This is a genomic window from Cryobacterium sp. M23 (genome assembly GCF_002929655.1).
Lineage (GTDB): Bacteria > Actinomycetota > Actinomycetes > Actinomycetales > Microbacteriaceae > Cryobacterium > Cryobacterium sandaracinum.
On the sequence record NZ_PJJV01000057.1, the window covers coordinates 1 to 56,523 of the forward strand.

The window sequence follows — 56,523 nt, forward strand, 5'->3', positions numbered from 1 at the left end:
CGGCGGCCACAAACCCGCACTCCCCGGCCGGGATTAACCCACGGTTACGACAGGAGAGCCAAAATCTCCGTCGAATTCGTTGGGGACGGAGTTGCTGCAGGGCCGCGGACCCGAGAGACACGATAACCGGAACGCACTCACATCCCGCGTCACGGTCCATTGCCTGCCTGCGTCGACATCACGAACACCCGGCTCGGAACCCCCAAGCCGCGATCCCGCATCGTCCACGGCCATGAGGGCTCACTCAGCTATGCGGGGAGGCCCGTGCGGAGTTCGCGGGTCAGCGACTTCACGACGGCCGGCAGGCTGCCGCCGTGCGCCTCGGCGACGCGCAGCTGCCGCTGGTAGCTCGCACCCGCGGTGATGATCCGGTTCAGGCTCTGCAGCTCGTCCAGGCAGCCCAGACGCTCGGCGACGGGGGAGAGGATGCCGATCAGCCGGCGCACATCGTCGGTCACCAGGCTTTCGGCGCCCGCGGCATCCGTGATGATCTCGGCGTCCAGGCCGTAGCGAGCGGCCCGCCATTTGTTCTCGCGAACGAACCACGGCTGCATCGACCCGACCGTCTCGCCGGCGTCGAGACGCTTAGACATCCAGTCGACCAGGCACTGGATGAACGCGGCGATGGCGCCGAGTTCCTCCGTCGTGGACACGCCGTCGCAGGCGCGCACCTCGATGGTTCCCCATCGCGGCGACGGACGGATGTCCCAGCGCACCTCGGTCGCGTCCTCGATCACCCCGGTGGCGGTCATATCGGCCACGTAGCGCTCCCAGGCCTCCCAGTCCTGCAGGATCCACGGCAGGCCGGCGGTGGGCAACTGCTGGAACATGAGGGCGCGGTTGGAGGCGTAGCCGGTGTTCACGCCGGCCCAGAACGGGCTCGACGCCGACAGGGCCTGCAGGTGCGGCAGGTAGCCGAGCAGGCCGTTCAAAATCGGGATGACCTTGGCCTTGTCCTCGATCCCCACATGCACGTGGATGCCCCAGATCATCATGTTGCGGCCCCACCACTGGGTGCGGTCGATCAACCGGTGGTAGCGGGCCTTGTCCGTGACCTTCTGGTCGAACCACTGGCTGAACGGATGCGATCCGCTAGAGATGAGTTCGACGCCCCGCGGATCCGTGATGGCGCGCACCTCGTCAACCTGGACGGCGACATCCGTGACGGCGCCCGCAACTGTATGGTGCACCCCCGACACGAGTTCGACCGTGTTCAGGAGCAATTCCCCGGTGATGTGCGGATGCGGCGTGCCGTCGGGCGCGGCCAGAGCCGTCAGCACCTCTTCGGCCAGGCAGACCAGGTCACCCGACTCGCGGTCGACGAGGGCGAGTTCCCACTCGATGCCAATGGTTGACCGTTTCGACCGGGCAAATTCGATCCCCATGCGCGGTCCTTCCGATCCTGGTTCACCCCTTCGGGCGTGGTTGTGTGACAATCCTGACACCGATTGGCGAAGCGGCGCTTCAGCCGGCCGCGGGTCCGGTGATGACCGCGCCGCCCAGCCGGTCGATTATCAGAAAGTCGTCGATGTCTGACAGAATGATCAGTCGAGTTCTCTTGCGTCCGACCCTCTACTCAGGCGCAGGAAAAACCTTATTGAGCTTGTGCCGAGTGTGCCCCCACGCTCACGGCCCCCAGTTCGCCAAAAATCAAATACACAGGAGAATTGTGGCTGTCAAAATTCGTTTGAAGCGCATGGGCAAGATCCGTGCACCGTACTACCGCATCGTCGTTGCCGACGCGCGCACCAAGCGCGATGGTCGTGTCATCGAAGAGATCGGCATCTACCACCCCACGCAGGAGCCCTCCGTCATCGAGGTCAAGTCCGAGCGTGCCCTGTACTGGCTGGGCGTTGGAGCACAGCCGACAGAGCAGGTTGAGGCTCTCCTCAAGCTGACCGGCGACTGGGGCATCTTCAAGGGTGACAAGAACGCCGTCAGTACCGTGAAGTTCAAGGAGCCGAAGGCTCCGTTCGTCGCCGACGAGAAGAAGAAGCCGGTTCTGAAGCCGAAGGCCGTCAAGCCTGTGGCCAAGGAAGAGGCACCCAAGGAGACCGAGGCTGCCGCGGAGGCAACCGAAGAGGACAAGGCGTAATTTTGCTCGCTCCCGCGCTTGAGCACCTCGTCAAGGGGATCGTCGATCACCCGGACGATGTGCATGTTGTGACCCAGACGTCCCCACGGGGCGAGGTTCTCGAGGTTCGTGTGAGCCCCGAAGACCTCGGCCGCGTGATCGGGCGTTCCGGGCGCACCGCCAAGGCACTGCGCACCCTCGTGGCCGCGCTGGCCGACGGCCGGCGGGTGCGCGTTGACGTCGTCGACACCGATTTCTGAACTGGTAAATGAGTAGTTGGATATGAGTTCGGTGAACGACAGTACGACTCCGCGCAGCCAGTTGAGGGTGGGGCGCCTGACCAAGGCGCACGGTCTCAAGGGCGCGATCAAGCTGGAATTGTTCACGGATGACCCGGGACGTCGTTTCGTCCCGGGCGCCGTGTTCACCCTGCAGGTGCCCACGGGTTCACCCTGGCACGGCAAGAAAATCGAGCTCGTCGAGCTCCGCTGGTACAACCAGCACGCGGTGGGCTTCTTCAAGGATGTCCCCGACCGTGAAGCGGCCGAAGCCCTCGCCAAGGCGATCCTCTGGATCGACCAGGACGACGCGGAACAGTCCGGCGAAGAAGACGCCTGGTACGACCACCAGCTGATCGGCCTCTCCGTCGTGCGCGACGGCGTGCAGATCGGAACCATCGCGCGGCTGGAGCACCTTCCCGCGCAGGACCTGTTGATCGTGAAGACCCCCGCCGCCGAGGTCATGATCCCATTCGTGAAGGCCATCGTGCCCTCCGTCGACATCGCGACCGGCATCGTCACCATCACCCCGCCTCCCGGCTTGCTCGAAGAGCTCCCGGAGGAACCTGATCACGACGATGACAACGTCGATAATAGTGACAACACGGCAGCCACGGCTGCCCCCGAACCTGAATCGGAACCCCAGGCCGAGGTCGACGGAGCCCCCGGCCGGAGCTGAAACACCTCCTCGGGGAGAGGCGCGCCGCGCCCGACCGGCTCCCCACCTCGTCACGACGCGGCAGACCTCTTATAGGAGCACCGTCGCATGTCGTACGTTAAACCGAGCCAACTCGTCGATGACATTACTCACTCCGGCGTGCTTAAAACGCAACTGACCCTGGGGCAAATGGTGATGCGGGGTGCGCTTGCCGGGGCGATTCTCGGAGCGGCCACGACCGTCGCCTTAACCGCCACGGCCCAGACCGGGCTGCCGATCGTCGGGGCCGTGCTCTTCCCGGTCGGCTTCGCGATGATCCTGCTATTGGGTCTCGAGCTGGTCACCGGTAGCTTCGCCCTTGTCCCGCTTGCGATCATGGAAGGGCGCACGACGGTCACCCGGGGACTCAGGAACTTCTTCGTGGTCATTCTCGCCCACCTCTTCGGGGCCGGACTGTACGCCTTCCTCTACACGACGTCGATCACTTATCTGGGCACGGACATGTCCGACCCGATGGTCCAGGCCATCATCGACCTCGCCGAGCACAAGGTGCTGCCCTACGAGGCGGTCGGTGCCGGCGGCATCCTTGTCGTGATCATCAAGGCCATGCTCTGCAACTGGATGGTCGCCATCGGCACCATCATGTTCTATACGTCCAAGTCCACGGCGGGCAAGATCCTCGCGATGTGGCTGCCGGTGACGACCTTCTTCAGCCTCGGCCTCGAGCACGCGATCGTCAACATGTTCGCGATCCCGGCCGGCATCATGCTCGGCGCCGACGTCACGGTCGGGCAGTGGTGGGTATGGAACCAGGCCCCGGTGCTCCTCGGCAACGTCCTGGGCGCCATCCTCTTCACCGCGCTGCCAATCTACTTCTCGCACCGTACCCATGTGAACCGCGCCCCGGCATCCGGTGAAGCAGGCGACGTCGACGCGGAGGTGGCCGCCGAGGCGACCGAGCCTGCCGAACCCACGCTCGTTCGCTCGTAGACTTCTCCCGTGCGTATCGACATCATCACGATCTTTCCGGAGTTCTTCTCCGTCCTCGACGTCTCCCTGGTCGGCAAGGCACGGCAATCGGGGCTGATCGACCTTCGGGTGCACAACCTGCGCGACCACACCCACGACCGGCACCACTCCGTCGACGACACGCCCTACGGCGGCGGCGCCGGCATGGTGATGAAGCCGGAGCCATGGGGTGACGCGATCGACGCGATCCTCACCGACGTGCACCCGGGTGCCGAGCCGCCGGATGCGTCCGTCATGCCCGAAACGACGGCGACGGATGCCAGTCCGCTCCTGATCTTCCCGTCCCCGGCCGGGGATTTGTTCACGCAGGCCATGGCCCGGGAGTTGGCCGAGGAATCAAACCTCATCTTCGGCTGCGGACGCTACGAGGGCATCGACCAGCGGGTCTTCGACCACTTCGAGCAGGACGGCCGGGTGCGCCTGGTCAGTCTCGGCGACTACGTGCTCAACGGGGGAGAGGTGGCCGTGATGGCCATGATCGAAGCCGTCGGTCGTCTGATCCCGGGGGTCGTCGGCAACCCGGAAAGCCTTGTCGAAGAATCCCACGAGGACGGCCTCCTCGAATATCCGAGCTACACGAAGCCCGCGGCCTGGCGCGGCCTCGACGTTCCGTCGGTGTTGCTCAGTGGCAACCACGGCGCCGTCGCGGCGTGGCGGCGGGAGCAGCAATTCTTGCGCACGGCCCGGGTGCGCCCGGACCTTCTGCCGCCAGCGAACTGAGCTCGCGGGCGCAGGTCGCCCGGGTAGTCTGGTTCCGTGTTCGTACGCAGGTTCTTCTACTACTGGCAGTTCATTGCCGTCCTCGTGCTTCCGGCGTGGCTCCTGGTCGGCGCCTCCGTTTACGGCAGCGGCGGCTGGGACGTGGTCGCCAGCTTCTTCAGCGGCCTCGTGGTCGGTGTGGGCCTACTCGCCGTGAGCCTGATCTTCTTCGCCCGCACCGAGGTTCGCAGCACCCGCATGGTGTCGTGGGCCGACGTGGGCATCCTCACGATCTGGCACGCCCTGATCGTGGGCATGGGCTTTACCTACGACGTCGCGCCGGGCCTCGCCGCGCTGGTGATCGTGGTCGGAATCGGCGCGTTCTGGTTCGCCATCTGGGAGCTGATCGCCGCCGCCCGCCGCAGCATGCGGGCCATGATGCTCCTGGTCGAGGAGACGGCGAGGGGCCCCGCGTTCCTGCCGACCGTGCCGCCCACGCTGCCGCCGACCGACGGTTTCATCCCCAAGCCGGATCCCTCCGTCATCATCGTGCGCGAGCATCCACTCCGCCCGCCCGGGGATTCGTTCGAGAAGAAGGAATCCGGGAAGAAGCACGGTCAGGCGCCGGAGGCCTGACCTTCACCCAGCTTTTGCGGGCATGGTGCGTTTCGTGACATAATCATCGCTTGTGCCGTGGCAAGCCTCTGCCACAGGGGAGCTGCAACATATCGGCACGAAACACACTCATTCATTTGCTGATTCGCTCGCCTCGCGTGTCGGATCGCATAAGCCGTAGTCGTCCTGTGGCGGATACAGAGAGCGAACAGTATGCATATTCTCGACCAGGTGGATGCCCCATCCCTCCGCAAGGACATCCCGGCGTTCCGCGCCGGCGACACCGTCAAGGTCCACGTCAACATCGTTGAGGGCGCTCGCTCTCGTGTGCAGGTCTTCCAGGGAGTCGTCATCGGACGCTCCGGCGAAGGCGTGCGCGAAACGTTCTGCGTACGCAAGGTCAGCTTCCAGGTCGGCGTCGAGCGCACCTTCCCGGTGCACTCCCCGGTGATCGACCGCATCGAGGTCATCACCCGTGGTGACGTGCGTCGCGCGAAGCTGTACTACCTGCGCAACCTGCGCGGCAAGAAGGCCAAGATCAAGGAGAAGCGCGACTAACACCCGTCGCAGTCGACTCCCAGCTTGCGCTGGATTCCCCCTGAGCTCCTCACCCGTACACTGGGTCAGGAGCTCAGGCGGTTTAATGACAGATAATTCTCTGCCCACGCGATCCAATCGCCAGGGAACAGAAACAAAGCGCAAGAAGCGCGGCGTTGCACTCTTTATACGTGACCTGCTGGTCATCTTCGTGGTGGCGCTGCTCATCTCGTTCCTGATCAAGACGTTCCTGGTGCGCTCGTTCTACATTCCCTCCGGGTCGATGGAGACCACCCTCCTGATCAACGACCGGATCATCGTGAACCAGCTCGAACCGAAACTGATCCCGGTCGAACGCGGCGACGTCGTCGTGTTCCGGGATCCGGGCGGCTGGCTGCTGCCGCAAGCGCCCCTCGAGCAGAACGCCGTCATCGCCGCCGTGGACTGGGTCGTGGCCGCGGTGGGGCTGTCGGCGCCGGACAGCAACGACCACCTGATCAAACGCGTCATCGGGCTGCCCGGCGACCACGTTACCTGCTGCAACCCGCTCGGCCAGATGAGCGTCAACGACGTGCCTCTGTCCGAACCCTATGTGTCTCTGCCGACCGGGGAGACGAGCGTTTCGCAGGACGACTTCGACATCGTCGTGCCGGACGGCTCGCTCTGGGTGATGGGTGACAACCGCTACAACTCCAAGGACTCCCGCTACAACACCGAGACCCCCGGCAAGGGGTTCGTGCCCATCGACAACGTCGTCGGGCGCGCCCTCGTGATCAGCTGGCCGACCGCGCGCTGGTCCTGGCTCGACGACTTCCCGGAGGTCTTCCAGGGCGTCCCCACGGAGACGAAGTAGGGAATGGTCGTGGATCCGACCCTCGACGTCGAACGGGCGTTGCTGGCCGCCGGGGCGACCTGCGTGATCGGTGTCGACGAGGTCGGCCGCGGCGCCCTTGCCGGTCCGGTGGGGGTAGGTGTGGCCGTCGTCAACGCCTCAGCTTCGGCCTTCCCGGCCGGTTTGCGCGACTCCAAGATGCTCAGTGAACCCCGGCGCGGGCTCCTCGCGCCGCTGGCTGTCGCCTGGGCGCTGCACTCAGCGGTCGGCCTCGCGACGCCGCTGGAGGTCGACCAACTGGGCATCATCGCCGCGCTCGGCCTGGCCGGCAAGCGGGCCCTCGCGCATCTGTTCGCGGCCGGGGTCGACATCACCGGCGCCGTGGTGCTCCTGGACGGCAACGACGACTGGCTGAACAGGGCACTGAGCACTCCGCTCAACGTGGTGACCCGCGTGCGGGCCGACCAGGACTGCGCGTCGGTGGCCGCGGCATCCGTGATCGCGAAGGTGCACCGCGACGCTCTGATGATCGAGGCGGATGCCGTGACGCCCGGCTACGAGTGGGCCGGCAACAAGGGCTACGGCAGCCCCGCCCACATGGCGGCGATCGCCCTGCTCGGACCCACCCTGCTGCATCGCAAATCCTGGCTGAAGATCACAGCGTAGGATTGAGGAACCATGGAAGAAGATGAATTCGAGGACTACGACCGCGAGGTCGAGCTGGCCCTGTACCGCGAGTACCGAGACGTTGTGGGGCAGTTTCAGTACGTCGTCGAGACCGAACGACGCTTCTATCTCGCGAACGAGGTCGAACTGGTGCGCCGTGACACGGAGCACGACTTCTACTTCGAATTGACCATGAAAGATGTCTGGGTCTGGGACGTCTACCGTTCCGACCGGTTCGTGAAGTCGGTGCGGGTGCTGACCTTCAAAGACGTCAACGTCGAGGAACTCGCGTCCAAGGAGTTCGAACTGCCGAAGGAACTCGCGCTCGACGAGTAGCACAACGAAGACTCAGGCCGGGGGGTCTGCACACTCGGCGCAACGATGCGGTCGAGAACGAAGGGTATGTCTTTTGCTTCAGGAATCTGATCGCGCTCTGGCCTCGTGGATCAACCGGGAGGCACTCGCTGAAGAGATGATCCCCTTGATCGGCCGTCTGTATCGGGAAAATCACGTCGTCACGAGCGTGCACGGCCGGGGACTGGTCAACCAGTCGGTGATCGGACTGCTCAAGGCGCACCGCTTCGCGCGCCACATCGACGATGTGGAACTGCCCCTGGAGGAGACCCTGCCGCTGCTGCAGACCCTCAGCACCCTCCGGCTCGGGACCGCGTCGATCGACCTCGGCCGGCTGGCCATGGCCTACAAACTCGAGGGTGCCGGGCGCGGCCGGGAGGAATTCCTCCGGGCCGAGCTGGCGGATGTCGTCGACCGGCAGGGTGACTTCGTCACCGCGGGCACGGATGTCGTGCTGTACGGCTTCGGCCGGATCGGACGTCTCCTCGCGCGCATCCTGATTGACCACGCCGGCGGGGGACAGGGTTTGCGCCTGCGGGCCATCGTGGTGCGCCGCGGGTCGGATAACGACATCGTCAAGCGGGCGAGCCTGCTGCGCCGCGACTCGGTGCACGGACCATTCGAGGGCACCATCACCGTCGACCCGGTGGGCAACACGATCCTCGCCAACGGCACGCTGATCCAGGTCATCTACTCGAGCGACCCGGCCACCGTCGACTACACCCGATACGGCATCCAGAACGCTGTCGTGGTCGACAACACGGGACGCTGGCGCGACGCCGACGGACTCCGCCAGCACCTGGCCTGCCCAGGTGTCGCCCGGGTGCTGCTCACGGCTCCGGGCAAGGGTGCGCTGAAGAACATCGTGCACGGCATCAACCACGACGCCATCACCGCGGACGACACCATCATCACGGCGGCATCCTGCACCACCAACGCGATCACGCCCGTGCTCAAGGCCGTGAACGACCGCTTCGGTATCCGGGAAGGCCATGTGGAGACGGTGCACTCGTTCACCAACGACCAGAACCTGATCGACAACTTCCATTCGGGCGACCGCCGCGGGCGCAGCGCCGCCCTGAACATGGTGATCACCGAGACAGGGGCCGCGAAGGCCGTCGCCAAGGCGCTGCCCGAGCTGGCCGGCAAGCTCACCGGCAACGCCATCCGGGTGCCCACGCCCGACGTGTCGATGGCGATCCTCAACCTCACCCTCACGCAGGGCACCACCAAGGACGAGCTCAACACCTACCTGCGCACCATGTCGCTGCACTCCGAGCTGCACAAGCAGATCGACTACATCGACTCGCCCGAGGTGGTCTCCAGCGACTTCCTCGGCTCCCGCCGGGCCGGCATCGTCGACGGCCTGGCCACCATCTGCACCGACACGAAGGCCGTGCTGTACGTCTGGTACGACAACGAATACGGGTACAGCTGCCAGGTCATCCGGGTGCTCGAGGAGATGGCGGGCGTGCATCCGCCGGTGTTCCCGAAGGTGTTGATCGAGTCGGTCGCCCTGGTCTGAGTCACTCTGGTCTGAGTCACTCTGGTCTGAGTCACTCTGGTCTGAGTCACCCTGGTCTGAGTCACTCTGGTCTGATTCACCGAGCGGCGTTGGCCCGGGTTCGGGTCAGCGCGGCCGGGGCTCGCAGATCACGACCGGGATATCACGGCCGGTTTTCTGCTGGTAGCCGTCGTAGCCCCGATAGGCCGCCACGATCTGCGGCCACAGCTCGGCTTTCTCCGCGGGGGACGCGGTTCGCGCCCGCAGCTTCAGGGTGGTGCCGCGCACGGTCAGCTCGACGTCGGGGCTCGCGACCAGGTTGAGATACCACTGCGGGTGGCGGTCGTCGCCGCCCTTCGAGGCGATCAGCACGAAGCGCTGGTGCCCGTGCACGGGGGCGGTGAGCATGGTCGTGCGACGCTTGCCGCTGGAGCGGCCGATGGTGTGCAGCTCGACCGCCGGCATCGACCCGAACGAGGCGAGCAGGCGCCCGCCGGAGGCCGTCAGCACCGCGCGGTGCAGCACGCTCATCGTCTTCATCTGCAGATCCGTCAGCCGATTGCGCAGTCCCATGCCTCCAGCCTACGAGGTGAACAGGGGCGACCGACGGATGTCCCGGCGTCTTCTGCCCCGCTACAGCGGCAGCGCCCCGGCAATGTCCACCAGCGTGGCCTCCAGGTTGACGTCCCAGGTCTCCAGCAGCGCGAACAGCACGCCGTAGCCCGCATAGGCGGTGACCGGGATCAGCAGCAGCCACTCCCGCAGGGAGCCGGCGTTGCCCAGCACCGGCACGGACAGGTAGCCGCCCGATGACCACAGATTCTCGAGCACCGGCACCCGGCGCCACCATCTGGGCGGTTTCGGGATCCACGGCCAAAACAGGGGCAGCCCGCCGGTGGTGAGCAGGTCGCCCAGAAGGTGCACGCCGTAGCCCAGTGTGAAGCAGATCACGAACCACGAGTGCTGCTCCGGGGCGAAAACGGCGATGAAAGCCGCCACGGCGAAGCCGATCGCCCAGGCCAGCCCCCACGACTGCTTCGAGAGGCCGAGCACCTTGGCCGCAAACGCGATCGCCGCGGCGCTCATCAGGGCCGGGCCGGCGCGCACCGGTTCCGTGGCCCAGACGGGCTCCCAGAGCACCAGACCGATCACGGTGGCGAGCAGCCACGCCGAGAACAGGCCGAGCAGGCTGTGCAGGCCGTGCCGGTGGCCGCCGGAGGCCCGGGAGATCCCCGTGGTGACGAGCCGGCCGAGCACCGGGACGGATTGCGAGATGGTGGCCGAGTTGTGGTCGGCGTCGGCGAGGAGGGCCGCCCCGGCGCAGAGCATCGAGCCGGCGATCGTGCCGACGGGCGTCACAGGAAAGAGCCCGAGGCCGTGCCCGGCGGTCGCCGTGACGGCGATCCAGGCGGCGGCGCCGGTCATGGCATGGTGTGCACCCATCATGAGAGGGGGTCCTAACTGGTCCAAGTCTGATTCAGGCCATCGGGGGCATGCCGAGCCTCGACTGGGCCGGTTCACCAGTTCCGGTTCAACTGTAGGTGGCTTCCGCTCCCCGCCCGCGCCGGCCGGCACTAGCGTGGGGGCATGAGCACACCGGTTCCGTCCGCGCCCGCCGCGGCATCCGTCGTTGTGGAGCAGGCGCTGGCCCTGGCCCCGCTGATCGACGGCCACAACGACTGGGCGTGGGAGTGCCGGCAGAGCCGCGACTACTCCGTGGAGGGTCTCGGGGGCGGTCTGTCCACCGACACCGACATCGCCAGGCTGCGGGCAGGGCAGGTCGGAGCGCAGTTCTGGTCGGTCTACGTCAGCGACGACCACACAGGCGCCGACGCCGTGCAGGGCACGCTCGAGCAGATCGACTGGGTCTACCGCCTCGCCGCGCGCTACCCCGACGACTTCGGCATCGCGCGCAGTGCCGCCGACGTGGAGGCCGCCCGAGCGATCGGGCGCATCGCCTCCCTGCTCGGCGCCGAGGGCGGACACAGCCTCAACGACTCCCCGGCCGCGTTGCGCATGTTCGCCCGGCTGGGCGTGCGCTACCTCACCCTCACCCACGTGCACAACACGACCTGGGCCGACTCGGGCACCGATGAACCCGAGCACGGTGGCCTCACACCCCGCGGCGTCGACTACGTGCACGAACTGAACCGGCTGGGCATGCTGGTCGACCTCTCGCACGTCTCCCCGGCCACGGCGCACGCGGCGTTGGACGCGTCCGACTCGCCCGTCATCTTCAGTCACAGCTCCTGCCGGGCCCTCAGTGACCACCCCCGCAATGTGCCCGACGACGTGCTGCGCCGCCTGGCCGCCAACGGCGGGGTGCTCATGCTCACCTTCGTGCCCCAATTCCTGTCCGAGGACTACTCGGTCTGGTTCGAGGGCGACCGGGCCGGGCCGGCGCCGGTCGTGACGCTGACGGATGTCGCCGACCACGTCGAACACGCCCGCCGCGTCGCCGGGATGGCCCACATCGGCCTCGGAGGCGACTTCGACGGCACCGACGAGTTCCCTGCCGGCCTCGAAGGCGTCGACGGTTACCCCGCGCTGCTGTCCGAGTTGGCCCGGCGCGACTGGCCGGCCGCCGACCTCGCGGCCCTTGCCGGCGCCAACGTGCTGCGGGTGTTGCGCGAGACGGATGCCGCGTTCGCGGCCGCCGGACACGCGGCATCCGGCGCCTCGGTGCCCCGGTTGGTGCGCTGAGCATGCCGGGCCGGCGTGTTCCGTCAACCCTGCCGGTGCCCGGCTCCGAATCAGTGTCATGACCCCTCGACGACGCCCTGCCTTCTGGATCACCGTGTGGATCGCCGCCGCCGTGCTGCTCGCGGGGGCGGTGGCCCTGGCAATGCTCGCCCAGAGCGGCGTCCTGGGCCGCGGCCTGGGCGAGGCCGACCCGGGCCCCGCGGCCCGCGGCCCCGGCGAGACCGTGGTCGCCTTCTACGGCGACTCCTACACGCGCGGCACCGGCGGCTCGGCCGCGGACAAACGTTGGTCGACCATCGTCTCGGCCGAGCGCGACTGGACCGAGGTCAACCCGAGCCGCAACGGCCTCGGCTTCGTGAACCAGCGGCGGGGGGATGATCTGATCGACCAGGTCATCGCTGCCAGGCCGGACATCGTGATCAGCACCATGGGGCTCAACGACAACTTCTCGATGCCGTCCCGCGCCGACGAGATCGAGGCGGCGATCACCCGCGACTTCGAGATGATCCGGGCGGCCCTGCCAGAGGCGCGCCTCATCGTCGTGGAGCCGTTCTGGTACACCGAGGAGCGCCCGGACTCCGTGGAGCAGATCATCGGCTGGGTTCAGGCGGCCGCGCTCGGCGCCGACGCAGACTACATCTCCGGCGCCTCCTACTGGCTCGACGGGCACCCCGAGTGGATGGCCGACGACGGCCTGCACCCCAATGACGCCGGCTACGCAGCCCTCGCCGAGCAGATGGACGCGGCGCTCGCCGCGCTGGGGCTGTAGCTGAGCGAGTCCTGATCGATTGGTTGTGTCGCTCCCGGAACGGCAGAGCTGATTGCACCGCGTGGACGCTGGTCAGCACAGACGGACCGCCGGGCCGGGGGTGGTCCTCCCCAGACGCGGCCGCGCCGCCGACCGCACAGCTTCTCGACCCCGCGAGTGCCGGGAGCGCCTACCCGGCACGCTGGGGGCGGAGGTGCTCGTGGCACGCAAAGACGAACTGGGCAGGCAGGGCGAGGAGTGCGCCGCCCTCTTCCTCGCCGCCGCCGGTTACCGGGTCGTGGAGCGCAACTGGCGCTGTGGGCAGGGTGAGATCGACCTGGTCGCCGAGCTCGGGGGAGAGGTCGTCTTCGTCGAGGTGAAGACGCGTTCGGGAACCCGCTTCGGGCATCCGTTCGAGGCCATCACTGTCGCCAAGCTCGCCCGGCTGCGTCGCCTCGCGGCGGCGTGGTGCGAACAGGCGGATGCCCGGCCCGCCCGCATCCGTGTCGACGCCATCGCCGTGATCATCCGTCCCGGCACCGAGCCCGTGATCGAGCACCTGACGGGCGTGTTCTGATGGGGCTCGCCCGCACGCATGCGGTGGCCCTGGCCGGGATGACCGGGGCACTGGTCGAGGTGGAGGCCGACATCTCCGGGCAGCTGCCGGGTATCATCCTGATCGGGCTGCCCGATGCGGCCCTGTCGGAGGCCACCGAGCGGGTGCGGGCGGCGGCGAAGAACTCGGGCTGTCCGCTCACCCGCAACAAGCTCACCATCAACCTCTCCCCGGCGTCGTTGCCGAAGCACGGGTCGGGCTTCGACCTGGCCATCGCGCTGGCCTGCCTCGGGGCCGACCAGGTGGTCTCGGCCGCGTCGGTGGGCCGGGTGGTGCACATCGGCGAGCTGGCCCTCGACGGACGGCTGCGGCCGACGCCGGGCATGCTCCCGGCGGTGATCGCGGCCTCCCGGCTTGGCCACGGCACGGTGATGGTGCCCGCCGGCAACGTCGATGAGGCATCCCTCGTGCCGGGCATGCGGGTGATCGGTGTCGCCTCCCTGCGGGACGCCGCCATCTGGCATGGCGCCGAACTCGAACCGATCCCGGTTGACCCCATCCTCGTTCCCGGCGACGCCGCGGCGGAGACGGCCGAACCCGACCTGGTCGACATCATCGGCAATGACGATGCGATCCTGGCGTTGCAGATCGCGGCGGCCGGCGGTCACCACGTCTTCATGGTGGGGCCGCCCGGCGCCGGCAAGACCATGCTGGCGGCCCGGCTGCCCGGACTGCTGCCCGACCTCGACGCTGAGGCCTCCCTCGAGGTCAGCTCCATGCGGTCGCTCAGCGGCCGCGCCGTCGGGCGCGCCCTGATCACCCGCCCGCCGCTTGAGGCCCCGCACCACACGGCGACGGCGGCGGCCATGGTCGGCGGCGGCAGCGGGCAGATCCGGCCTGGCGCGGCGGCGCGCGCCTCGCACGGGGTGCTCTTCCTCGATGAGGCTCCCGAATTCGCCTCGGCGGTGCTTGACGCGCTCCGGCAGCCGCTGGAATCCGGGGTGATCAGCATTCACCGCGCCAACGCGGTCTCCCACTTCCCGGCCCGCTTCCAGCTGGTGATGGCGGCCAACCCGTGCCCCTGCGGGCAGTACGGTGCCCCTGACCTGGACTGCACCTGCCCGCCGAGCTCCCGACGACGGTACTTGGCGCGCATTTCGGGACCGCTGCTGGACCGTATCGACATTCAGCTGCGGGTGCAGCGCATCACTGCCGCCCAGCTGCGGCTGGCCACCGAGACGCCCCGACTGGCGAGCGCCGTCGCCCGCGGACGGGTGATCGAGGCCCGAGCCGCCGCGGCCCAGCGCCTCGCCGGCACGCCGTGGACGCTGAACTCCGATGTGCCCGGCCCCTGGCTGCGCGGCCCCCAGGCCCGGCTGGGCAGAGCGGCCACGGCCATCCTTGACCGGGCGCTTGAACGCGGAGGCATCACCATGCGCGGATATGACCGTGTACTGCGGGTGGCCTGGTCCATCGCCGACCTCGAGGGCGTGTCCCGGCCCGGCATTGAACAGGTAGGGCAGGCCTTGTACCTGCGGAAGGGAATGACGTCATGATGCTGTTTGGGCTGGAGGAATCCACGGTGGTTGCGCTGACCGGGGGCGTGCGGGCATCCGCCGGGTCTGGCCCGACGGATGCCGCGGCCGCCGCCGATGTGTTCGCGCGCGCCGCGTGGACCGGTATCTCGGAGCCGGGCGACGGCGCCGCCGGACTGCTCGTGCAGGGGCTGGGGGCCGGGCCGGCACTCAGTGCCGTCCTCGACCTGTGGACCGGGGCCCGGCTCGCGGGCGCGCTGGCCGCAACGGGGTTGCCACTGACCGACGACCTGCAGGCCCTACTGGAGCAGGCCCTGCAACGCTGGCGGCCGCGGTTATCCTCGGCCGAGGTGATCCGTTCCCTGCAGCAGGCGGCGCGCGCGTCCGCCGGGCTCCTGGTGCCCACTGATGCACATTGGCCGAGAGGCGTCGACGACCTGGCAGTCCACGCGCCGATCGCACTCTGGTGGCGGGGCATCCCGACCGCTCTGACCGCGCTGTCCAACTCGATCGCCCTGGTGGGTGCCCGCGCGGCCACCGGCTACGGCGAGCATGTGACGATGGAGGCCTCCGCCGGGCTCGTCGACCGCGGCTTCCTCATCGTCTCCGGGGCGGCGTACGGCATTGACGGCATGGCGCACCGGGCGGCACTGGCCAGCTCGGGGCTGACCGTCGCGTTCCTCGCCGGGGGAGTGGACCGCTACTATCCGAGCGGCCACGACGCCCTGCTGAGCCGCATCGCCACGATGGGGGCGATCATTTCCGAACTGCCCTGCGGGGCCGCGCCCACCAAATGGAGGTTCCTGCAACGCAACCGGTTGATCGCCGCCGCCAGCGCGGCCACGGTCGTGCTCGAGGCCGGCTGGCGCTCGGGTTCGCTCAACACTGCCGGGCATGCCGCCGCTCTCGGCCGGCCGCTCGGGGCCGTTCCGGGCCCGGTGACCTCGCCGACGTCGGCCGGCTGCCATCGGCTGATCCGCGAGTATGACGCCGTTTGCGTCAGCACAGCCGCGGAGATGGCCGAACTGGTGGGCGAACGGATGCTGAGCCTCACCCTCGACCTGCCGCCCGCCGACGGAGACACGGCCGGGTTCGGCGGCCGCACGAGCGAGCAGGTGCGCGTGTTCGACGCTCTGAGCACGCGGGCGGCGCGCAGCGTGACAGACATCGCCCGTCGGGCCGGACTGTCGATGTCAACGGTGCAGGGGTCCCTCGGCGCCCTCGACCTGGAGGGGGTGGTTCGGGAGAAGGAGACCGGCTGGGTGCGCGGCCGGTAACGGTTCGCCGTTCACCCGACCACCCCACTGGTCGTCCCCGTCCTTTCGGCGTATGAGTACGTCGATCGTGGCCCCGTCGTTGTCATCCATGATCGCTGGAAGACTCCTGATCACTGGACGATCGTGACGATGACGGAGGCGCTCACAAGCCCCGAAGCTTCCGCCGTGAACGTGTACAGGCCCGCTTGATTGCCTTGGTAACTGACCTGGCAGCCACTGAACGTAGCAACACCGTTGAGAGAAGTCCTGGTTGTCGCCGCGCACGACAGCGTGCCGGATCTGTTGGACGGTGGACTCGCAGAGAGCGTGACGCTTACAGCGGCGTTCGCTGTGTTGCCGAAGGCATCCTGGATCGTGATTTCCGGCTGAGGCACGAAGAAGTCGTTCCTCTTATGGCTCTTCTGAGGGAATGTTCCGGTGAAAGCGAGTTTGGACGCGGCCCCGGCCGAGATCGTGATGGTGTTGCTCGTGGCCGTGATGGGGCCTGCCACGACGGCCGTCAGTGTGTAGGTGCCGGCCTTGTCGATCCGACAACCGGTGAAGGTCGTGACGCCGGCGGTGCTGGCGGAAGCACACGCGGACAGGGTGGCCCCGACGGGTGCGTTGGTGAGGCTCAATGTCACGGCTGCGGTGCTGTTCGTGACGGTGTTGCCACCGGCATCCTGCACCGTGACAACCGGTTGGGTGGAGAAGGCACTCTGACTGATGGCAGTGCTGGTCGGGAAGGCGATGGCTAGTTTCGCTACGGAGCCGACCGATATGGTGAGGCTGCTGGACTCGGCCATCCAGGTCCCTGAGGCCGCCGTGAGTGTGTAGCTGCCGGGTTTGTCGATCCGGCAACCGGTGAAGGCCGCGACACCGGACGCGGCCGCGAGCGGGTTGCCTGAGGTGCAGGACAACGCGGCGCCTGCCTGAGTCGTGAGGCTGAGGCTGATGGGGGCAGTGCTGGTGGTGACGGTGTTTCCGAACGCATCCTGCACGGCAATGACAGGTTGGGTTGAGAACGGGGTTCCGCCGCTACTGCTATTGGCGGGCTGTGCGGTGAAGGCGAGTCTCTTAGGGGGCCCGGCGGTGACGTTGATGCCGTTGCTCGTGGCGTCGGCGAGCCCGGCCGAGGTGGCGGTGAGCGTGTAGCTGCCGGCCTTGTCGATCTGGCAGCCGGCGAAGGTGGCGATGCCTGAGACGGCAGCCCGGGCGTTCGCGGCGCAGGTCAGGCTGGCCCCGGCGGGTGAGGTGAGGCCGAGGCTGATTGTTGCGGTGCTGTCGGTGATGGTGTTTCCGCCGGCGTCCTGAACGGTGACAACCGGTTGGACGGGCGCGGCGAACGTGGTCTGGCTGGTGGCGGAGAAGTCAACGGCAGGTTGGGTGAAGGACAGTTTCTTCGCGGAGCCCACGGAAACGGTCAGCGCGGTGCTCGTGGCGGCGGTCAGGGCACCGGAGGCCGCGGTGAGCGTATAGGTGCCGGCCCTGTCGACGGCGCAGCCGGTGAAGGCCGCGACACCGGATGCTGCCGCCAGCGGGTTGGTTGGGCACGTGAGCCTGGCGCCGCCGGGCGTCGTGATGCTGAGGGTTATGGGGGCGTTGCTGACGGTGACGGTATTTCCGAACGCGTCCAGCACCGTGACCACAGGCTGGGTGGGGAATACCATCCCGCCGGTGCTGCTGGAAGGTTGCGTTGCGAACACGAGCTGCGTGGCGCTGCCGGCGGCGATGGTGATGCTGCCGCTTGTGGCGGCGGTGAGCCCGTTCGCGGTCGCGGTGAGTGTGTACGTGCCGGCCCTGTCGATCTGGCAGCCGGAGAAGACCGCGATGCCGGATCCGGCTGGCAGCGGATTCTGGTCGCAGGTGAGGTTCGCTCCGGCGGGCGACCCGGTGATTGCCAGGGTGACCGGGCTGGTACTGGTGGGCACGGTCTCTCCGGCGGCATTCTGGATCGCGACGCTGGGCTGGGCAGTGAAGACGGCGCCGCTGGTCGCGTCGGACGGTTGGGCCTGGAACGCGACTTTCGTCGGATTCGAGATCCTCACGCTGCCACTGGGGGCGCTCGCCGCGGTCCAGCCGTTGTAGACGGCGGTGACCGTGTAGGTATAGTCGCCGGTCAGAACGAGCAGGTCGTCGCAAAACGCGGTGGCCACGATGATGGTCGGGCTGGTGCCGCAGGCCGGGGTCGGCGTGCCGGTGCCGGTCTTGGTGCGGGTGGCGTAGTAGCCGGTCGGCGCGGGCGTGCCGACGGATGCCGTCCAGCGCAGGCTCACGGTGCCGGCGCTCGTCGCGGGAACGAGCACGTCGGTGGGCGGAAGCAGCGTGCCAAGGGCTGCCGAGCCGGAGCCGAACCCGGGGGCGGTGTAATACGCGGAGGCGCCACCGGTTACGGACACGACCAACACGGCAAGGGTCACGGCGGCGGTGAGGCCGAAGAATGAGAGGCGGGTGTTTCCGGATGCGGAACGGTGGGGACGGAGGGAAGTCACGTCAACCTCTCACAGCTGTCGAACGAGCATGAATGTTCAAGGACTCTGATGTACCAAAATGAAAATCGCACAGGTGGGCAGGCTCGGAGAGAGTCTGCCCACCTGTGATCGAGCTAGTTGGACTTGAGCGTCAGCGTGACGGTGGCGCCCTTGCAGGCGTCCTGGTCGTCAGCGGTGTCAAGGAACATGAGCGTCGAGGTTCCCGTGATGGTCACATCGACGGCGGTCTGGCTCCTGGGTGTGCCCATCACGCGCGTGTCGGAGACGACGGACGGGGCGATCGTGAAGTTGTCGGCGAAGACACACCCCGGGGCGTCGGTGCTTCCGGTCTGGGAGATGGTTGCGACCTTGAGGCTGGACGTGCCCGCATTTTTTGCGGAGTACGTCACCGGCACGGAGGCGCCCGGGGTCAGACCGTCGGCCAGGTGGGCGCTCAGCACCAGCGAGCCGTTGGACTTGGCGTTGGCCGCCGCACCGGTGCCGGAGCCGGTCGTCGACCAGTAGGCGTACGCTCCGCCTCCGCCGACCAGGAGCATCGCGGCCGCGACGAGCGCGATGCTCCTCACCCGCAGTTGCTTGGCGGTGCCGGCGGTTGCCTCGGGTGTGGTCTTCTTGGTCATGTGATGCCCTTCTATCGATTTCGGGTCTCGACAGTCCTCATCTGTGAGGACACGTGCTGAAAGCTAGGGCGGTCTCGTGTGCGCCGTTAGGCCGGATGAGCCCCCAGAACGGGGCTGCGGGTCCCCCCAATAGTGGGCTCGCGCGAATCCCACCGAAGGGTGAATTTGCGCGACGACAGGCCGACGTCGGGGGCAGGCCGTAGTCTGGGCGGCACCCACGAAAGGTGAGTCATGTCAGCCGTGCAACTGGGCCAGTACCCTCCAGCCACCCACCTCATCGCGCATATCAGCGACACCCACTTCCTCGGCGGAGGTCGAGCGCTCTACGGTGCGGTCGACACGGACACCACCGTGTACCAGGCGATGGCGCAGTTGGAGCGGTCCGGTCTCCGGCCCGACGCGCTGCTCTTCACCGGTGACATCGCCGACCGCGGTGAAGCCGTTGCGTACCGCCGGGTGCGTGACATTGTCGAGGCCGCGGCCGAACGGATGGGCGCCCCCGTCATCTGGGTGATGGGGAACCACGACAAGCGCGAGGCCTTCCGCACCGAGCTGCTCCGGGAAAAAGGATCCTCGGCGCCGATCGACCGGGTATTCGACATCGGGGGAGTGCGCATCATCGCACTGGACACGAGTGTTCCGGGCTATCACCACGGCGACCTGTCCGGCGCGCAGTTGGCGTGGCTGGCCGAGGTGCTCAGCGAGCCTGCTCCGCACGGCTCCCTGCTGGCGCTTCATCATCCGCCCGTGCCGACGATGTTGCCGCTGATGTCCATCCTCGAGCTGCGGGGGCAGCCCCGACTGGCCGAGGTGGTGGCCGGCAGCGATATCCGGGCGATCCTGGGCGGACACCTGCACTACGCGACGACCGGACTCTTCGCGGGTATCCCGGTGTCGGTCGCCGCAGCGACCTGCTATACGCTCGATCCGACCGCGCCGCAGGGGACGCTCAGCGGTCTGCAGGGTGGGCAATCGATCAACCTCGTGCATGTCTACGACGACCAGATCGTGCACTCGCATGTGGCTCTCGGCGAGTTTCCGGCAGCGACCGGCTTCGACGCGGCCTTCCTCGACCGGATGGAGGCGCTCACGCCCGACGAGCGCACCGAGGCCTTCTCGCGGCAGGTCTGACCGAGGTGACTATGCCTGAGTCCGTTCGCATACCACCGCCGATTCCCGCGCCGGTGCACCTCCTCGATGCGTCTGTCGACGACTTCGTGGTCTACCTGGCCGTTGAGCGCGGCTTCTCCGTGCACACCGTGCGCGCCTATCGCACCGACCTGGCGGGACTGATCGCCTTCGCCGAAACTCGCAGCGTCATCGACCCGGCGGCGCTGAGCCTCGATCTGCTCCGCGATTGGCTGTGGGTCGGAACCCAGTCGGGGCTGGCGCGGGCGACCATTGCCCGGCGGTCGGCCTCCGCCCGCAGCTTCACGGCCTGGCTGGCACGCACCGGCGGCAGCGCAACCGACCCCGCCGTGCGGCTGCGCTCGCCGAAACCCGGCAGACCACTGCCCCGAGTGATCAACCACTCCCAAATGCAGGAGCTACTCACCCACCTGGCACTTCGTGCCGCCAGTCCCGACCCGGCGGCGCTGCGCGACCTCGCGATAGTGGAACTGCTCTATGCGTCGGGGTTGCGGGTCTCGGAGCTCGTTGGCCTCGACGTCACCGACGTCGATCTGCACCGACTCACCGTGCGGGTCACCGGCAAGGGTTCCAAGGAACGCGTCGTTCCCTTCGGCGTGCCGGCCCAGCACGCGATCCTCGCCTATCTCGAACGGGGCCGCCCTCGGCTCGTTGAGACCGCAGCGCCCGCCGAGACCGCAGCGCCCGCCGAGACCGCAGCGCCCGCCGAGACCGCGGGGCCCGCTGCCGAGAACCGCGCGCACGCCGCGAAAACCGCTGCCGAGAACGCCGCGACGCCGGTGAGCGCGCTGTTCCTCGGTGCGCGCCGCCAGCGCCTCGGCGTGCGGGCGGTCTACCGGCTGGTCGCCACTCTGCTCGCCGATGTGCCCGGCAATGGGCCGGCCGGCCCGCACGCCCTCCGCCACACGGCGGCCACCCACCTGCTCGACGGCGGAGCCGACCTCCGGGCCGTGCAGGAGCTGCTCGGCCACTCCAGCCTCGGCACCACCCAGATCTACACTCATGTCTCGGCCGAACGCCTCAAACAGAGCTACCGCACCGCGCACCCGCGCGCCTGACTCCCCGGCGACGGGTTCCGGGACTGCTCCGCGACTACCACGCGGCTGCCGGCCCCTCAGCTGTCTCCTCTCAGGAGCAGTGCCGGCAGCAGCACCGCGCGAGGAACGCCGACCAGATACAGCAGTGGTGACACATAGCCGCCGTTCAACCGGGCGCCAAGATGCAGGCACTGCCCAGCGCAGTGCCCGCCGTCGGCAACCTGGCCGACGGGTTGCCCTGCCGCGACCCGGTCACCGACCGCGACACTGGCCGACACCGGCTCGATGCTGGACACCAGGCCGTCGGCATGTTCGATCGAGAGTACGGGGCGGTCGACCACGACCCCGGCGAACGAGACGATACCCTCGGCCGGTGCAACCACCTCCCGGCCGGCCTCGGCCGACAGGTCCAGACCTCGATGGCCCGGCGCATACTGGGTGACCGGCGCCTGGAAACCCCGGAGCACCGGATGCGGCGGAGCCAGCGGCCAGTGCCAGGTGCCGGTGGTGGCCGTATCCGCAGCCGTCTCCGGAGCCGTCTCCGTGACCGACGCCGCCCCGGGTGGTGTCACACCCGCCGCGTCGCTCCGCACGATGGACAGGCAGGACAGCGGCAGCAGCGCGGCCGCGATGAGCAGACGGAAGGCATTCATGCCACCACCGTGCGGCCTCCGTCCCGCCCGAAACCGGCGAGGGCGGTATCCGTGACCGGATCCCGTACCACCCCGCCTGGGGAGGGACGCCCGCACGTGCCGGCGCGCGCACGGGGCACCCCCGTGGGTGCTAACCTTTGTGGAGCAGCGCTTGCGTGCTGACTACGCGTGCCCATTCGGCCTCCAGACCCACTCGGTCCTCGTTTCTTTCAGATGCGGGGCGGTTCTGTGCCGGGCACCAGGAGTGGTGATCATCCGATCACGACACAAACCGATTGGCGTTCGTCTGCATCGCAGCGCGCGCCGGACAAGGAGAACGGCTCATGGCCGTCGTAACCATCCGCCAGCTGCTCGATAGCGGCGTGCACTTCGGGCACCAGACCCGCCGTTGGAACCCGAAGATGAAGCGCTTCATCTTCACGGAGCGCTCCGGCATCTACATCATCGACCTGCAGCAGTCGCTCGGGTTTGTCGACAAGGCCTACGACTTCGTCAAGGAGACGGTTGCCCACGGCGGCACCATCCTCTTCGTCGGAACGAAGAAGCAGGCGCAGGAATCGATCGCCGAACAGGCCACCCGCGTGGGCCAGCCCTACGTCAACCAGCGCTGGCTCGGCGGCCTCCTCACCAACTTCCAGACCGTTTCCAAGCGTCTGGCCCGCATGAAAGAGCTTGAAGAGCTCGACTTCGAGGACACCGCCAAGAGCGGTTTCACGAAGAAGGAAATGCTCATCAAGAAGCGCGAGCTCGTCAAGCTGCACAAGAGCCTCGGCGGCATCCGCAACCTCACGAAGACGCCGTCGGCGCTGTGGGTTGTGGACACCAACAAGGAGCACCTCGCCATTGACGAAGCCCGCAAGCTCGGCATCCCCGTCATCGCGATCCTCGACACCAACTGCGACCCGGACGACGTCCAGTACCCGATCCCGGGCAACGACGACGCCATTCGTTCCGTCGGCCTGCTGACCCGCATCATCGCGGACGCTGCGGCCGAGGGCCTCATCCAGCGCCACGCCAAGCCGGAGGCTGAAATCGAGCCTCTCGCCGCGTGGGAAGCCGAGCTCCTGGCCGCTCCTGCCGAGAACGCCCCGGCAGCTGACGAAGCCGTCGCCGTCTCCGACGAGACCGCAGAGGCCGTCGTGGCCGCGCCGGTTGCCGACGAGGAAGCCGCCGCAGCCCCAGCCGCAGAAGCCGAAGCCGCAGCCGTTGTTGCGGCCGACGCTCCCGCCGAAGAAACCAAGTAAGGACCAAGCATGGCAAGCATCAGCCTCGCAGACGTCAAAGCGCTGCGCGAGCGCCTCGGTACCGGCATGGTCGACACCAAGAACGCCCTCGTTGAAGCCGAAGGCGACATGGAAAAGGCCGTCGAGATCCTTCGAATGAAGGGTGCGAAGGGTAACGCCAAACGCGCCGATCGTTCCACCTCCGAGGGACTCGTCGCCGCCAAGGAAATCGGCAACACCGCCACCCTGATCGAACTCGCCTGCGAGACCGACTTCGTCGCCAAGGGCGATAAGTTCGTTGCACTAGCCGAGAAGGTCTTGGACGCGGTCGCCGCAGCCGCGGCCACCACCGTCGAGGAGGGCCTGGCCGCTCCGGTCGACGGTCAGACCGTCGGCCAGCTCATCGACGGCGAGGCCGCGATCATTGGCGAGAAGTTCGAACTTCGCCGCGTCGCAACCGTCGCGGGTGAGAAGTTCGCGATCTACCTGCACAAGACCAGCAAGGACCTGCCCCCGCAGGTCGGCGTTGTTCTGGGTTACTCCGGAGATGACGCGGAGACCGCGCGCAGCGTGGCTCAGCACATCTCCTTCGCGAACCCCGAGTACCTCGCTCGCGGAGACGTTCCCTCCGACCTCGTTGAGGCCGAACGCCGGATCGTCACCGAGATCTCGAAAAACGAGGGCAAGCCGGAGGCTGCACTGCCCAAGATTGTCGAGGGTCGCGTCACCGCGTACTTCAAGCAGGTTGCACTCCTCGAACAGGATTATGCCAAGGACAACAAGCTGTCCGTCAGCAAGGTTCTGGCTGATGCCGGACTGACCGTCTCAGGCTTCGCCCGATTCAAGGTCGGCGCGTAACCGGTCGTTTGATCGTAGTGAAGGAGATCGGGTTGCAGTCGCAATCCGGTCTCCTTCTGTGTGTGGGCACCCACCAGCCCACCCAGTAGTTTTAGAACACCGTCGGAACACGGCACGGCACTACACGGCACAACACGACACTGCACTGCACTGCACAGCACGGCACAGAGCATCACGAGGGAAGAAGCGCACAGAATGTCAGACACGGTCAAGAAGCGCAGGGTCCTCCTCAAACTTTCCGGCGAAGCCTTCGGGGCAGGCAGCCTGGGCGTCAATCCCGACGTCATCAGCGCCCTCGCCCGCGAGATCGCCGAGGCGGCCAAGACGGTGGAAATCGCCATCGTCGTCGGCGGCGGCAACTTCTTCCGCGGCGCCGAATTGTCGCAGCGTGGAATGGACCGCGGCCGTGCCGACTACATGGGCATGCTCGGCACCGTGATGAACGCCCTTGCCCTCCAGGACTTCCTCGAGCAGGCCGGATCCGAGACACGGGTGCAGTCCGCGATCGCGATGACCCAGGTCGCCGAACCGTACATCCCTCGTCGCGCGGAACGCCACCTCGAAAAGGGCCGCGTGGTCATCTTCGGCGCGGGCGCCGGGCTGCCCTACTTCTCCACCGATACGGTTGCGGCCCAGCGTGCCCTGGAAATCGATGCGGACATCGTGCTCGTCGCCAAGAACGGCGTCGACGGGATTTACTCCGACGACCCGCGCACCAACCCGGACGCGCACAAGATCGACCACATCACCTACCAGGAGGCCCTGCAGCGCGGCCTCAAGGTCGTCGACTCGACAGCCTTCAGCCTCTGCATGGACAACGGAATGCCCATGCAGGTGTTCGGCATGGCCCCGCACGGCAACGTGACGGCCGCCATTCTCGGCGCCGATCTGGGAACCCTTGTCTCCAACTAAGCTTGACAACGCCATCGAAGAAGGAGTCATCGTGATCACGGATGTTCTGTCCGACGCCACCGCCCGCATGCACAAGGCCGTGGAAGCTGCCAAAGACGACTTCGCGACCGTGAGAACCGGTCGTGCGAACCCGCAGATGTTCGCCAAGATCCTGGTGAACTACTACGGCACACCGACGCCGCTGGAACAGCTCGCCTCGCTGCAGAACCAGGAGGCCCGCACGCTCCTGATCGGGCCGTACGACAAGGGCGCCCTGCGAGACATCGAGCAGGCCATTCGCGACACTCCGAACCTGGGCGCCAACCTCGGAAACGACGGCAACGTCATTCGGGCCACGCTGCCGGAGCTGACCGCGGACCGCCGCAAGGAATACGTCAAGATCGTGCGCACCAAGGCCGAAGATGCCAAGGTGTCGGTGCGCAACCTGCGCCGCAAGGCCAAGGACGACCTCGACGCCCTCAAGAGTGAAGTGGGAGACGACGACGTGGCCCGCGGCGAGAAAGAACTCGAACACATCACCAAGACCCACGTGGATGCCATCGACGACGCCCTCAAGCGCAAAGAAGCAGAACTCCTCGAGATCTAAGGACGATCCAGCCTCATGACGGACGAATCAGGCGATTCCGGAGAACGCGAAGGGCTGCGCGCCAAGCGCGAGCATGGTGTCAGTCGCGCCGAGTTCAGGGCCCAGATGCAGTCGAAGAAGGCCGATCTCGAACGTCAGATGCTGGCGACCCGGGCGCAGCTGGATGCGACTCAGGAACGCATCCAGGCGCGCACCGGGCGCAACCTGATCCTGGCAACCCTGATCGGGCTCGCGCTTGGCTTGTTCATGCTGTTCAGCCTCGTCTTCATCAAAGACCTGTTCATGGTCTGCGCGATCGCGTTCGTGGGCTTCACGGCCTTCGAGCTCGCTCAGGCTCTCCGTCTCGCCGGACGCAACGTGCCGCGCGTACCGGTCGTCCTGGCATCCGTGGGCGTCGTGCCTGCCGCGTTCTACCTCGGCGCGGCCGGCCAGTGGCTGGGCACGCTCGCCGGCATTGGGTTGATCGCCTTGTGGCGGCTGGCTTTTCTCGTCCGGCGCGCCCACCGCGCTCCCTCCCGGGAGGTGCTCGGCGACATCGGTGGTGGCTTCCTGATCCAGGCCTACGTCGTCTTCCTCGGCAGCTTTTCTGTGCTCCTGGTCGCCCAGCCCGACGGGCAGTGGTGGACCCTCGCCTTCCTGCTGCTGGTCATCTCCGCCGACACCGCGGCGTACGCCGCCGGCCTCAGCTTCGGCAAGCACCGCATGGTCCCCTCGATCAGCCCGAAGAAGACCTGGGAAGGGTTCGCTGGCGCCGGCGTCGCCTGTATCGGGATCGGCGTGCTGCTCGCAGTGTTCATGCTCGACCAGCCCTGGTGGTTCGGCCTCGTCTTCGGTGTGGTCATCTTGTTCAGCGCGACCTTCGGCGACCTGGCCGAATCCCTGATCAAGCGTGACCTAGGCATCAAGGACATGAGTTCCTGGTTGCCTGGTCACGGCGGTCTCCTCGACCGGTTGGATTCGATCCTGCCGTCGGCCGCAGCCGCGTACGCCCTCTACCTGATTTTCGCTTAGCGGCCTCGGTTTAGTCAGGCGCGCGGCAGTGAGGCAGAATGTTCCGGTGACCTCCACCTTCCCTCGGACCGGCAAGAAGACGCTCGGCTACAGCGCTCCGCAGGTGGAGGAGTTCCTCGCTGTCGCCCGAAAAGCGTATGACGCCACCGACGACAGCGTCGGGTTGACCGCCGAGGACATCCGTCACACCGCGTTCAGCATGCACAAGGGCGGATATTCGCCTGCGCACGTGGATGCGGCCCTCGAGCGTCTCGAAGACGCCTTCGCGACGCGCGACCGGGACCGTGCGGCGCAGGCGCAGGGCACCGAGGCGTGGCTGGCCGAGGTGCATGACCTCGCTCAGGTGCTCGTGAACCGGCTCAGCCGGAAGGGCGGACACCGCTTCCACCGGGTGAGCGTTCTCAGCGTCGGCTACAGCCGGGCGGATGTCGACCGGTTCTCCCACAAGCTCGTCCGGTACTTCGAAGACGGGCTCCCCATAACGGTGGAAGATGTGCGCTGCGCCGTGTTCCGGCCCCAGCGTGGCGGTTACCGGGAAGCCCAGGTCGACGTTGTGCTGGACAGCGTCGTCGACGTGATCCTGGCCGTCCGTTGAGTTGCGCCGCGCGCCGTGTCGAGGTCAATCGGCACCGTTATCTGGCTGTTATGTCGGATTTCCGATAGGCTCGGGAAATCGTGGGTAGACATTTGAACACCATTGCATCCGAACACGCCGGTAGGCCCGTCAAGGTCAGAATGAGAAGGTCCCGCTCGCGCGGGCGCGTCCCCCTCTTCGCCTTTACCGCCGCAGCGGCGTTCGTGCTCGTCACTGTCGTCGACCCGTATTCCGGCGCGACGGCCTCACCGTACTTCCAGGTTGCCGGCGACCGATTCAACGGTGAGGCAGCCCAGGAGATCCAGGTCGCTGCGGCAGCCTCGAACACCTTCACGCGTGACAGTTTCACCGTCACCGAGAAAGCCAAGCCCGTTCCCGTTCCCGTCGCCGTTCCCGTCGCGTCCAAGTCCGCGTCGAGTTCGGCTCCGTCGGCGGCCGTTCCTGACCCCGGCTCGGCGCAGGCGATAGCCGCCGATGCGGTGGCCGCCCGCGGCTGGGGCGACGATCAGTTCAACTGCCTCGTGTCACTCTGGAACAAGGAGTCCGGCTGGCGCGTCAATGCGGAGAACAGCTCCAGCGGTGCCTACGGAATCCCGCAGTCACTGCCGGGCTCCAAGATGGCCACCGCCGGCGACGACTGGGCGACCAACCCCGCGACCCAGATCCAGTGGGGCCTCGGCTACATCTCGGGCCGCTACGGCACCCCCTGCGGCGCCTGGGCGCACTCCGGCGACGTCGGCTGGTACTAGCGCTCCTTGTTCTTCCAGGCTCGCACGTAGACTGGTGCAATGGCCCGCAGCAACCGACCCCGTGGCCGCCAGCCCGGTCCGGGAGCCGCTGATGACGGCCTTGAGCGGATGCGCGCCGGCTGGCGACGCACGGAAACCCGCCGTGACGGCCTCTGGACGGTGCAACCCGTACCGGGGCCGCAAGCCGTGAAATCGTACGTGTGCCCCGGTTGCCACCGCGAGGTTGCGCCCGGCACCGCGCACGTGGTGGCCTGGCGCGGCGACGGCGTCATGGGTGAGGCATCCGACCTTGCCGCGAGGCGCCACTGGCACTCGCACTGCTGGAAGATCAAATAACCGCCCAAGCGGCACCAGGGGAGAAACCATGACTTCGAGTGTGGAAATTCGTGGCGGCGTCGAGCTACCGGCCGTGCGCGAGCAGATCGAGCTGCACACCGCGGACGGCCTGACCCTGGTCGGCGAACTGGCCACGCCCGTGAGCCGGGCACCGGTGGCGACGCTGGTGACGCTGCATCCGCTGCCCACCCACGGCGGCTTCATGGACTCGCACATCCTGCGCAAGGCTGCCGGGCGGCTGCCGGCCTTAGCCGACCTGGCGGTGCTGCGCTTCAACACTCGCGGCACGACCTCGCCGCGCGGCACGAGTGGCGGCAGCTTCGGCGACGGCGTCGATGAGCGCCTCGACGTTGCCGCCGCGATGGCGTTCGTCGCCGAGCGCGGGCTGCCCGATCCCTGGCTGCTCGGCTGGTCGTTCGGCACGGAGCTCGCAATTAAGTACGGCCTGGAGCACCCGATCCGGGGTGCCATCCTCCTGTCGCCGCCGCTGCACCGGGCCTCTGACGCCGAGCTGGCCGCCTGGACCGGCCGGGACGCGCGGCTGGTGGCCGTCATCCCCGAGTTCGACGACTATCTCCGCCCCGAGGAGGCCCGGGAACGCTTTGCGAGCGTGCCGGACACCCGGCTCATCGCCGTGGAGGGCGGGAAGCACCTGTGGGTGGGGGAGAGCGCCACCCGCCGCGTACTCGACGAGATCGTCGCCGTGGTCAACCCGGCCGCCGCGCCTCTGCCCACAGAGTGGACTGCGTCGGCCTAGTACCCGATCGGCCTAGAGTTTGTTCTGTCGGGGGATCACGACCTGCTTGATGATCATGATGGTTGCCGCGGCGACGGGGATGGCGATCAGCGCGCCGAGGATGCCGAGCAGACTGCCGCCCGCGAGAGCGGCGACCACAACGACGGCGCCGGGAACGGACACGGCCCGGTTCATGATGTTGGGGCTGAGCAGGTAGGCCTCTACCTGCATGTAGATCAGGTAGTAGATCGCGGCGACCAACGCTGTGAACATCGAGCTGCCGATTCCGGGGATCAGGCAGGTCAGCACGATGATGATCGATCCGGAGATCGTGCCCACGAGGGGGACCAGCGAGAACAGGAACGCGATCAGCGCGAGCAGCGCCGGGAACGGCGCACCGATGATCGACAGGAAGGTGAAGCTGAGCACGCCGTTGCAGAGCGCCAGGGCTCCCTGGCCGATCACGAATCGGCCGACGGATGTCGTGATCTGCTCGCTGAGATCGGCGAACCGAGCCCGCTTCGAGGCCGGTACCAGCTGGTACACGGCCTGCTTGATGCTGTTCAGCGATGCCGTGAAGTACAGCGTGAGGATCAGGATGATCAGGGCGCCGAAAAGGCCGCTGACGATGGCGAGGCCGGACTGGATGATCGTGCTCGTGATGTTGGTGATGTTGCCGCCGACGAAATCGGTGACCGACTCTGTGATTTTCGACAGCGGGAGAGCCGGAAACTGCCTCTGTACATCGGCGAGAAAGGTGGAGGTGTTGATCGAGGTGACCAGGTCCGGGATGGCCTTGGAGAGGTTGGAGACCTGCACGACGATGATCGGCACGACGGCGAAGATCACTCCGGTCAGAACCCCGATCACGGCAACAAGCACCGTGAGCATGGCTGCCCAGCGGGGAAACCTCTTCTTCTCCAGCCAGGAGACGGCCGGGTCGAGCCCGAGCGCGAGGAACAGTGCCGCACCGATGTAGGTGATGATCGTTTGCAGAGTGATCACCGACGTGATGATGAGCAGGCCGACGCCGACGCCCAGGGTGCCGATCAGTCCGACGCGAAAAGCATTCTGAATCTTCACTGAGATCCCCTCGGCTGGTGTCAGCGCTCGTCGTCGTCGCTGGCGGCGACCTTTTCCGCCTGCGTGAGCAGACCGCGCAGGCTCTCGAAGTAGCCGGCCACGGCGTCACGCTCAATCCTAATCTGGGACAGGCGCTCCTCCGCGTCGGCCACGAGCACGCGCGTGCGCAGTTCGGCATCGGTCGCCAGCGCGGCGGCCCGCGTCTCGGCGTCCCGCACCAGACGTTCCGCCGACTCCTCGGCAACCTTCTTCGATGCCCTGACCTCGTCGCGGGCGGAGGCGTCCAGCTGGTCGTTCAATGCGCGCAGTTCGACCGTGCGCCGGTTGGTCTCGGCAAGCTGCTTGGTGGCATCCGCGACGAACTTCTGCGTCTGGGCCACCGCCTCCTGGTGGCGCTGCAGCTGGCCCTGCTCCGCTTCGTCCCGCCGGGCCTTCAGCTCGACGTCGAGGTCGGCCCTGGTCTGATCGATCTCGCGCTTGAGCTTGGCGGCTTCGTGCTCTCCCCGCTTGCGGGTGGCCGTCAGATGGTTCTCCAGGTCGATGCGCAGCTGCTCGCTTTCGGCGGTGAAGTCGGCGCGGGTCTGCTCATTGTCCCTACCGAGGTCGGCGTGGGACTGTTCGATCTCGGCCGCGAGGCCGACGCGCGCCTTGCCGACCTCGCGGCTGAGGTCGGCGCGCTGGCGTTCGAGGTCGCGGGCCAGGTCGGTCTGAGCCTGCTCGCTTTCAACGGACAAATCGGCGCGCTGCTGCAGCGTCTCCCGTTCGAGGTCGGTTCTCGCCTGCTCGATCTCGATTGCGAGAAGGTTGCGGGCCTGCTCGGTCTCGTGGGCGAGGTCGATGCGAGCCTGTTCGGTTTCCCGGGCCAGGTCGATGCGGTGCTGTTCCGTCTCGGCGGCGAGGTCGATGCGAGCCTGTTCGGTTTCCCGGGCCAGGTCGGCGCGTTGCTGGTCGAGTTCGTGGGCGACTTCGGAGCGGGTCAACTCGGTCTCGCTCGTGAGCCCGGCCGCGACCTCGCGGGCCTCGGTCGCCTCCCGCTGGGCCACCACGCGAACCTCGGCGGCCTCGCGCTCCGCTTCCGAGCGGATCGCGGCGACTTCCCGCTTCACGGTTGCGCGCAGCTCGGCGGCCTCGGTGGCCACCGCTCCGCGGATGGCCGCCGCTTCGTGCACGGCGTCCTGGGTGAGCGTGGTGGAGTCCTCGTGGGCCCGGGCGAGTAAGTCGTCGGCTTCAGCGACGGCATCATTGAGGATGCGGCCGGCCTTGACCGCGGCATCCGACAGTGCCCGTTCGGCCTGCTCCTTGCCCTCGCGGAGCAGGGTCTGCACTTCGCTCGCTGCGGAGGCGCGCAGCCGTTCGGCGTCGATGTCCGCCTGGGCGATCACCCTCGTCGACTGCTCTTCCGCCACGCGCAGGGTGTTCTCGAGCTTGGTGCCGAGGCCGGAGAACGTGGGGCTGCCGACCTCTTCGATTTCCGCGTTCAGATCGTCGATCTGGGTGGTGAGGCGTTTGATTGCCTTCTTCGCCTCGGTGCCCTGGGTATTCGCCTGAATCAGGTCGCGGCGCAGTCCCTGGATGGTCTTGTCGACTTCGTCGCGGTCGTAGCCGCGGAATACCTGGGTGAAGTCTGCTTCGTCGTTCGCCACGCTGTCTCCTCAAAATGGGGCTCTGACCCCCGTTTACGGACTGACGAAGGGAGCCTCCACAATTTTAGTCTGTTCAGAAGGCACTGGCGCGTCCCAACCCGAGGGATTATTAGGTGCCTCTCAGGGGCAACCAGTATCGTAAGACGTCCTGTCTGTTGCTGATCGGGCCCGCATCCGGGTCCAACGTGCCCGTGTGCGCGATGAGCGGCCGGCGACACAGGAGGGTTGACGTGCGTTTTGTTCTTGCCATAGTGGCATTCGTCCTTGCTGCGGCAATGATTGTGCTCGGCATCGCCCAGCGGACCATTTTTCTCGATCCGGCCTCGGTGAGCCTGAGCGCATCCGTGGAGGACGCCCGCTTCGCGGTGGTCGAGTCCAGTGCTCTCAATGCCGTGCCGGGAAGCCAGACGATCACCGTCAGCGGTTCCGACACGGTTTTCCTGGCTTACGGGCGCACCGACGACGTCAAGGCGTGGCTCGGAGACGAACCATACGTCGACATCCGCAAGGCCAAGGACACGGTCGCCCTCAGCAGCACACTCATCGATCCGGCTACGGAGGCCGAATCGGGCGCCGAGTCTGAGTCCGGCTCTGCGGCGCCGGCGGACCCCGCGGCTGAGTCGGAGACGGTCACCAACCCGGTGGGCTCCGACCTGTGGCTGCAGGAGTTCACGGCTGAGAACACGCTGACCACCACCCTCAAGGTTCCCGACGGCATCTCCCTGATCGTGGCCTCCGACGGCACGGCCTCCGCGCCCACAGATGTCAGCCTGTCCTGGCCTACCGACAACTCCACACCCTGGGCAGGCCCGCTGATCGTCGGCGGCGCGGCCGTCGGCTTGATCGGCTTGATCATCTACCTCCTGGCGCTCCTGCACCTGCGCCGCTCCCGTGGCCCCCGCCGCAATCTGCCCCGCGGGCCACGGATGCCCCGGCTCCCGCGCGTGCCCCGTCCGAAGGCCATCAAGCCGAGCCAGATCAACGGATCCGGTAAGTCGATCGCCCGGTCCATGGTCGCCATGCCCCTGATCCTGGTCAGCGGTTTGATGCTCAGCGGTTGCTCGGCCGATTTCTGGCCGGCCACGTCCTCTCCCGACGCCGCCACCAGCGGGACGCCGACTCCGACCGACACCGCCGGCCCGGCCCAGGACGTGCCGCCGCCCGCCGTGACGGTGCCGCAGCTCGAACGCATCGTGACCGATATCGCCTCGCTGACCGCGGATGCCGATGCGAACCTCAACGCCGACACCCTCGCCACCCGGTTCACCGGCCCGGCACTGGAGAAGCGACTGGCGAACTACAAGATCCGGGGGGCCGACCCGGCCATCGCCGCGCTGCCGGCGCTGCCCACGTCGCCCCTCCGGCTCACGCTGCCGCAGCAGTCCTCCACCTGGCCGCGCGTCGTCATGACGGTCCTCCAGGACGAGGCTGACACCGCCGCCGCGCCGACGGCCCTCGTGCTGCGACAGGAGTCGCCGCGGGCCGACTACCTGGTCGAATACATGATTCAGCTTGAAGCGGCCGCCACGGTTCCCAAGGTCGCCCCGGCGACCATCGGCGCCCCGATCATTGCACCCGACTCCACGTTCCTCCTGCTCTCACCCGACCAGGTCGCCGCGGCCTACGCCGACGTGCTCCAGCTGGGGGAGGCCAGCCCCTCCTACGCCCTGTTCGAGGCGGAGGGCGACAGCTTCCGCACCCAGGTCACCGAACTGAAGACCTCACGCCAGGCCGGCCTGCCCTCGACGGCGTCGATCGAATTCGGTGCGGCCGCCGGCACCGGGCGCACCGTGGCATTGGCGACCAACGACTCCGGCAGTATCGTCGCCGTGAGCCTGACCGAGACCGAGACGGTAAAACCGGTGGATGCCGGCGCGACCGTGAGCCCCGAGGGTGCCAGCAAGGCCCTCTCCGGCATCACCGCCACGGCCAAGGGCATCACCAGCACCTACGGCGACCAGCTCCTGTTCCATGTTCCGGCCGCCGGTTCGAACGAAAAAATCGTCTTCCTTGGTTTCTCCCAGGGTCTGATCTCATCAACGGAGCTTCCATGAGTGTTATCCCCCCGTCCCTGTCCGGCATGAACCTGCGCGGAGCCGTCGACCTGTCTACGCTGGTGAACCGTCCGGCGGCGCCGGCCGCGGGCGCACCGCTGGCGCCGGGCGCACCGCTGGCGCCGGGCGCGCCGGGCGCGCCCGGTACACCCGCGGCGGGTCCGGTCGCGGTACCCAGCCTCGTGCTCGAGGGCACGGATGCGAATTTCGGCGAAATACTGGAACTATCGATGAGTGTTCCGGTCATCGTGGACCTCTGGGCCGAATGGTGTGAGCCGTGCAAGCAGCTCACGCCGATCCTGGAAAAGCTCGTCCTGGAATACGCCGGCCAGTTCGTGCTGGCCAAGGTCGACGTGGACTCGAACCCGCAGCTCACCCAGGCCTTCCAGGCGCAATCGATCCCGACCGTGGCCGCCGTAATCGGCGGTCAGCCGGTGCAGCTGTTCAGTGGCGCACTGCCTGAGGGCCAGGTGCGCGAGGTTCTGCACCGGGTCTTCGAGCTCGCGGCGCAGCACGGCGTCACCGCCATGGCCACCGCCCCGGAGGCCTCCGGCGACGCCGAAGCGGAGGCGCCGGCCTCCGGAGAACCCGAGCTGCCGCCGCTGCACCAAGAGGCCTACGACGCCATCGACCGCGGAGACTATGACGCGGCGATCGCCCTCTACAAGACCGCGCTGGCGCGGGACCCCCGGGACCAGATGGCCGTCGCCGGCCTGGCGCAGGTGAGCCTCCTGGCCCGGTTGCACGGCAAGACCATGGCCGAGATCCGCTCCGCCGCCGCGGCCGCGCCCGACGACCTGCAGACGCAGCTCGCGGTCGCCGACCTCGACCTCTCAGGCGGTCACATCGAGGATGCCTTCGATCGGCTGCTCGCCCTCTTTCCCGCGCAGGAGCCGGCCGGCCGCAACCTGATCCGCGAGCGCATCCTGGAGATGTTCGAGGTCATCGGCCAGGACGACCCGCGGGTGCCGCCCACCCGCTCCCGCCTCACCGCGCTGCTGTACTAGACGACGGCGTCGAACCAATTCGACGGAGATTTTGGTCTAGAACCGCTTTTTAGTGGTGTCTAGAGCTGATTTCGGCAAAATCTCCGTCGAATTCGTTCGGAATGGAGTTGCTCAGGCCCACGCGTCTGAAGTGGCAAAAAATGGCCCCGTCGGCGTTTCCGACGGGGCCATTTCCGCGCTCTCGCGAACTGGGGCGAAGCGGGTCAGCGTTGCAGGCGCAGCCAGAGACCGGCCAGCGGGGGCAGGGTCACCACGGCGGATGCCGGGCGTCCGGCCCACGGCACGTCGAGCGCGGTCACGGCACCCAGGTTTCCGACCCCGGAGCCGCCGAAGTCCGCGGCATCCGTGTTCAGAATCTCCTCCCACACCCCGGCGAACGGCAGGCCGACCTGGTAACCGTTGTGCGGCGCCCCGGAGAAGTTGAACAGGCAGGCAATGGGGTTGCCGTCGGCGTCCCAGCGCAGGAACGAGACCACGTTCTGGGCGGCCGGGCCGCCCTCGAGCAGCTCGAAGCCGCTCGGGTCGTTGTCCTTAGCCCAGAGGCTCGGGTTCGACCGGTACACCCGGTTCAGTTGACCGACAAGCGTGAACAGGCCGCGGTGAGCCGGCTGGTCGAGGGTCCACCAGTCCAGGCCGCGCTCTTCGCTCCACTCGGAGCGCTGCCCGAATTCCTGGCCCATGAACAGAAGTTGCTTGCCGGGGTGCGCCCACATGAAGGCGAGGTAGGCGCGCACGTTGGCGAGCTGCTGCCAGGAGTCACCGGGCATCTTCGCGACCAGCGAGCCCTTGCCGTGCACGACCTCGTCGTGGCTGATCGGCAACAGGAAATTCTCGCTGAACGCGTAGACGAATGAGAACGTGATCTGGTTGTGGTGGTGCGCCCGGTACATCGGGTCGACCTGCATGTACTCCAGCGTGTCGTGCATCCAGCCCATGTTCCATTTGAAACCGAACCCGAGACCACCGGCACTGGTCTGCGCCGTGACCCCACCCCAGTTGGTGGACTCCTCGGCGATCATGACCGCTCCGGGATTGCGCTTGTAGGCGGTGGCCGTGATCTCCTGCAACAGGCTGATCGCCTCGAGGTTCTCGTTGCCGCCGTGGATGTTCGGCTCCCACTGACCGTCCTCGCGGGAGTAGTCCAGGTAGAGCATCGAGGCCACGGCGTCGACCCGCAGCCCGTCGATGTGGAACTCCTCGAGCCAGTAGAGGGCGTTCGCGACCAGAAAGTTGCGAACCTGCTTCTGGCCGAAGTCGAAGACGTAGGTGCCCCAGTCCATCTGCTCGCCGCGGCGAGGGTCGGGATGCTCGTACAGCGCTTCGCCGTCGAAGCGGGCCAGCGCAAAGTCGTCCTTCGGGAAGTGCCCGGGCACCCAGTCCATCAAGACGCCGATGCCGGCCCGGTGCAGCCGGTCGATCAGGTAGCGCAGGTCATCGGGGTGGCCGAACCGGCTCGTCGGCGCGTAGTAGCCGGTGACCTGGTAGCCCCACGAGCCGCCGAACGGATGCTCGGTGAGCGGCATGAACTCCACGTGCGTGAACGCCAGTTCGTTCAGATAGCCGATCAGCTGGTCGGCGAGGTCGCGGTAGCTCAGCCCCGGACGCCACGACCCGACGTGCATCTCGTAGATGCTCATGGCCCGGTTGTGGGGGTCGGTGGCCGAACGGTCGGTGAGCCAGCGTGCATCCGCCCACTCGTAGCTGGTCTCACCGATGATGGAGGCCGTCTTGGGCGGGATCTCGGTGTAGCGGGCCATCGGGTCGGCCTTGCGCACCCAGTCGCCCGAGCGGGTCATCAGCTCGAACTTGTAGTTGGAGCCGGCGGTCAGCCCAGGCACGAACAACTCCCAGACCCCGGTGCTGCCCATGTTGCGCATGGCGTGCAGCGTGCCGGTCCAGGCGTTGAAGTCGCCGATCACGCGGACGGCCCGGGCATGCGGGGCCCACACGACGAAGGATGTGCCAGACGTGGTGCCGAGCGGGCCCGCGTTCGGCCGGTAGTGGGCGCCGAGAACATCCCACAGGCGTTCGTGTCGACCCTCGCCGAGAAGGTGCAGGTCGAGCTCGCCGAGGGTGGGCAGGTAGCGATAGGGGTCGTCGACGATCCAGGCGGGGGCGTCGCTGTAGCGGGCCTCCAGCAGGTAGTCCTGAAGGCCGAGGGTGCTCACGCCCTGCCAGATACCGTGGCCCAGGTGAGCCAGCTCCACATGCGCGCCCGTGGGCAGCACGGCGAAGACCTCGGTCGCGAGCGGGCGGAGGGCACGGATGACGGTGAGCGGGTCCGCGATACCGGCCTGCTCGATCAGGTGCTGGCCGAGGACCTCGTGCGGGTTGTAGTAGCTGCCGGTGGAGACGGCCTGGAGGACGTGGTCGGCGATGACCGGCAGCTCGAACGGCGCGGGGGAGTGCAGCGCTCCGGCAGGCTTCGGCACGCTCGCCTTCACGGTTCCCTGAGGCTGGGCGGCGCCCGTCTTGTCCAGGGTCTTCTTGTCAGCGGTTGTCTTGTCTGCGGTCTTCTTGTCTGCGGCCTTTTTGGCCGCCGGACCTCCCTGTGCGTGCTTCATTGAGCTGGTCCTTTCACGTGCAGGATGTGCACCGGTTCGGTGAATGCGTCGAGGCGCACGAAGTTGTCGGCCGACCAGGTCCAGATGGCACCGGTGATCAGGTCCTCGACCTCGAACACGGAGCCGTACGGCAGACCGAACCGGGCGACGTCGAGGTGCACGACGGTTTGGCGCACGGAGTGGGGGTCGACGTTGGCGACGATGATCAACGCGTCCGAGTGCCCGCTGCCCGTGAACGGCGCGTCGAGGAATTTGCTGTAGACGAGGATCCCCTCGTCTTCGCTCTCGTGGAGATCGAGGTTGCGCAGCTGCCCGAGGGCCGGGTGCTCGGCGCGGATGCGGTTGAGGAGGGTGAGGTAGGGCGCCAGGGACGCGCCGGCCGCTTCGGCGCCCGCGAAGTCACGCGGCCGGTACTGGTACTTCTCGTTGTCGATGTTCTCCTCGGCGCCGGGCCGGGCCACGCACTCAAACAGGTCGAAGCCCGTGTACACGCCCCAGGTCGGCGCCGCGGTGGCCGCGAGGGCCGCCCGGATCTTGAACGCCGCCGGACCGCCGAACTGCAGATACTCGGAGAGGATGTCGGGCGTGTTCACGAATAGGTTCGGCCGCAGGAAGTCGGCGGTCTCGTGGGCGAGGCCATCGAAGAATTCCGCAAGTTCCTGCTTCGTGTTGCGCCAGGTGAAGTAGGTGTACGACTGCTGGAACCCCACCTTGCCCAGGCCCTGCAGCAGGGCCGGCCGGGTGAAGGCCTCGGCGAGGAAGAAGACATCCGGGAATTCGGCGTTGATCTCGAAAATCAGCCACTCCCAGAAATCGAGCGGCTTCGTGTGCGGGTTGTCGACCCGGAAGATATTGACGCCCACTCCGATCCAGTACCGCACGATCCGCAGCACCTCGGCGCGGATACCCAGAGGGTCGTTGTCGAAGTTGACCGGGTAGATGTCCTGATACTTCTTCGGCGGGTTCTCGGCGTAGGCGATGGACCCGTCGGGCAGCGTGGTGAACCACTCCGGGTGCTCGGTGACCCAGGGGTGGTCGGGCGACGCCTGCAGGGCCAGGTCGAGCGCGACCTCGAGGCCGTTCTCGCGAGCGACCGCAAGAAAGAACTGGAAGTCGGCGACGGTGCCGAGGTCCGGGTGGATGGCGTCGTGGCCGCCGTCCGCCGACCCGATCGCCCAGGGCGAGCCGGGGTCGTTCGGTCCGGCGTTGAGCGTGTTGTTGGGTCCCTTGCGGAAAGCCAGGCCGATCGGGTGGATCGGCGGCAGGTAGAGCACGTTGAAGCCCATCGCGGCGACGGCCGGAAGCCGGTCGGCTGCGGTGCGGAAGGTGCCGCTCTGCCAGGAGCCGTCGGCGCGCTTCACGGCGCCCTCCGACCGAGGGAAGAACTCGTACCAGGAGCCGACGCCGGCCCGGGTGCGTTCGACCAGCACGGTCCGGGATTCCGAGACCGATTCGAGGCCGGCCATCGGGCGCACGGCGGCCGCGGCAGCCAGCTTCGGGCTGCTGAGTACATCGAAGCGGGCGGCGACGGACTTGGCTGGGTCGACGAGGGACTTCGCGGCCGCGGTGAACGTGCGCCGCTCGTTCAGAGGGCGGGTCTTGACAGCGCTCTCTCGGATGAGCAGCTCAGAGCCGATCAGGAACATGAGTTCCACATCGACCTCGGCGGGGATCTTCAGCGAGGCGTTGTGCAGCCAGGTGGCCCAGTCGTCGGCGTAGGCGCGCACGCGGTAGGTCCAGCGGCCCTGGGCTCCGAGGGTGACGAGCGTCTCCCAGCGGTCGGTGCCGGGGGAGTTCAGGGACATCGGATGCTGCGACTCGGTTCCATCGGGAGCGGTCAGCAGCAGCATGACGCCGATGAGGTCGTGTCCCTCCCTGAATGCGGTCGCGGCGAACGGAACCGCTTCGCCCACGAACGCCTTCGCGGGCCAGAGGTCGTCGTTCAACTGAGGGGACAGATCGAGGATCGGGATACGGCCGATCCGGGGTTCTGCCGGGTCTGTCATCTGGACTTCCTGAACCGCGCCGAGGATTTCAGGAGCCGCGCCTGTGCGTTTTACTGTCTTAGCCACCTACTGACCGTAGCGCGGATTGGGGGTGTAATGCTGCCTCTATTCACCCGCCGGACACGCCACGCGCCTAGGCTGAGGATGTGAAAGCGATCCGCAAATTTACCGTCCGAACCGTGCTGCCCGAGTCGCTCGCCGCGCTCGACGAGCTTGCCGGCAACCTGCGCTGGTCCTGGCATGAGCCGACCCGCCAGTTGTTCGAGCACATCGCCCCCGAATTGTGGCGTGAGAGCGGTACCGACCCGGTCGCGTTGCTGGGGGCCGTCGACACGGCCCGCCTCGAAGCCCTCGCCCAGGACAACGACTACGTAGCGTGGGCGAACGCCACCCGCGACGAACTGCGCGAGTACCTCGAGAAGCCCCGCTGGTACCAGGGGCTCGAGGGCGACAAGCCGGCATCCATCGCCTATTTCTCCCCGGAGTTCGGCATCGCCGCCGCGTTGCCGCAGTACTCGGGCGGCCTCGGCATCCTCGCCGGCGACCACCTGAAGAGCGCCTCGGACCTTGGCGTGCCGCTGGTCGGTGTTGGCCTGTTCTACCGTGCCGGGTACTTCAGCCAGGCCATCTCACCCGACGGCTGGCAGCTGGAGAGCTACCCGCTGCTCGACCCCGACGGCCTGCCGCTGTCGGTGCTGCGCCGGGCCGACGGCTCGCCCGTGCAGGTCTCCCTCGCACTTCCCGACGACCGGACCCTGCACGCGCGGGTCTGGCAGGCGATGGTCGGTCGCATCCGGCTCTTGATGCTCGACACCGACATCCCCGAGAACACCGACGACCTGCGACTGGTCACCGACCGCCTGTACGGCGGCGGCGGCGAACACCGTCTGCTGCAGGAGCTGCTGCTCGGCATCGGCGGCGCGCGCGCCGTGAAGAAGTGGAGCAGCCTCAACGGCCAGGCCGACCCTGAGGTGTTCCACACCAACGAGGGTCACGCCGGTTTCCTCGGCCTCGAGCGCATCTCCAGCCTGATCGGCGAGGGGCTCAGTTTTTCGGAGGCGCTGCAGGTGGCCCGGGCCGGAACGGTGTTCACGACCCACACGCCGGTCGCCGCCGGCATCGACCGGTTCGAGCGCAGCCTGGTGCGGCGCTACTTCGAGACCGACCTGCTTCCGGGCGTCGCCGTCGACGACCTCCTCGCCCTCGGCGCGGAGAACTTTCAGGATGGCAATCCGGACGTCTTCAACATGGCCCTGATGGGCCTGCGACTGGGGCAGCGCGCCAACGGCGTTTCGAAGCTGCACGGCGAGGTCAGCCGGGTGATGTTCAAGGGTCTATGGCCAGGTTTCGACGCCGACGACGTGCCGATCGCCTCGATCACGAACGGTGTGCACGCCCCCACCTGGACCGACCCGGCCCTTCTCGCGCTCGCGCAGAGCCGTCTGGGCACCAGCGACACGTCCGACGCCGATTGGGCGTCGCCCGCCGTGTCCGACACGGATCTGTGGCAGGTGCGCGGCCAGATGCGCCTGCAGTTCGTCGAGGACGCCCGCCGACGGATCGCCGCGGCCTGGGAGGGCCAGAACCCGGGCGGCATCGTGCCGTCCTGGATCGGGCGGGTCTTCGACCCGAACGTTCTCACGATCGGGTTCGCCCGCCGCGTGCCGACCTACAAACGTCTGACCCTGATGCTGCACGACCCCGAGCGGTTGCGCGCGCTGCTGCTGCACTCCGAACACCCGATCCAAATCGTAATCGCAGGCAAATCGCATCCGGCCGACGAGGAGGGCAAGCGCCTGATCCAGAGGATCGTGCAGTTCGCGGCCGACCCGGCGCTGCGCACCAAGATCGCGTTCCTGCCCGACTACAACATCGGTATGGCCCAGCTGATGTACCCAGGCACGGATGTCTGGCTCAACAATCCGCTGCGCCCGCTCGAGGCGTGCGGCACGTCCGGCATGAAGGCGGCCCTCAACGGCGCCCTCAACCTGTCGATCCTCGACGGCTGGTGGCCGGAATACTACGACGGCAACAACGGTTGGGCGATCCCCACCGCAGACGCCGCCGGTGACGCGGCCGAACGTGACCGGCTCGAGGCGGACGCGCTGTACGAGCTGATCGAGCACCAGGTCGCACCGAAGTTCTACGACCGCAACGCCGACGGAGTGCCCGAACGCTGGGTCTCCTCGATTCGGCAGACGCTCGCGAAGCTCTCACCGGAACTCAACGCCGGTCGGATGGTGCGCCAGTACGTGCAGGAGCTGTACCGGCCTGCCGGCACGGCCGAGGCCCGCCTGTCCGAGAACAACTACCGGGCCGCCCGGGAATTGGCCGCCTGGAAGGGGCGGATCGTCTCGGCCTGGCCCGGCGTCGCCGTGACCCACGTCGAATCCGGCGGCGTCGCCCCGGTGCCGCAGGTCGGCGACGAACTGCACCTCCGCGCACACGTGCAGCTGAACGGTCTTGCGCCCGAGGACGTCACCGTCGAGGTCGTCTACGGCAAGAGCCTCACCAATGACGACCTGAGTGACGTCAGCACCCTGCCGCTCAATACGGAACCGTTGGGGACCGGTGCGACGGATGCCAGTACGCCGACGCTCTTCACCGGCACGATAGAACTCGACCGTGGTGGCGCATTCGGCTACACGGTGCGGGTCGTGCCGCACAACGAGCTTCTGGTGAGCCCCGCCGAGATGGGTCTGATCGCCGTCGCCGGCTAGCGCTGACCGGCCTCACGAAAAAGCACCTTCGTTCCGACGGAGGTGTTTTTTCGTGCGGTTACGGGCGCGCGATCGCCGCGAAGACCGCGGAGGCGGCCCGGGCCAGATCGGCCGGCGTCAGCTCGATGTCGAAGCCGCGGCGCCCGCCGGAGACGAAGACGGTGTCAAACGTCAGGGCGCTCTCGTCGACCACGGTCGTGAGCCGGCTCTTCTGGCCGATCGGGCTGATACCGCCCACCACGTAGCCGGTCTTGCGCTCGGCGAGCGACGGGTCTGCCATCACGGCCCTCTTTGCACCCACGGCGGTGGCCAAAGCCTTGAGGTCGAGCTGGCCGGTGACCGGCACGACGCCGACGACCAGCCGGCCGTCGACATCCGTCAGCAGGGTCTTGAACACCCGGCCGGCGGCGACGTCGAGTTTCTCCGCCGCTTCCAGGCCGAAACTCGTCGACGACGCCTCGTGCGGGTAGGCGTGCGGGGTGAACGGGATGCCGGCGCGCACCAGCGCCACCGTCGCCGGAGTACCGGCGCTTCCCTCCACCCGTTTGGCCACGGTCAGCGGCCCCCGGTCCGGTTGCCCATGGTCCGGTTGCCCACGCTCAGTGCGCCCGGAGCAGCTGCATCGAGGCGGCCGGAACGAGGAACTGGTCGCCGGGGGCGTGCTCGATGACGGCGTCGCTCAGGTCGTCGTGGCTGGAATCCCAGAGCAGCGAGTACGAGGTGACGCCCGTGTGCAGGGGCAGCGTCACCGTCACCTCCTCCTCACGGCCCTGCACGATCAGCAGGATACGGTTGAAATCCTCGTGCTCCGGGGTGCTCGCCGCCAGGTACTGCAGAGTGCGCTCATCGGACGAGTGCCAGTCGTCCTCGGACATGGACCGGCCCTCCGCGTTGTACCAGTTCATTTCGCTGGCGCTGAGGGTCGTCTCACCGGGGCGTCCGAACCGTACCGGGCGCAGCGCCGGGTTTTCGCGGCGCAGCTGGAGCAGGCGCCGGGTCACCCGGTGCAGGTCCTCCTGCCAGTCGTCGAGGTCCCAGTTCAACCAGGTGAGCTCACTGTCGTGGCAGTAGGCGTTGTTGTTGCCGCGCTGGCTGCGACCGAATTCGTCGCCCGCGGTGATCATCGGCACGCCGGCCGACAGCAGCAGGGTCGCGAGCAGGTTGCGCATGGCCTTGCGCCGGGCGGTCAGGATGTCCCGGTCCCGGGTCGGACCCTCCGCGCCGTGATTGAACGAGTTGTTGGAGTCGGTGCCGTCGCGGTTCGACTCCCCGTTGCCGACGTTGTGCTTGACGTTGTACGAGGTCAAATCGGCCATCGTGAAACCGTCGTGGGCCGTGATGAAGTTGAGCGAGGCGAGCGGGCCGCGCTCCCGGGAGAAGGTGTTCGCGGAACCTGCGAGGCGGGTCGCAAAGCGCCCGATCCCGCTCCCGGCGTGCCCGTCGCGGGCGGCCGCCAGGTCGGTCAGCCAGAACGAACGCATGCGGTCGCGGTAGCGGTCGTTCCACTCGGTCCAGCCGTCCGGGAAATTGCCGGTCTGCCAGCCGCCCATCCCGATGTCCCAGGGCTCGGCGATCAGCTTGACCGTCGAGAGTTCCGGGTCGGCCGTGATCGAGGCGAGCAGCGGGCTGTCCGCCTGGAAGTCGACGTTCTCGTCCCGGGCGAGCGTGGCCGACAGGTCGAAGCGGAAACCGTCGATCTGCACCTCGTTCGCCCAGTAGCGCAGCGAGTCGAGCACGAGTCGGCGGGGAACGTCGTGGGAGACGTTCAGGGTGTTGCCGCAACCCGTGACGTCGATGTATCCGCCGGCGCTGTTCTGCCGGTAGTAGGCGGCATTGTCGATGCCGCGGAGGCTGCTGACGGGGCCGTTCGGGCCCTCCTCGGCGGTGTGGTTGTAGACCACGTCGAGGATGACCTCGAGGCCGGCCTCGTGCAGGAGCTTGACCATGCCCTTGAATTCCCGGAGCACCGCTTCGGGACCGGCGGCCTGGGACTTCTGGGTGGCGTAGTCGGCGTGCGGTGAAAAGAAGTTGAAGGTGTTGTAACCCCAATAATTGCTCAGACCCTGCTTGATCAGGCGCTGCTCGGACACGAACGCCTGCACCGGCAGCAGTTCGACGCTGGTGACGCCGAGGTTCTTCAGGTAGCCGATGGTCGACTCGTGGGCAAGGCCCGCATAGGTGCCGCGGAGGTTCGCCGGCACCGAGGGGCTGAGGTTGGTGAGGCCGCGAACGTGGGCCTCGTAGACCACGGTGTGGTCCAGGGCGATCCTCGGTTTGACCGAACCGGCCCAGTCGAAATCGCCGTCGACTACGGAAGACTGCCACTGGTCGGGGCCGACCCGCACGAGTCCCCGGGAATAGGGTTCGATCAGTGTCTTCTCGGGGTGGAAGGAGTTGCGGGGGGCGGTGGGACCAGAGACGCGGATGCCGTAGCGGCGTCCGGGGGAGAGGGTTCGGGAGTGTCCGGACCAGACGCCGTGCTCATCCTTGACCATGGGCACGGTCTTGATGATCCAGTGGGGGTCGGTGGCGTCGAAGATGCACAGGTCGATGGCGTCGGCGGTCTCCGACCACACGCGGAGTTCGCCGCCGTGGGTCGTGACGCGCACGCCGAGGCTGCGCAGGGGATCAGGCGGGGTCATGCGTTCTAGAGTAATGAGTACAGAAGCCGTGTTTTACCACCAGGAGACCCGCCGGTGGGACCTGGCGAAACTCGAGCGAGCGCGAAAGGAGCGAGATGGCGATCTATCTGGACCATGCGGCAACCACCCCCATGCTGCCCGAAGCCATTGACGCCTACGTTCGGGCGATGGGGGTGGTGGGCAATCCCGCATCCGTTCACAGCCAGGGTCAGAACGCAAAACGGATGCTCGAGGAGGCCCGCGAGCAGGTCGCCGCCAGCCTCGGCTGCGACCCGATCGAGGTAGTCTTCACCGGCGGCGGCACCGAGGCGATCAACCTCGGCATCAAGGGGCTGTTCTGGGCCAGGCAGCCGCGCACCCGCATCCTCGTTCCCGGAGGCGAGCACCACGCCACCATGGACACGGTCGAGTGGCTCGATCGGCACGAGGGAGCCGTGGTCGAGTGGCTGCCGCTGGACGCCGTCGGCCGGATCGACCTGGCAGCGGTTGCCCAATCCATCGCCGCGAACCCCGACGACATCGCCCTGATCACCTGTCTCAGCGCCAACAACGAGGTCGGAACCCTGCAGCCGGTCGCCGAGGTGGCCGCGCTCGCCGCGGCGCACGGCATCCCGGTGCACGTCGACGCGGTGGCGGCGTACGGCCACGTTCCGATCGATTTCCACGCCCTCAGCCAGGCCGGCGTGGCCGCGCTCAGTGTCTCGGCACACAAGATCGGCGGCCCGGTGGGGATCGGGGCGCTCGCCCTCTCGCGCCGGGCCACGGTCGAGCCGCTGCTGCACGGCGGCGGGCAGCAGCGTCAGGTACGCAGCGGCACCCAGGACGTCGCGGCGGCCGTGGCGTTCGCGGTCGCGGCAAACGCCCTGCACGACCTTCCGGCGGAGAACGCGCGGATCTCCGCGCTGCGCGAGCGACTCGTCGTCGGCGTCTCTTCGGCCGTACCCTCCGTTGTGGTGAACGGCGACCCGGACCCGCAAAACCATCTGCCGGGCACCGCGCATTTCAGCTTTCCGGGCTGCGAGGGTGACTCGCTCCTGTTCCTGCTCGACGTGGCGGGCATCTCGGTGTCCACGGGGTCTGCCTGCCAGGCGGGCGTGGCCGAGCCCTCCCACGTGCTGCGCGCCATGGGCCGCAGCGAAGTGGAGGCGCGCGGCGCCCTGCGGATCACCCTCGGCCGCACCAACACCGAGGCCGACGTCGACGCTCTGCTCGCCGCCCTCCCGGCCGCCCACGCCCGGGCGGCCCGGGCCGGCCTGGCCGACCGGATGCCGGGCCGCTGAGCCGCGCCGCGGCAATCCGTGCTCTGCTGCACGTCGTCGCTTCTCACCCGCGGCGCGGGTGCTGCGCCGCTGCGCGCCTGGCACGCCACGAGCGCAGCGGCGCAGCTGCCGCGCGGCTGACGTGGCGGTGCTGGACGACTTGGGCCTACACGTGTAAGGTATTTATTGCAGGTGGATGGATGTCGAGGGGAGCGTGGGCACGATGACGCTCGACGAGGAGATCGCCCGGCTGTCCGCCCTCGCCAACCCGCACCGTTTCCGCATCATCGCCCTGCTGGCGGAGGAGTCCCTCCATGTGAGTGAGCTCGCCCGCCGGCTGGGGATGTCCCGGGCCCTGCTGTACATGCACCTGCAACGACTCGAATCGGCCGGTTACGTGACCGGGCACCTCGAACTCTCCGACGACGGCAAGGCCCTGAAATTTTTCGAGGTCGTTTCGTTCGAGGTCACCACCAACGTCGCACGCATCGTTGCGGCGGTCGCAGCCGACACAGAAAGCACACACTGATGGACAACATTCCCTGGTTCGCCTGGATCGCCATTGTCGGCATCATCGCCGGCGTCACATCGAGCATCGTGGCGGCCGTGCTGCGGTCGCGCGAGAAGCAGGCGGAGTTCGCCGGAGCGGCGGACCTGCGCGGCCTCGTCGAGCAGAGCACCGCGAGCAACCAGGCCGTGCTCGACCGGCTCGCCCTGCTGGAGCTTCGCCTCGCCTCGATCGAGCGAACCCTGACCGATATCCCCTGACCGATATCCCCTGACACTGGCCCTGGCCCGAGGCTGGTGCCGCGGGCGTCTGTCGTCGCTCGTCCCGGCCCATCGTTTCGTTGCACGGGAGCTGCGCCGCTGCGCGAGGGCTGCGCGGGGGCGCTCACCCGATTACACTCGTCAAGTGAAGGTTTTGGCAGCAATGAGCGGTGGGGTGGACTCCGCCGTCGCCGCAGCCCGCATGGTCGAGGCGGGACACGAGGTGGTCGGGGTGCACCTGGCCCTCAGTCGGATGCCCGGAACCCTGCGCACCGGCAGCCGCGGCTGCTGCACGGTCGAGGACTCGATGGATGCCCAGCGGGCGGCCAACATCATCGGCATCCCGTACTACGTCTGGGACTTCTCCGAGCGGTTCAAGCTCGACGTGGTCGACGACTTCATCGCCGAATACGCCGCTGGCCGCACCCCGAACCCCTGCATGCGCTGCAACGAGCGCATCAAGTTCGCCGCCCTGCTCGAAAAGGCCCTCGACCTGGGCTTCGACGCCGTCGCCACCGGTCACTACGCCACGATCGTGACGGATGCCGACGGCAACCGCGAGCTGCACCGCGCCAGCGCCTGGGCCAAGGACCAGTCCTATGTGCTCGGCGTGCTCACCCAGGACCAACTGGCGCACTCGATGTTCCCGCTCGGCGCGACGCCGTCCAAGGCCGAGGTGCGAGCGGAGGCCGCGGCGCGCGGTTTCTCGGTGGCGAACAAGCCCGACTCCTACGACATCTGCTTCATCCCCGACGGCGACACCCGAGGCTGGCTGGCCGAGCGCGTGCCGCCGGCGACCGGGGACATCCTCGACCGGGACGGCAACACCCTCGGCACGCACGACGGGGCGGCCGCGTTCACCGTCGGGCAGCGCAAGGGGCTGCAGATCGGCACCCCGGCCGCCGACGGCAAGCCCCGGTTCGTGCTCGAGGTGCGCCCGATCTCCAACACCGTCGTCGTCGGGCCGAAAGAGGCGCTCGCGATCAAGAAGATCGCCGGCACGAAGTTCACCTGGTGCGGCGTGGCCCCCGCACACCCGGAGATCGCCTTCGACTGCGACGTGCAGATCCGCGCCCACGCCGACCCGGTTCCCGCCGTGGCCCAGGTCGTTCCGCTCAAGGCCGGCTCGTCCGCCGAGACCAGCGCGAGCCGCGGGAGCGGCGCCACCACCGAGCTCGTGATCATCCCGGCCGAGCCGCTCACCGGCGTCGCGCCCGGGCAGACCGCCGTCGTCTACCTCGGCACCCGCGTGCTCGGGCAGTGCACCATCGATCGCACGGTTAGTGCCGTCAGTGCGGTCGCCGTCGATGCATAGCCCGGCGCCCGACCCGGCGGCAGACGCGCCCCTGCACGTCGCCGCGGCCGAGGTCTCCGACCTGACCCAGCGCATCCTGGAAGCCCGGGACGCGTACTACGACCGCAACGAGGCCGTCATCACCGACGCGGAGTACGACGCGTTGGTGCACCGCCTCGCCGAGCTCGAGCGGGAATTCCCCGAGCTGGCCAGTCAGGACAGCCCCACCCAGACCGTGGGCGGCCGCGCCGAGACCAGCCTGTTCGATCCGGTGCAGCATGCCGAACGCATGCTCAGCCTCGACAACGTCTTCTCGCTCGACGAATTCGGCCTCTGGGCCGCGAAGGTCGAACGGGACGCCGGGCGACCCGTGCACTTCCTCTGCGAGCTCAAAATCGACGGACTCGCGATCAACCTGCGCTACGAGCAGGGGGTGCTGGTCGGCGCCGCCACCCGCGGCGACGGGGTGGTCGGCGAGGACGTCAGTGAGAACGTCGCCTTGGTGCCCGGCATTCCGAGAAAACTGCGGGGCACCGGGCATCCGGCCCTGATGGAGGTGCGCGGTGAGGTGTTCTTCCCAGTCGCCGAATTCCTCGAGCTCAACGCGCAGCAGGTCGCCGCCGGCGAACGCGTCTTCGCGAATCCGCGCAACGCGGCGGCCGGCTCCCTGCGCCAGAAGGCCGAGGGTAAGGCCGCGGAACCGCTGCGCCTGATGCGGGCCAGGCTCGGCCGGCTCCGGATGCTGGTGCACGGCATCGGCGCGTGGGCCACCCCGCCGGTCGCGTCCCAATCCGGGGTCTACGAGCTGTTGCAGGACTGGGGTCTGCCTACCAGCAGCTACTACCGGGTAGAACCCTCCGCGGCTCTCGCGGCGGACTTCGTCGCGTACTACGGCGAGCACCGCGCCAGCGTCGACCACGAGATCGACGGCATCGTGATCAAGGTCGACGAGCTGGCCCTGCACGCCGAACTCGGTGCCACCAGCCGGGCGCCGCGCTGGGCGATCGCCTACAAGTACCCGCCCGAGCAGGTCAACACCAGGCTGCTCGACATCGTCGTCAGCGTCGGCCGGACCGGCCGGGCCACGCCGTTCGCCGTCATGAAGAAGGTGCGGGTCGCCGGTTCCGAGGTGCGCCAGGCCACCCTGCACAACCAGGACGTGGTCCAAGCCAAGGGCATCCTGATCGGCGACATCGTCGTGCTGCGCAAGGCCGGTGACGTCATCCCCGAGGTGCTCGGCCCGGTGGTCGAGCTGCGCGACGGCACCGAGCGAGCCTTCGTCATGCCGGTGAACTGCCCGGAGTGCGGAACGCCGCTCGCCCCGGCCAAGGAGGGCGACATCGACCTCCGCTGCCCGAACGCGCGCAGCTGCCCGGCTCAGGTGCGCGGCCGGGTCGAGCACATCGGCTCCCGCGGCGCCCTCGACATCGAGGTGCTCGGCGAGGTGGCCGCCGCCGCTCTCACCCAGCCCACCCGTCCGGTGGAGCCGCCCCTGCCCACCGAGGCCGGCCTGTTCGACCTCACCCTCGACGACCTGCTGCCGATCGAGGTCATCGTGCGGGACGCCGAGACCGGGCTGGCCAAGGAAGAGGATGACGGCTCCGTGCGGCTGCGCACGCCGTTCCGGCGCAACCCCACGGCCGCCGAGAAGAAGCAGGGCGTCGAGGGACCGCAGCCGTCGTCGAGTGCGCAGAAGCTCCTGCGCGAGATCGAGCTGGCGAAGACCAAGCCGCTGTGGCGGCTTCTGGTGGCCCTCAACATCCGTCACGTCGGGCCGGTGGCGGCGCGCGCCCTGGCCGGCCACTTCGGTTCTCTCGAGCTGATCCGGGCCGCGTCCCGCGAGGAGCTCGCCGAGGTCGACGGGGTGGGCGGCATCATCGCCGACGCCATCATCGCGTGGTTCGAGGTGGACTGGCACCAGGGCATCGTGGAGCAGTGGACGGTGGCCGGCGTTCAGTTCCGCATATCGGAACACCCCGGTCCGGGAGCCGCTGCGGCGGCCGGGGGAGTGCTGGCCGGGCTCACGGTGGTGGCCACCGGCTCGATCGAGGGCTACACCCGGGAAGAGGCGCAGGAGGCGATCATTTCCGCCGGGGGCAAATCTGCCGGGAGCGTGTCGAAGAATACCGACTTCGTGGCCGCCGGTCCGGGCGCGGGGTCGAAGCTGGCCAAGGCGGAGGCGCTCGGCCTGCGGATCCTCGACGCCGCAGAATTCCACCTGCTGGTCACGAGCGGCCCGGAGTCCCTGGCCGAGACGACGGTCGACGCCGACGCCGACGCCGACGCCGACACTGACCCGGTTTGATTCAACGGCTCTCCTCGCCCGGCACCTCTGACGTGTCGACCCAACCGAGCACCATCCGGGTGAAAAGGTCCACATCCTCGATGCTCCAGACATGGTGCATGCCGGGTGCGGTCCAGGCGCGAGTCTGCGGCAGATGGGCGAGCAGCGCAGGAAAGCTGTCCCGGACGAGGCGGGACTCCCGTTCGCCCGCCACCGCCAGCAGGGGGCCGCGGTAGTCCTGCAGCCTCTCCGGGACGCCGCCGCGGTTCACCTCGGCGAAGACGCGCCGGGCGTTGTCGGTTCGGAGGCTCAGACCGTGTTCCACGAACAGGTCGACCGCGTCGGCGGGCAGGCCGAAAGCCTTCGCCTGGGCCCGCCAGTACCAGGGGCGGTCCCAGAGCCGCAGTTGCATCGTGCTCAGGAACCGGGCCGTGCCGTGCACCCCGGTGAGCGGCACGCCGGACACCAGGCACGAGTGCAGCAGTCCCGGGTGCCGGGCCATGACGTGCGTGGCCACCAGACCGCCCAGGGACAGCCCCACCAGATGGGCCCGGCCACCGCGCGCGTGCGCGGCGATGATGCCGGCCACATCGTCGGCGGTCTGACCGAGGGAAAGCCAGTCTTCTCCGGCCCGGTCGCCGAAACCGGGCAGGTCGGGGGTGAGCAGATGCCGGTCGGGCATTCCCTCCACCTGCGGTCTCCAGGACCACGACGCGACGCTGCCGCCGTGCAGGAACATGATCGTGTCGGTCCCCGTGGTGTCAACGCCGTGCTGCAGGGGATAGCGGAATTTTAGGCGCTGGCGGGGACGGCTCATCCGAAGGCCTCCTTCGTCTCGACCAGCCACGCGAGTTCCGCCTCGGCGTGGAGGATTCCGTTCCGCAGCGTTGCGAAGCGCAGCCTGCGTCCGAGGTCGTCCGGGGCACGATCGTCGGGCTCGCGGTGGGCCTGCTCCTGCTCGGCGACGGAACGCAGTGCGGCCAGCATCGTGGTGGCCTGGCCGCGCCGCGCCCGCAGCAGTGCCCGGGTAGCCGGCACTCCCAGGGTGCCGACGAAGAACAGCCGCATCAGGAACGCGTCGTGCGAGGTTTCGGGTTCCAGCGGCGCCCGCAGCCAGTCGCCCAGGGCCGCCCGGCCGGCCGAGGTGATGTGGTGCTCGCGCCGGTCGGGGCGTCTCTCCTGCGGAATGACCTCGACGTCGGCGAGACCGTCGGCGACCAGTGCCGCCAGCGTGCGGTAGATCTGGGATTGGTCGGCGGACCAGAAATGGGCGACGGATGCCTCGATGCTCTTTTTGAGGTCGTATCCCGTCATCGGTGCGAGGTCCAGGATCCCGAGGAGGGCGATTTTCAACGACATGTTTATATGTGATCACACCTATACAGGTTTATGCAAGTATAAACTTTGGCGCGATTGACCCTCGATCGGGGGTCTCCCAGACCCACTGTGGGGGCACGGCCGCACCATCCGTTTCAGTAGTCTGGAGTCGCAATGCTTGTCTGTTAGAGGCCGGGTTGTTTTGCTACTCGGTGTTCGTGAGGGGACGTGCCCAGGTTTGCTGTTAGAAGCGGCGGTTCTAACGCTCTCTCTGGCTCTCAATGGAGTCAGTGAGTCCTCTGGCGCGCACGCTCTCAGCACCACAGTCCAGGGTCAGCCGGTGCCGAACCGGGGTGCCGAACCCGCCGCGGCGGAACCGTTGTGGCTGAACCTGTCGGCGCGTACCGGTACCTCGGTCGGGGGGCCCGGCGCCGGCGACCCGCGGGTGTCCGCGCAGCCGATCGCATCCGTGCCGAGGTCCGCCACGGTCGCCACCGTCGAATCCGTGCGGGGACTGACCGGAGCCAACCTGCTGGCCGGGCTGTCCACCCTCTCCGTGGCCGACATGGCCGCGTTCGTGGAGCAGTCCCCCGGCCAGGTCGACGCCCTGTTGACGGCGCCGCCCGCAGCCTCCGCGGTGGCCGGCCTCTGGACGGAACTCGGCGCCTCCGAGCGGTCGTCGCTGCTGGCTGCCGCACCCAAGCTCGTGGGCAACCTGGAGGGTGTCCCCTTCCGGGAGCGGGGCAGGGCCAACGCTCGCTACCTCACGCAGAGCCTGGCCGACGTCACCCAGCGGCTGGCCGACGCGACCGACGACAGCGAGCGCACGCTGCTCAACCGAGAACTCGCCGTCCTGACCCAGGTCAAGGCGGCACTGAGCACCCCCGACGGCGCCCCGCGCCGTTCCTTGATCCTCCTCGACCCCGCAGGCGGCGGGCGTGCCGCGATCGCCCTCGGCAACCCGGACACCGCCGCATTCGTCACCTATCTGGTACCCGGCATGAACTACACCGTCGAGCAGCAGATCGTCAACTGGGCCGACACCGCAGACGCCGTGTACACGGAACAGATCGCGGTGCTGCGCGGGGGGGCGCCGTCCGGGCACGCCCTGACCGGCAGCATCCGCGCCGCCGGCGTCGCCACGATCGCCTGGATCGGCTACGAGGCCCCCACTGTGTTCACCGTGGGCGGGACGGGCCTCGCGGAGGTCGGCGCCGACTTCCTGGAGCAGTCGGCTCTGGGCATCGCGGCCGACGGAGGCACGCGTCGGCCCTTCGTTTCGGTGCTCGCGCACTCGTACGGGTCGACCGTGGCGCTCACGGCGCTGGCCCGCGGCACGTTCGGGGTGGACGCCCTGGTGCTGGTGGGGTCCCCGGGCAGCCAGGTGCAGTCCGTCGACAGCCTGAGCGTCGCGCCGGGCAGTGTCTATGTGGGCAGCGCCGACTGGGACCCGACCGTGAACAGCGCTTTCTTCGGCAGCGATCCCGGTGCGGAGTCGTACGGCGCGAACACCCTCGGCGTATCCGGCGGGAACGATCGGATCACCGGCTCCTGGCTGAACGGATCGGTCGGCCACAACGCTTACTTCGACGTTGGAAGCGAGTCCCTGCACAACATGGCGTTGATCGGAACCGGCAACGCGGATCTTGTCACCGACGGCTCCGAATAGAATTGGGGAATCCACCCCCGACGATCGTACGGAGCAACATGTCTGAAATCACGGCCGAGCAGGTTGCCCATTTGGCCAACCTTGCCCGGATCGACCTCAGCTCGGAGGAGATCGCCCGCCTCACGACTGAACTCGGTCAGATCGTTGACTCGGTCGCAAAGGTAGCCGAAGTGGCCACGCCGGATGTGCCGGCGACGAGCCACCCGATGCCGCTGACCAATGTCTTCCGCGCCGACACGGTGGTTCCCTCGCTCACGGTCGAACAGGCGCTCTCCGGGGCTCCCGACCGGGACGGCGACAAGTTCCGCGTGCCCGCAATCCTGGACGAGGAGTAATCCATGACCAATGTGATCAAGCTGTCCGCCGCCGACCTCTCGGGTCTGCTTGTCGAACGGTCCATCAGCTCCGTCGAGGTGACCCAGGCTCACCTGGACCAGATCGCGGCCGTCGACACCGGTGTGCACGCGTTCCTCCACGTGGCCGGCGAGGCCGCGCTCGCCGCCGCAGCCCGCGTCGACGCCCGGCGTGCCGCCGGGGAGGTGCTCGGGCCGCTCGCCGGGGTTCCGATCGCCATCAAGGACGTGCTCGCCACCATCGACATGCCCTCGACCGCCGGTTCCAAGATCCTCGAGGGCTGGATCGCCCCGTACGACGCCACCGTGGTCAGGCGCGTGCGCGACGCCGGGCTGATTCTGCTCGGCAAGACCAACATGGACGAGTTCGCGATGGGCTCGTCGACCGAATTCTCCGCCTACGGCCCGACGCACAACCCGTGGGACTTCGACCGGATCCCCGGCGGCTCCGGCGGTGGCTCCGCGGCCGCGGTCAGCTCCTTCGAGGCGCCGCTGGCACTCGGCAGCGACACCGGCGGCTCGATCCGCCAGCCGGCCGCCGTCACCGGCTCGGTCGGCGTCAAGCCCACCTACGGCGGTGTGTCCCGCTACGGCTCGATCGCTCTCGCATCCTCGCTCGATCAGGTCGGCCCGGTGACCCGCACGGTGCTCGACGCCGCCCTGCTGCACGACGTGATCGGCGGGCACGACCCGCTCGACTCGACGTCGCTCACGGACACCTGGCCCTCGATGGCGGCCGCCGCACGCGCCGGCCTCGCCGACGGGGCGCTCACGGGGGTGCGGGTCGGCGTGATCAAGGAGCTGAGCGGCGACGGATTCCAGGCCGGAGTTGCGCAGCGCTTCACCGAGACCCTCACGCTGCTTTCCGCGGCGGGCGCCGAGATCGTCGAGATTTCCGCCCCCAGCTTCGAGTATGCGATCGCTGCCTACTATCTGATCCTCCCGGCGGAGGCGTCGAGCAACCTGGCGCGCTTCGACTCGGTGCGCTTCGGCATCCGGGTCAACCCGGAAGACGGCCCGCTGACCAGCGAACGGGTCATGGCGGCCACGCGCGACGCGGGCTTCGGCCCCGAGGTCAAGCGCCGCATCATTCTCGGCACCTACGCCCTCAGTGCCGGCTACTACGACGCCTACTACGGCAGCGCGCAGAAGGTGCGCACGCTGATCCAGCGCGACTTCGACGCGGCCTTCTCGAAGGTCGACGTGCTGGTGTCGCCGAGTGCGCCGACCACCGCGTTCAAGTTCGGCGAGAAGATGGCCGACCCGATGGCCATGTACCTCAACGACGTCACTACGATCCCGGCCAACCTTGCCGGGGTCCCCGGCATGAGCCTGCCGATGGGACTCGCGCCCGAGGACGGCCTGCCGGTCGGCCTTCAGATCATGGCGCCCGCGAAAATGGATGCCCGTCTCTACAGCTTCGGAGCCGCCGTCGAGGCGCTGCTCGAAGCATCCTGGGGGCACACCCTCCTCAGCCGGGCGCCGGAACTGGCGCTCAGAGAAATGTTCGCCGGCACAGCCACAGGCACAGCCACAAGCACAGCGTTCACGAGCACAGAGGGAGCCGTCTGATGAAGAAGGCCGAACTGATGGACTACGACAAGGCCCTGGAGCTGTTCGAGCCGGTGCTCGGCTTTGAGGTGCACGTCGAGCTCAACACCAAAACAAAGATGTTCTGCGGCTGCGCGAACGAATTCGGCCAGGGTGCCAACACCAACACCTGCCCCACCTGCCTGGGTCTGCCCGGAGGGCTGCCGCAGGTGAACGCGAAGGCCATCGAATCGAGCATCCGTTTAGGGCTCGCCCTCGGCTGTGAGATCGCGGAGTACTCGCGGTTCGCCCGCAAGAACTACTTCTATCCGGACACCGCGAAGAACTTCCAGACTTCGCAGTACGACGAGCCGATCGCGTTCAACGGTCAGCTCACGATCGAACTCGAAAGCGGACGCCTGGTCACGGTCGACATCGAGCGCGCCCACATGGAGGACGACGCCGGCAAGCTCACCCACGTGGGTGGGGCGACCGGTCGCATCCAGGGTGCCGACTACTCGCTGGTCGACTACAACCGCGGCGGAGTGCCGCTGGTCGAGATCGTCACCCAGATGATCGAGGGCGGCGAGGCGGACTCACCCGAGATCGGCCGCACCTACGTTGCCGCCATCCGCGAGATCGTGAAAGCGCTCGGCGTCTCCAACGCCCGGATGGAAGAGGGCAACGTGCGTTGCGACGCGAACGTGTCCCTGCGCCCGCGCGGCTCGAACGTGCTCGGTACGCGCACCGAGACCAAGAACGTGAACTCGCTGCGTTCGGTCGAGCGGGCCGTGCGGTACGAGATCCAGCGTCAGGCGGCCCTGCTGCACGCCGGTGGAACCATCACTCAGGAGACCCGGCACTGGCATGAGGACACCGGTATCACCTCGGCCGGCCGGCCCAAGTCCGACGCCGACGACTACCGGTACTTCCCGGAGCCCGACCTCGTTCCCGTGGCCCCGTCGCGGGAATGGGTGGAAGAACTCCGCGCCACCCTGCCGGAGCCTCCGGCCGCCCGCCGCAAGCGGCTTCAGGCCGACTGGGGCTTCGCCAACCTCGAATTTCAGGATGTCGTCAACTCCGACCTCCTCGACGCCGTCGAGGCAACCATCGCAGCCGGCGCCGCAGCCCAGGCCGCCCGCAAGTGGTGGACCGGCGAGGTTGCCCGCCTTGCGAACGCCTCCGGTGTGTCCGCCGACTCGCTTGTGCAGCCGGCGCAGGTCGCCGCACTGATCGAACTCGTCGTGGCCGGAACGCTCACCGACCGCCTGGCCCGGCAGGTGCTCGAGGGCGTCATCGGCGGCGAGGGCACTCCGCTCGAGGTCGTCG

Annotated in this window: 53 protein-coding genes (1 of these 53 only partly in view); 39 read left to right on the plus strand and 14 right to left on the minus strand. The window is 67.9% G+C overall.

Features of this window, described 5'->3' with window-relative positions:
* Window positions 1-248: 248 nt before the first annotated feature.
* Window positions 249-1,385 (minus strand): glutamate--cysteine ligase, encoded by a 1,137-nt coding sequence (locus CXY82_RS04410; RefSeq protein WP_104169852.1) that lies wholly within the window; start codon window positions 1,383-1,385, stop codon window positions 249-251.
* Between the two features lie 284 nt (window positions 1,386-1,669).
* On the opposite strand from CXY82_RS04410, the gene rpsP reads away from it, so the two are divergent.
* From rpsP to CXY82_RS04465, 11 genes are all read left to right on the plus strand, one after another.
* Window positions 1,670-2,095 (plus strand): 30S ribosomal protein S16, encoded by a 426-nt coding sequence (rpsP, locus tag CXY82_RS04415; protein WP_104103105.1) that lies wholly within the window; start codon window positions 1,670-1,672, stop codon window positions 2,093-2,095.
* A 2-nt stretch (window positions 2,096-2,097) separates the two neighbouring features.
* Window positions 2,098-2,334 (plus strand): RNA-binding protein, encoded by a 237-nt coding sequence (locus CXY82_RS04420; protein ID WP_104103108.1) that lies wholly within the window; start codon window positions 2,098-2,100, stop codon window positions 2,332-2,334.
* A 22-nt stretch (window positions 2,335-2,356) separates the two neighbouring features.
* Window positions 2,357-3,031: a ribosome maturation factor RimM gene (rimM, locus tag CXY82_RS04425; RefSeq protein WP_104169853.1), complete on the plus strand. Its 675-nt coding sequence runs from the start codon at window positions 2,357-2,359 to the stop codon at window positions 3,029-3,031.
* Window positions 3,032-3,118: 87 nt separating this feature from the next.
* On the plus strand, window positions 3,119-4,000 hold the full coding sequence (locus tag CXY82_RS04430) for a formate/nitrite transporter family protein (protein WP_104169854.1): 882 nt from the start codon (window positions 3,119-3,121) through the stop codon (window positions 3,998-4,000).
* Between the two features lie 9 nt (window positions 4,001-4,009).
* Window positions 4,010-4,759, plus strand: a complete 750-nt coding sequence (gene trmD, locus CXY82_RS04435; protein WP_104103117.1) for a tRNA (guanosine(37)-N1)-methyltransferase TrmD — start codon at window positions 4,010-4,012, stop codon at window positions 4,757-4,759.
* A 36-nt stretch (window positions 4,760-4,795) separates the two neighbouring features.
* Window positions 4,796-5,374, plus strand: a complete 579-nt coding sequence (locus CXY82_RS04440; RefSeq protein ID WP_104169855.1) for an MFS transporter — start codon at window positions 4,796-4,798, stop codon at window positions 5,372-5,374.
* Window positions 5,375-5,566: 192 nt separating this feature from the next.
* Window positions 5,567-5,911 (plus strand): 50S ribosomal protein L19, encoded by a 345-nt coding sequence (gene rplS / locus CXY82_RS04445; protein ID WP_104169856.1) that lies wholly within the window; start codon window positions 5,567-5,569, stop codon window positions 5,909-5,911.
* Between the two features lie 85 nt (window positions 5,912-5,996).
* Window positions 5,997-6,743 (plus strand): signal peptidase I, encoded by a 747-nt coding sequence (lepB, locus tag CXY82_RS04450; RefSeq protein WP_104169857.1) that lies wholly within the window; start codon window positions 5,997-5,999, stop codon window positions 6,741-6,743.
* 3 nt (window positions 6,744-6,746) lie between these two features.
* Window positions 6,747-7,388, plus strand: a complete 642-nt coding sequence (locus tag CXY82_RS04455) for a ribonuclease HII (protein WP_104169858.1) — start codon at window positions 6,747-6,749, stop codon at window positions 7,386-7,388.
* Between the two features lie 12 nt (window positions 7,389-7,400).
* Window positions 7,401-7,724, plus strand: a complete 324-nt coding sequence (locus CXY82_RS04460; RefSeq protein WP_066596196.1) for a DUF2469 family protein — start codon at window positions 7,401-7,403, stop codon at window positions 7,722-7,724.
* 73 nt (window positions 7,725-7,797) lie between these two features.
* Complete coding sequence (locus tag CXY82_RS04465; RefSeq protein ID WP_104169859.1) at window positions 7,798-9,267, plus strand: glyceraldehyde-3-phosphate dehydrogenase; 1,470 nt, start codon at window positions 7,798-7,800, stop codon at window positions 9,265-9,267.
* Between the two features lie 105 nt (window positions 9,268-9,372).
* Here the strand turns inward: CXY82_RS04465 and CXY82_RS04470 are convergent, their stop codons facing one another.
* A complete protein-coding gene (locus tag CXY82_RS04470) occupies window positions 9,373-9,819 on the minus strand; it encodes a nitroreductase family deazaflavin-dependent oxidoreductase (RefSeq protein ID WP_104169860.1) in 447 nt (148 codons plus the stop codon).
* Between the two features lie 60 nt (window positions 9,820-9,879).
* Window positions 9,880-10,692, minus strand: coding sequence for a metal-dependent hydrolase (locus CXY82_RS04475; RefSeq protein ID WP_104169861.1), 813 nt, complete (start codon window positions 10,690-10,692; stop codon window positions 9,880-9,882).
* Between the two features lie 141 nt (window positions 10,693-10,833).
* On the opposite strand from CXY82_RS04475, the gene CXY82_RS04480 reads away from it, so the two are divergent.
* The 5 genes from CXY82_RS04480 to dprA all read left to right on the plus strand — a co-directional run bounded on the left by CXY82_RS04480 (window position 10,834) and on the right by dprA (window position 16,065).
* Window positions 10,834-11,949 carry a dipeptidase gene (locus CXY82_RS04480; RefSeq protein ID WP_104169862.1) on the plus strand — a complete coding sequence of 372 codons (1,116 nt, stop codon included), beginning with the start codon at window positions 10,834-10,836 and terminating at the stop codon, window positions 11,947-11,949.
* 58 nt (window positions 11,950-12,007) lie between these two features.
* The gene (locus CXY82_RS04485; protein WP_199180881.1) at window positions 12,008-12,718 is read left to right on the plus strand and encodes an SGNH/GDSL hydrolase family protein; all 711 of its coding nucleotides are present in this window, start codon (window positions 12,008-12,010) and stop codon (window positions 12,716-12,718) included.
* Window positions 12,719-12,917: 199 nt separating this feature from the next.
* Window positions 12,918-13,274, plus strand: a complete 357-nt coding sequence (locus CXY82_RS04490) for a YraN family protein (protein WP_104103537.1) — start codon at window positions 12,918-12,920, stop codon at window positions 13,272-13,274.
* The gene (locus CXY82_RS04495; protein WP_104169863.1) at window positions 13,274-14,809 is read left to right on the plus strand and encodes a YifB family Mg chelatase-like AAA ATPase; all 1,536 of its coding nucleotides are present in this window, start codon (window positions 13,274-13,276) and stop codon (window positions 14,807-14,809) included. Before CXY82_RS04490 ends, CXY82_RS04495 begins: the two co-directional genes overlap by 1 nt.
* On the plus strand, window positions 14,806-16,065 hold the full coding sequence (gene dprA / locus CXY82_RS04500; protein ID WP_104169864.1) for a DNA-processing protein DprA: 1,260 nt from the start codon (window positions 14,806-14,808) through the stop codon (window positions 16,063-16,065). Before CXY82_RS04495 ends, dprA begins: the two co-directional genes overlap by 4 nt.
* Before the next feature lie 110 nt (window positions 16,066-16,175).
* Here dprA and CXY82_RS04505 read toward each other — a convergent pair whose 3' ends face one another.
* Both CXY82_RS04505 and CXY82_RS04510 read right to left on the minus strand, forming a co-directional pair.
* Entirely contained in the window at window positions 16,176-18,536 is a 2,361-nt protein-coding gene (locus tag CXY82_RS04505; RefSeq protein ID WP_104169865.1) for a hypothetical protein, read from the minus strand.
* 113 nt (window positions 18,537-18,649) lie between these two features.
* On the minus strand, window positions 18,650-19,156 hold the full coding sequence (locus CXY82_RS04510; protein ID WP_104169866.1) for a hypothetical protein: 507 nt from the start codon (window positions 19,154-19,156) through the stop codon (window positions 18,650-18,652).
* A gap of 231 nt (window positions 19,157-19,387) precedes the next feature.
* Between CXY82_RS04510 and CXY82_RS04515 the strand changes: the two genes are divergently transcribed.
* Window positions 19,388-20,287 carry a phosphodiesterase gene (locus tag CXY82_RS04515; RefSeq protein ID WP_104169867.1) on the plus strand — a complete coding sequence of 300 codons (900 nt, stop codon included), beginning with the start codon at window positions 19,388-19,390 and terminating at the stop codon, window positions 20,285-20,287.
* 11 nt (window positions 20,288-20,298) lie between these two features.
* Window positions 20,299-21,363, plus strand: a complete 1,065-nt coding sequence (locus tag CXY82_RS04520) for a tyrosine-type recombinase/integrase (protein ID WP_104169868.1) — start codon at window positions 20,299-20,301, stop codon at window positions 21,361-21,363.
* Window positions 21,364-21,419: 56 nt separating this feature from the next.
* Here CXY82_RS04520 and CXY82_RS04525 read toward each other — a convergent pair whose 3' ends face one another.
* On the minus strand, window positions 21,420-21,995 hold the full coding sequence (locus CXY82_RS04525; protein WP_104169869.1) for a M23 family metallopeptidase: 576 nt from the start codon (window positions 21,993-21,995) through the stop codon (window positions 21,420-21,422).
* A 323-nt stretch (window positions 21,996-22,318) separates the two neighbouring features.
* On the opposite strand from CXY82_RS04525, the gene rpsB reads away from it, so the two are divergent.
* From rpsB to CXY82_RS04570, 9 genes are all read left to right on the plus strand, one after another.
* Window positions 22,319-23,239, plus strand: coding sequence for a 30S ribosomal protein S2 (gene rpsB, locus CXY82_RS04530; protein ID WP_104169870.1), 921 nt, complete (start codon window positions 22,319-22,321; stop codon window positions 23,237-23,239).
* Window positions 23,240-23,248: 9 nt separating this feature from the next.
* Window positions 23,249-24,076, plus strand: a complete 828-nt coding sequence (gene tsf, locus CXY82_RS04535) for a translation elongation factor Ts (RefSeq protein WP_104169871.1) — start codon at window positions 23,249-23,251, stop codon at window positions 24,074-24,076.
* A gap of 195 nt (window positions 24,077-24,271) precedes the next feature.
* On the plus strand, window positions 24,272-24,988 hold the full coding sequence (gene pyrH, locus CXY82_RS04540; RefSeq protein ID WP_104103173.1) for a UMP kinase: 717 nt from the start codon (window positions 24,272-24,274) through the stop codon (window positions 24,986-24,988).
* Between the two features lie 31 nt (window positions 24,989-25,019).
* On the plus strand, window positions 25,020-25,574 hold the full coding sequence (gene frr / locus CXY82_RS04545) for a ribosome recycling factor (protein WP_104103176.1): 555 nt from the start codon (window positions 25,020-25,022) through the stop codon (window positions 25,572-25,574).
* A gap of 15 nt (window positions 25,575-25,589) precedes the next feature.
* Window positions 25,590-26,585, plus strand: a complete 996-nt coding sequence (locus tag CXY82_RS04550) for a phosphatidate cytidylyltransferase (RefSeq protein ID WP_233199200.1) — start codon at window positions 25,590-25,592, stop codon at window positions 26,583-26,585.
* 46 nt (window positions 26,586-26,631) lie between these two features.
* The gene (locus CXY82_RS04555; protein WP_104169872.1) at window positions 26,632-27,180 is read left to right on the plus strand and encodes a DivIVA domain-containing protein; all 549 of its coding nucleotides are present in this window, start codon (window positions 26,632-26,634) and stop codon (window positions 27,178-27,180) included.
* A 140-nt stretch (window positions 27,181-27,320) separates the two neighbouring features.
* Window positions 27,321-27,929: a lytic transglycosylase domain-containing protein gene (locus CXY82_RS04560; protein WP_233199201.1), complete on the plus strand. Its 609-nt coding sequence runs from the start codon at window positions 27,321-27,323 to the stop codon at window positions 27,927-27,929.
* Window positions 27,930-27,968: 39 nt separating this feature from the next.
* Window positions 27,969-28,265: a hypothetical protein gene (locus CXY82_RS04565; RefSeq protein ID WP_104169874.1), complete on the plus strand. Its 297-nt coding sequence runs from the start codon at window positions 27,969-27,971 to the stop codon at window positions 28,263-28,265.
* A gap of 28 nt (window positions 28,266-28,293) precedes the next feature.
* Window positions 28,294-29,022: an alpha/beta hydrolase gene (locus CXY82_RS04570; RefSeq protein WP_104169875.1), complete on the plus strand. Its 729-nt coding sequence runs from the start codon at window positions 28,294-28,296 to the stop codon at window positions 29,020-29,022.
* 12 nt (window positions 29,023-29,034) lie between these two features.
* Here the strand turns inward: CXY82_RS04570 and CXY82_RS04575 are convergent, their stop codons facing one another.
* Both CXY82_RS04575 and CXY82_RS04580 read right to left on the minus strand, forming a co-directional pair.
* A complete protein-coding gene (locus CXY82_RS04575) occupies window positions 29,035-30,084 on the minus strand; it encodes an AI-2E family transporter (protein WP_104169876.1) in 1,050 nt (349 codons plus the stop codon).
* A gap of 20 nt (window positions 30,085-30,104) precedes the next feature.
* Window positions 30,105-31,727, minus strand: a complete 1,623-nt coding sequence (locus tag CXY82_RS04580) for a hypothetical protein (RefSeq protein ID WP_104169877.1) — start codon at window positions 31,725-31,727, stop codon at window positions 30,105-30,107.
* Window positions 31,728-31,978: 251 nt separating this feature from the next.
* Between CXY82_RS04580 and CXY82_RS04585 the strand changes: the two genes are divergently transcribed.
* Both CXY82_RS04585 and CXY82_RS04590 read left to right on the plus strand, forming a co-directional pair.
* Window positions 31,979-33,781, plus strand: coding sequence for a hypothetical protein (locus tag CXY82_RS04585; RefSeq protein ID WP_233199202.1), 1,803 nt, complete (start codon window positions 31,979-31,981; stop codon window positions 33,779-33,781).
* Window positions 33,778-34,788: a tetratricopeptide repeat protein gene (locus CXY82_RS04590; protein ID WP_104169879.1), complete on the plus strand. Its 1,011-nt coding sequence runs from the start codon at window positions 33,778-33,780 to the stop codon at window positions 34,786-34,788. The genes CXY82_RS04585 and CXY82_RS04590 overlap by 4 nt, the downstream gene beginning before the upstream one ends.
* Window positions 34,789-34,991: 203 nt before the next feature.
* Here CXY82_RS04590 and glgB read toward each other — a convergent pair whose 3' ends face one another.
* On the minus strand, window positions 34,992-37,352 hold the full coding sequence (gene glgB / locus CXY82_RS04595; protein ID WP_104169880.1) for a 1,4-alpha-glucan branching protein GlgB: 2,361 nt from the start codon (window positions 37,350-37,352) through the stop codon (window positions 34,992-34,994).
* The gene (locus CXY82_RS04600) at window positions 37,349-39,358 is read right to left on the minus strand and encodes a maltotransferase domain-containing protein (protein WP_104169881.1); all 2,010 of its coding nucleotides are present in this window, start codon (window positions 39,356-39,358) and stop codon (window positions 37,349-37,351) included. The genes glgB and CXY82_RS04600 overlap by 4 nt, the downstream gene beginning before the upstream one ends.
* A 146-nt stretch (window positions 39,359-39,504) precedes the next feature.
* Here CXY82_RS04600 and glgP point away from each other — a divergent pair, with 146 nt between their 5' ends.
* Entirely contained in the window at window positions 39,505-42,078 is a 2,574-nt protein-coding gene (gene glgP, locus CXY82_RS04605; RefSeq protein WP_104169882.1) for an alpha-glucan family phosphorylase, read from the plus strand.
* A 58-nt stretch (window positions 42,079-42,136) separates the two neighbouring features.
* Here the strand turns inward: glgP and ybaK are convergent, their stop codons facing one another.
* On the minus strand, window positions 42,137-42,631 hold the full coding sequence (ybaK, locus tag CXY82_RS04610) for a Cys-tRNA(Pro) deacylase (RefSeq protein WP_198411422.1): 495 nt from the start codon (window positions 42,629-42,631) through the stop codon (window positions 42,137-42,139).
* Between the two features lie 46 nt (window positions 42,632-42,677).
* Window positions 42,678-44,720 (minus strand): glycogen debranching protein GlgX, encoded by a 2,043-nt coding sequence (glgX, locus tag CXY82_RS04615; protein ID WP_104169883.1) that lies wholly within the window; start codon window positions 44,718-44,720, stop codon window positions 42,678-42,680.
* A 95-nt stretch (window positions 44,721-44,815) separates the two neighbouring features.
* On the opposite strand from glgX, the gene CXY82_RS04620 reads away from it, so the two are divergent.
* From CXY82_RS04620 to ligA, 5 genes are all read left to right on the plus strand, one after another.
* On the plus strand, window positions 44,816-46,000 hold the full coding sequence (locus tag CXY82_RS04620) for a cysteine desulfurase family protein (protein ID WP_104169884.1): 1,185 nt from the start codon (window positions 44,816-44,818) through the stop codon (window positions 45,998-46,000).
* A gap of 175 nt (window positions 46,001-46,175) precedes the next feature.
* Complete coding sequence (locus CXY82_RS04625; protein ID WP_233191536.1) at window positions 46,176-46,508, plus strand: winged helix-turn-helix domain-containing protein; 333 nt, start codon at window positions 46,176-46,178, stop codon at window positions 46,506-46,508.
* Window positions 46,508-46,747, plus strand: coding sequence for a hypothetical protein (locus CXY82_RS04630; RefSeq protein ID WP_104169885.1), 240 nt, complete (start codon window positions 46,508-46,510; stop codon window positions 46,745-46,747). The genes CXY82_RS04625 and CXY82_RS04630 overlap by 1 nt, the downstream gene beginning before the upstream one ends.
* Before the next feature lie 163 nt (window positions 46,748-46,910).
* Window positions 46,911-48,062, plus strand: coding sequence for a tRNA 2-thiouridine(34) synthase MnmA (gene mnmA, locus CXY82_RS04635; RefSeq protein ID WP_104169886.1), 1,152 nt, complete (start codon window positions 46,911-46,913; stop codon window positions 48,060-48,062).
* Window positions 48,055-50,346, plus strand: coding sequence for an NAD-dependent DNA ligase LigA (gene ligA / locus CXY82_RS04640; protein ID WP_104169887.1), 2,292 nt, complete (start codon window positions 48,055-48,057; stop codon window positions 50,344-50,346). Before mnmA ends, ligA begins: the two co-directional genes overlap by 8 nt.
* 1 nt (window position 50,347) lies before the next feature.
* Here ligA and CXY82_RS04645 read toward each other — a convergent pair whose 3' ends face one another.
* Together CXY82_RS04645 and CXY82_RS04650 are read right to left on the minus strand one after the other, a co-directional pair.
* Window positions 50,348-51,142: an alpha/beta fold hydrolase gene (locus tag CXY82_RS04645; protein ID WP_104169888.1), complete on the minus strand. Its 795-nt coding sequence runs from the start codon at window positions 51,140-51,142 to the stop codon at window positions 50,348-50,350.
* Window positions 51,139-51,684 (minus strand): PadR family transcriptional regulator, encoded by a 546-nt coding sequence (locus tag CXY82_RS04650; protein WP_104169889.1) that lies wholly within the window; start codon window positions 51,682-51,684, stop codon window positions 51,139-51,141. The genes CXY82_RS04645 and CXY82_RS04650 overlap by 4 nt, the downstream gene beginning before the upstream one ends.
* A 298-nt stretch (window positions 51,685-51,982) precedes the next feature.
* Between CXY82_RS04650 and CXY82_RS04655 the strand changes: the two genes are divergently transcribed.
* The 4 genes in view from CXY82_RS04655 to gatB are tightly spaced (at most 38 nt apart) and all read left to right on the plus strand, a layout consistent with a single transcriptional unit that may run on beyond the window.
* Complete coding sequence (locus tag CXY82_RS04655; protein ID WP_146069052.1) at window positions 51,983-53,311, plus strand: alpha/beta hydrolase; 1,329 nt, start codon at window positions 51,983-51,985, stop codon at window positions 53,309-53,311.
* Window positions 53,312-53,349: 38 nt separating this feature from the next.
* Entirely contained in the window at window positions 53,350-53,646 is a 297-nt protein-coding gene (gene gatC / locus CXY82_RS04660; RefSeq protein WP_166784587.1) for an Asp-tRNA(Asn)/Glu-tRNA(Gln) amidotransferase subunit GatC, read from the plus strand.
* Window positions 53,647-53,649: 3 nt separating this feature from the next.
* Window positions 53,650-55,236: an Asp-tRNA(Asn)/Glu-tRNA(Gln) amidotransferase subunit GatA gene (gene gatA, locus CXY82_RS04665; protein ID WP_104169891.1), complete on the plus strand. Its 1,587-nt coding sequence runs from the start codon at window positions 53,650-53,652 to the stop codon at window positions 55,234-55,236.
* Window positions 55,236-56,523, plus strand: the 5' portion of a protein-coding gene (gatB, locus tag CXY82_RS04670) for an Asp-tRNA(Asn)/Glu-tRNA(Gln) amidotransferase subunit GatB (protein WP_104169892.1). It continues 218 nt past the right edge of the window; 1,288 of the gene's 1,506 nt are visible here — the first part of the coding sequence; it begins with the start codon at window positions 55,236-55,238; its stop codon lies beyond the right edge, outside the window. Before gatA ends, gatB begins: the two co-directional genes overlap by 1 nt.

Excerpts from the sequence above, each read along its gene's own strand:
- CXY82_RS04410 (WP_104169852.1), bottom strand. The coding sequence starts at position 1,385 with ATGGGGATCGAATTTGCCCGGTCGAAACGGTCAACCATTGGCATCGAG.
- rimM (WP_104169853.1), top strand. The coding sequence starts at position 2,357 with ATGAGTTCGGTGAACGACAGTACGACTCCGCGCAGCCAGTTGAGGGTG.
- CXY82_RS04430 (WP_104169854.1), top strand. The coding sequence starts at position 3,119 with ATGTCGTACGTTAAACCGAGCCAACTCGTCGATGACATTACTCACTCC.
- rplS (WP_104169856.1), top strand. The coding sequence starts at position 5,567 with ATGCATATTCTCGACCAGGTGGATGCCCCATCCCTCCGCAAGGACATC.
- lepB (WP_104169857.1), top strand. The coding sequence starts at position 5,997 with ATGACAGATAATTCTCTGCCCACGCGATCCAATCGCCAGGGAACAGAA.
- CXY82_RS04455 (WP_104169858.1), top strand. The coding sequence starts at position 6,747 with ATGGTCGTGGATCCGACCCTCGACGTCGAACGGGCGTTGCTGGCCGCC.
- CXY82_RS04460 (WP_066596196.1), top strand. The coding sequence starts at position 7,401 with ATGGAAGAAGATGAATTCGAGGACTACGACCGCGAGGTCGAGCTGGCC.
- CXY82_RS04470 (WP_104169860.1), bottom strand. The coding sequence starts at position 9,819 with ATGGGACTGCGCAATCGGCTGACGGATCTGCAGATGAAGACGATGAGC.
- CXY82_RS04475 (WP_104169861.1), bottom strand. The coding sequence starts at position 10,692 with ATGATGGGTGCACACCATGCCATGACCGGCGCCGCCGCCTGGATCGCC.
- CXY82_RS04480 (WP_104169862.1), top strand. The coding sequence starts at position 10,834 with ATGAGCACACCGGTTCCGTCCGCGCCCGCCGCGGCATCCGTCGTTGTG.
- CXY82_RS04485 (WP_199180881.1), top strand. The coding sequence starts at position 12,008 with ATGACCCCTCGACGACGCCCTGCCTTCTGGATCACCGTGTGGATCGCC.
- CXY82_RS04495 (WP_104169863.1), top strand. The coding sequence starts at position 13,274 with ATGGGGCTCGCCCGCACGCATGCGGTGGCCCTGGCCGGGATGACCGGG.
- dprA (WP_104169864.1), top strand. The coding sequence starts at position 14,806 with ATGATGCTGTTTGGGCTGGAGGAATCCACGGTGGTTGCGCTGACCGGG.
- CXY82_RS04510 (WP_104169866.1), bottom strand. The coding sequence starts at position 19,156 with ATGACCAAGAAGACCACACCCGAGGCAACCGCCGGCACCGCCAAGCAA.
- CXY82_RS04515 (WP_104169867.1), top strand. The coding sequence starts at position 19,388 with ATGTCAGCCGTGCAACTGGGCCAGTACCCTCCAGCCACCCACCTCATC.
- CXY82_RS04520 (WP_104169868.1), top strand. The coding sequence starts at position 20,299 with ATGCCTGAGTCCGTTCGCATACCACCGCCGATTCCCGCGCCGGTGCAC.
- CXY82_RS04525 (WP_104169869.1), bottom strand. The coding sequence starts at position 21,995 with ATGAATGCCTTCCGTCTGCTCATCGCGGCCGCGCTGCTGCCGCTGTCC.
- rpsB (WP_104169870.1), top strand. The coding sequence starts at position 22,319 with ATGGCCGTCGTAACCATCCGCCAGCTGCTCGATAGCGGCGTGCACTTC.
- tsf (WP_104169871.1), top strand. The coding sequence starts at position 23,249 with ATGGCAAGCATCAGCCTCGCAGACGTCAAAGCGCTGCGCGAGCGCCTC.
- pyrH (WP_104103173.1), top strand. The coding sequence starts at position 24,272 with ATGTCAGACACGGTCAAGAAGCGCAGGGTCCTCCTCAAACTTTCCGGC.
- CXY82_RS04550 (WP_233199200.1), top strand. The coding sequence starts at position 25,590 with ATGACGGACGAATCAGGCGATTCCGGAGAACGCGAAGGGCTGCGCGCC.
- CXY82_RS04560 (WP_233199201.1), top strand. The coding sequence starts at position 27,321 with ATGAGAAGGTCCCGCTCGCGCGGGCGCGTCCCCCTCTTCGCCTTTACC.
- CXY82_RS04565 (WP_104169874.1), top strand. The coding sequence starts at position 27,969 with ATGGCCCGCAGCAACCGACCCCGTGGCCGCCAGCCCGGTCCGGGAGCC.
- CXY82_RS04570 (WP_104169875.1), top strand. The coding sequence starts at position 28,294 with ATGACTTCGAGTGTGGAAATTCGTGGCGGCGTCGAGCTACCGGCCGTG.
- CXY82_RS04590 (WP_104169879.1), top strand. The coding sequence starts at position 33,778 with ATGAGTGTTATCCCCCCGTCCCTGTCCGGCATGAACCTGCGCGGAGCC.
- glgB (WP_104169880.1), bottom strand. The coding sequence starts at position 37,352 with ATGAAGCACGCACAGGGAGGTCCGGCGGCCAAAAAGGCCGCAGACAAG.
- CXY82_RS04600 (WP_104169881.1), bottom strand. The coding sequence starts at position 39,358 with ATGACAGACCCGGCAGAACCCCGGATCGGCCGTATCCCGATCCTCGAT.
- glgX (WP_104169883.1), bottom strand. The coding sequence starts at position 44,720 with ATGACCCCGCCTGATCCCCTGCGCAGCCTCGGCGTGCGCGTCACGACC.
- CXY82_RS04620 (WP_104169884.1), top strand. The coding sequence starts at position 44,816 with ATGGCGATCTATCTGGACCATGCGGCAACCACCCCCATGCTGCCCGAA.
- CXY82_RS04625 (WP_233191536.1), top strand. The coding sequence starts at position 46,176 with ATGGATGTCGAGGGGAGCGTGGGCACGATGACGCTCGACGAGGAGATC.
- CXY82_RS04630 (WP_104169885.1), top strand. The coding sequence starts at position 46,508 with ATGGACAACATTCCCTGGTTCGCCTGGATCGCCATTGTCGGCATCATC.
- mnmA (WP_104169886.1), top strand. The coding sequence starts at position 46,911 with ATGAGCGGTGGGGTGGACTCCGCCGTCGCCGCAGCCCGCATGGTCGAG.
- ligA (WP_104169887.1), top strand. The coding sequence starts at position 48,055 with ATGCATAGCCCGGCGCCCGACCCGGCGGCAGACGCGCCCCTGCACGTC.
- CXY82_RS04645 (WP_104169888.1), bottom strand. The coding sequence starts at position 51,142 with ATGAGCCGTCCCCGCCAGCGCCTAAAATTCCGCTATCCCCTGCAGCAC.
- CXY82_RS04650 (WP_104169889.1), bottom strand. The coding sequence starts at position 51,684 with ATGTCGTTGAAAATCGCCCTCCTCGGGATCCTGGACCTCGCACCGATG.
- gatC (WP_166784587.1), top strand. The coding sequence starts at position 53,350 with ATGTCTGAAATCACGGCCGAGCAGGTTGCCCATTTGGCCAACCTTGCC.
- gatA (WP_104169891.1), top strand. The coding sequence starts at position 53,650 with ATGACCAATGTGATCAAGCTGTCCGCCGCCGACCTCTCGGGTCTGCTT.